This window comes from Aeribacillus pallidus, assembly GCF_050478865.1.
In the GTDB taxonomy this organism is placed as follows: Bacteria; Bacillota; Bacilli; order Bacillales; family JACDOC01; genus JACDOC01.
Window position 1 is genome coordinate 1 of sequence record NZ_JBCNBW010000016.1, and the last position, 56,019, is coordinate 56,019.

At 40.5% G+C, this 56,019-nt stretch carries 70 protein-coding genes, 1 pseudogene and 3 other annotated features (1 of these 74 only partly in view); of the genes and pseudogenes, 70 read left to right on the top strand and 1 reads right to left on the bottom strand.

What is annotated here, in order from left to right; translation table 11 throughout:
• Positions 1 to 93 precede the first annotated feature (93 nt).
• Positions 94 to 431: pseudogene (locus tag ABES52_RS03795) on the bottom strand (group II intron maturase-specific domain-containing protein); the annotation flags it as partial.
• A gap of 148 nt (positions 432 to 579) precedes the next feature.
• Positions 580 to 827 (top strand) — a binding site (T-box leader).
• Between the two features lie 269 nt (positions 828 to 1,096).
• Between ABES52_RS03795 and ABES52_RS03800 the strand changes: the two are divergent.
• The 70 genes from ABES52_RS03800 to rpsI all read left to right on the top strand — a co-directional run.
• Positions 1,097 to 2,167 carry a branched-chain amino acid aminotransferase gene (locus ABES52_RS03800; RefSeq protein WP_429649244.1) on the top strand — a complete coding sequence of 357 codons (1,071 nt, stop codon included), beginning with the start codon at positions 1,097 to 1,099 and terminating at the stop codon, positions 2,165 to 2,167.
• 172 nt (positions 2,168 to 2,339) lie between these two features.
• Entirely contained in the window at positions 2,340 to 3,203 is an 864-nt protein-coding gene (locus ABES52_RS03805) for a LysM peptidoglycan-binding domain-containing protein (protein ID WP_429649101.1), read from the top strand.
• 200 nt (positions 3,204 to 3,403) lie between these two features.
• A complete protein-coding gene (locus ABES52_RS03810; RefSeq protein ID WP_429649103.1) occupies positions 3,404 to 3,868 on the top strand; it encodes a CtsR family transcriptional regulator in 465 nt (154 codons plus the stop codon).
• A gap of 17 nt (positions 3,869 to 3,885) precedes the next feature.
• The gene (gene mcsA / locus ABES52_RS03815; RefSeq protein ID WP_488168054.1) at positions 3,886 to 4,419 is read left to right on the top strand and encodes a protein-arginine kinase activator protein McsA; all 534 of its coding nucleotides are present in this window, start codon (positions 3,886 to 3,888) and stop codon (positions 4,417 to 4,419) included.
• Between the two features lie 2 nt (positions 4,420 to 4,421).
• The gene (gene mcsB / locus ABES52_RS03820; RefSeq protein WP_429649107.1) at positions 4,422 to 5,492 is read left to right on the top strand and encodes a protein-arginine kinase McsB; all 1,071 of its coding nucleotides are present in this window, start codon (positions 4,422 to 4,424) and stop codon (positions 5,490 to 5,492) included.
• Between the two features lie 23 nt (positions 5,493 to 5,515).
• Positions 5,516 to 7,957 (top strand): ATP-dependent protease ATP-binding subunit ClpC, encoded by a 2,442-nt coding sequence (gene clpC / locus ABES52_RS03825; RefSeq protein WP_429649109.1) that lies wholly within the window; start codon positions 5,516 to 5,518, stop codon positions 7,955 to 7,957.
• An 86-nt stretch (positions 7,958 to 8,043) separates the two neighbouring features.
• Positions 8,044 to 9,417 carry a DNA repair protein RadA gene (radA, locus tag ABES52_RS03830; RefSeq protein WP_429649111.1) on the top strand — a complete coding sequence of 458 codons (1,374 nt, stop codon included), beginning with the start codon at positions 8,044 to 8,046 and terminating at the stop codon, positions 9,415 to 9,417.
• Between the two features lie 3 nt (positions 9,418 to 9,420).
• A complete protein-coding gene (gene disA / locus ABES52_RS03835) occupies positions 9,421 to 10,488 on the top strand; it encodes a DNA integrity scanning diadenylate cyclase DisA (RefSeq protein ID WP_429649113.1) in 1,068 nt (355 codons plus the stop codon).
• Between the two features lie 219 nt (positions 10,489 to 10,707).
• Entirely contained in the window at positions 10,708 to 11,793 is a 1,086-nt protein-coding gene (locus ABES52_RS03840; protein WP_429649114.1) for a PIN/TRAM domain-containing protein, read from the top strand.
• Positions 11,794 to 11,820: 27 nt separating this feature from the next.
• Positions 11,821 to 12,507 carry a 2-C-methyl-D-erythritol 4-phosphate cytidylyltransferase gene (gene ispD / locus ABES52_RS03845; RefSeq protein ID WP_429649116.1) on the top strand — a complete coding sequence of 229 codons (687 nt, stop codon included), beginning with the start codon at positions 11,821 to 11,823 and terminating at the stop codon, positions 12,505 to 12,507.
• Between the two features lie 57 nt (positions 12,508 to 12,564).
• Positions 12,565 to 13,050, top strand: coding sequence for a 2-C-methyl-D-erythritol 2,4-cyclodiphosphate synthase (gene ispF, locus ABES52_RS03850; protein ID WP_429649118.1), 486 nt, complete (start codon positions 12,565 to 12,567; stop codon positions 13,048 to 13,050).
• 96 nt (positions 13,051 to 13,146) lie between these two features.
• A complete protein-coding gene (gene gltX, locus ABES52_RS03855; RefSeq protein ID WP_429649120.1) occupies positions 13,147 to 14,604 on the top strand; it encodes a glutamate--tRNA ligase in 1,458 nt (485 codons plus the stop codon).
• 45 nt (positions 14,605 to 14,649) lie between these two features.
• Positions 14,650 to 14,874 (top strand) — a binding site (T-box leader).
• Between the two features lie 55 nt (positions 14,875 to 14,929).
• Positions 14,930 to 15,604, top strand: coding sequence for a serine O-acetyltransferase (gene cysE, locus ABES52_RS03860; RefSeq protein WP_429649122.1), 675 nt, complete (start codon positions 14,930 to 14,932; stop codon positions 15,602 to 15,604).
• A complete protein-coding gene (gene cysS, locus ABES52_RS03865) occupies positions 15,585 to 16,982 on the top strand; it encodes a cysteine--tRNA ligase (protein WP_429649124.1) in 1,398 nt (465 codons plus the stop codon). The genes cysE and cysS overlap by 20 nt, the downstream gene beginning before the upstream one ends.
• A gap of 4 nt (positions 16,983 to 16,986) precedes the next feature.
• Positions 16,987 to 17,409: a Mini-ribonuclease 3 gene (locus tag ABES52_RS03870; protein ID WP_429649126.1), complete on the top strand. Its 423-nt coding sequence runs from the start codon at positions 16,987 to 16,989 to the stop codon at positions 17,407 to 17,409.
• Positions 17,406 to 18,149: a 23S rRNA (guanosine(2251)-2'-O)-methyltransferase RlmB gene (gene rlmB / locus ABES52_RS03875; RefSeq protein WP_429649128.1), complete on the top strand. Its 744-nt coding sequence runs from the start codon at positions 17,406 to 17,408 to the stop codon at positions 18,147 to 18,149. Before ABES52_RS03870 ends, rlmB begins: the two co-directional genes overlap by 4 nt.
• A 2-nt stretch (positions 18,150 to 18,151) precedes the next feature.
• Positions 18,152 to 18,661: an NYN domain-containing protein gene (locus tag ABES52_RS03880; RefSeq protein WP_429649130.1), complete on the top strand. Its 510-nt coding sequence runs from the start codon at positions 18,152 to 18,154 to the stop codon at positions 18,659 to 18,661.
• A gap of 66 nt (positions 18,662 to 18,727) precedes the next feature.
• Positions 18,728 to 19,381, top strand: coding sequence for an RNA polymerase sporulation sigma factor SigH (gene sigH / locus ABES52_RS03885; RefSeq protein ID WP_429649132.1), 654 nt, complete (start codon positions 18,728 to 18,730; stop codon positions 19,379 to 19,381).
• A gap of 78 nt (positions 19,382 to 19,459) precedes the next feature.
• Positions 19,460 to 19,609 (top strand): 50S ribosomal protein L33, encoded by a 150-nt coding sequence (gene rpmG / locus ABES52_RS03890; protein WP_429649134.1) that lies wholly within the window; start codon positions 19,460 to 19,462, stop codon positions 19,607 to 19,609.
• A 35-nt stretch (positions 19,610 to 19,644) separates the two neighbouring features.
• Complete coding sequence (gene secE / locus ABES52_RS03895; protein WP_429649136.1) at positions 19,645 to 19,827, top strand: preprotein translocase subunit SecE; 183 nt, start codon at positions 19,645 to 19,647, stop codon at positions 19,825 to 19,827.
• 134 nt (positions 19,828 to 19,961) lie between these two features.
• Positions 19,962 to 20,495 (top strand): transcription termination/antitermination protein NusG, encoded by a 534-nt coding sequence (nusG, locus tag ABES52_RS03900; RefSeq protein ID WP_429649138.1) that lies wholly within the window; start codon positions 19,962 to 19,964, stop codon positions 20,493 to 20,495.
• A 169-nt stretch (positions 20,496 to 20,664) separates the two neighbouring features.
• The gene (gene rplK / locus ABES52_RS03905) at positions 20,665 to 21,090 is read left to right on the top strand and encodes a 50S ribosomal protein L11 (RefSeq protein WP_429649246.1); all 426 of its coding nucleotides are present in this window, start codon (positions 20,665 to 20,667) and stop codon (positions 21,088 to 21,090) included.
• Between the two features lie 134 nt (positions 21,091 to 21,224).
• Entirely contained in the window at positions 21,225 to 21,926 is a 702-nt protein-coding gene (gene rplA / locus ABES52_RS03910) for a 50S ribosomal protein L1 (protein ID WP_429649140.1), read from the top strand.
• Positions 21,927 to 21,971: 45 nt separating this feature from the next.
• Positions 21,972 to 22,123: a sequence feature (ribosomal protein L10 leader region), on the top strand.
• Positions 22,124 to 22,161: 38 nt separating this feature from the next.
• Positions 22,162 to 22,662, top strand: coding sequence for a 50S ribosomal protein L10 (gene rplJ, locus ABES52_RS03915; RefSeq protein ID WP_429649142.1), 501 nt, complete (start codon positions 22,162 to 22,164; stop codon positions 22,660 to 22,662).
• Positions 22,663 to 22,726: 64 nt separating this feature from the next.
• A complete protein-coding gene (gene rplL, locus ABES52_RS03920; RefSeq protein WP_429649144.1) occupies positions 22,727 to 23,092 on the top strand; it encodes a 50S ribosomal protein L7/L12 in 366 nt (121 codons plus the stop codon).
• A 142-nt stretch (positions 23,093 to 23,234) separates the two neighbouring features.
• Positions 23,235 to 23,837: a class I SAM-dependent methyltransferase gene (locus ABES52_RS03925; RefSeq protein WP_429649146.1), complete on the top strand. Its 603-nt coding sequence runs from the start codon at positions 23,235 to 23,237 to the stop codon at positions 23,835 to 23,837.
• A 244-nt stretch (positions 23,838 to 24,081) separates the two neighbouring features.
• Complete coding sequence (gene rpoB / locus ABES52_RS03930; protein ID WP_429649148.1) at positions 24,082 to 27,639, top strand: DNA-directed RNA polymerase subunit beta; 3,558 nt, start codon at positions 24,082 to 24,084, stop codon at positions 27,637 to 27,639.
• Positions 27,640 to 27,693: 54 nt separating this feature from the next.
• On the top strand, positions 27,694 to 31,293 hold the full coding sequence (gene rpoC / locus ABES52_RS03935; protein WP_429649150.1) for a DNA-directed RNA polymerase subunit beta': 3,600 nt from the start codon (positions 27,694 to 27,696) through the stop codon (positions 31,291 to 31,293).
• A gap of 133 nt (positions 31,294 to 31,426) precedes the next feature.
• The gene (locus tag ABES52_RS03940; protein WP_429649152.1) at positions 31,427 to 31,675 is read left to right on the top strand and encodes a 50S ribosomal protein L7ae-like protein; all 249 of its coding nucleotides are present in this window, start codon (positions 31,427 to 31,429) and stop codon (positions 31,673 to 31,675) included.
• 103 nt (positions 31,676 to 31,778) lie between these two features.
• Positions 31,779 to 32,198 carry a 30S ribosomal protein S12 gene (rpsL, locus tag ABES52_RS03945; protein WP_429649154.1) on the top strand — a complete coding sequence of 140 codons (420 nt, stop codon included), beginning with the start codon at positions 31,779 to 31,781 and terminating at the stop codon, positions 32,196 to 32,198.
• A gap of 39 nt (positions 32,199 to 32,237) precedes the next feature.
• Complete coding sequence (gene rpsG, locus ABES52_RS03950; protein WP_429649156.1) at positions 32,238 to 32,708, top strand: 30S ribosomal protein S7; 471 nt, start codon at positions 32,238 to 32,240, stop codon at positions 32,706 to 32,708.
• 52 nt (positions 32,709 to 32,760) lie between these two features.
• Positions 32,761 to 34,839 (top strand): elongation factor G, encoded by a 2,079-nt coding sequence (gene fusA / locus ABES52_RS03955; protein WP_429649158.1) that lies wholly within the window; start codon positions 32,761 to 32,763, stop codon positions 34,837 to 34,839.
• A gap of 124 nt (positions 34,840 to 34,963) precedes the next feature.
• On the top strand, positions 34,964 to 36,154 hold the full coding sequence (gene tuf, locus ABES52_RS03960; protein WP_429649160.1) for an elongation factor Tu: 1,191 nt from the start codon (positions 34,964 to 34,966) through the stop codon (positions 36,152 to 36,154).
• A 396-nt stretch (positions 36,155 to 36,550) separates the two neighbouring features.
• Positions 36,551 to 36,859 (top strand): 30S ribosomal protein S10, encoded by a 309-nt coding sequence (gene rpsJ / locus ABES52_RS03965; protein WP_020155511.1) that lies wholly within the window; start codon positions 36,551 to 36,553, stop codon positions 36,857 to 36,859.
• 34 nt (positions 36,860 to 36,893) lie between these two features.
• Positions 36,894 to 37,523: a 50S ribosomal protein L3 gene (gene rplC, locus ABES52_RS03970; RefSeq protein ID WP_429649163.1), complete on the top strand. Its 630-nt coding sequence runs from the start codon at positions 36,894 to 36,896 to the stop codon at positions 37,521 to 37,523.
• A gap of 29 nt (positions 37,524 to 37,552) precedes the next feature.
• Positions 37,553 to 38,176, top strand: a complete 624-nt coding sequence (gene rplD, locus ABES52_RS03975) for a 50S ribosomal protein L4 (protein ID WP_429649165.1) — start codon at positions 37,553 to 37,555, stop codon at positions 38,174 to 38,176.
• Entirely contained in the window at positions 38,176 to 38,460 is a 285-nt protein-coding gene (gene rplW / locus ABES52_RS03980; protein WP_429649167.1) for a 50S ribosomal protein L23, read from the top strand. Before rplD ends, rplW begins: the two co-directional genes overlap by 1 nt.
• Positions 38,461 to 38,490: 30 nt before the next feature.
• Entirely contained in the window at positions 38,491 to 39,321 is an 831-nt protein-coding gene (gene rplB / locus ABES52_RS03985; RefSeq protein ID WP_429649169.1) for a 50S ribosomal protein L2, read from the top strand.
• Between the two features lie 60 nt (positions 39,322 to 39,381).
• A complete protein-coding gene (gene rpsS, locus ABES52_RS03990) occupies positions 39,382 to 39,660 on the top strand; it encodes a 30S ribosomal protein S19 (protein WP_429649171.1) in 279 nt (92 codons plus the stop codon).
• An 18-nt stretch (positions 39,661 to 39,678) separates the two neighbouring features.
• The gene (gene rplV, locus ABES52_RS03995) at positions 39,679 to 40,020 is read left to right on the top strand and encodes a 50S ribosomal protein L22 (RefSeq protein WP_429649173.1); all 342 of its coding nucleotides are present in this window, start codon (positions 39,679 to 39,681) and stop codon (positions 40,018 to 40,020) included.
• Between the two features lie 3 nt (positions 40,021 to 40,023).
• Positions 40,024 to 40,680 carry a 30S ribosomal protein S3 gene (gene rpsC, locus ABES52_RS04000; protein WP_429649175.1) on the top strand — a complete coding sequence of 219 codons (657 nt, stop codon included), beginning with the start codon at positions 40,024 to 40,026 and terminating at the stop codon, positions 40,678 to 40,680.
• A gap of 2 nt (positions 40,681 to 40,682) precedes the next feature.
• Positions 40,683 to 41,117 carry a 50S ribosomal protein L16 gene (gene rplP, locus ABES52_RS04005; RefSeq protein ID WP_429649177.1) on the top strand — a complete coding sequence of 145 codons (435 nt, stop codon included), beginning with the start codon at positions 40,683 to 40,685 and terminating at the stop codon, positions 41,115 to 41,117.
• Complete coding sequence (gene rpmC, locus ABES52_RS04010) at positions 41,107 to 41,310, top strand: 50S ribosomal protein L29 (RefSeq protein WP_429649179.1); 204 nt, start codon at positions 41,107 to 41,109, stop codon at positions 41,308 to 41,310. Before rplP ends, rpmC begins: the two co-directional genes overlap by 11 nt.
• 19 nt (positions 41,311 to 41,329) lie before the next feature.
• Positions 41,330 to 41,593, top strand: coding sequence for a 30S ribosomal protein S17 (gene rpsQ, locus ABES52_RS04015; protein ID WP_429649181.1), 264 nt, complete (start codon positions 41,330 to 41,332; stop codon positions 41,591 to 41,593).
• A 40-nt stretch (positions 41,594 to 41,633) separates the two neighbouring features.
• Entirely contained in the window at positions 41,634 to 42,002 is a 369-nt protein-coding gene (gene rplN, locus ABES52_RS04020) for a 50S ribosomal protein L14 (RefSeq protein WP_429649183.1), read from the top strand.
• Between the two features lie 41 nt (positions 42,003 to 42,043).
• On the top strand, positions 42,044 to 42,355 hold the full coding sequence (gene rplX / locus ABES52_RS04025; RefSeq protein WP_429649185.1) for a 50S ribosomal protein L24: 312 nt from the start codon (positions 42,044 to 42,046) through the stop codon (positions 42,353 to 42,355).
• A 26-nt stretch (positions 42,356 to 42,381) separates the two neighbouring features.
• Positions 42,382 to 42,921, top strand: coding sequence for a 50S ribosomal protein L5 (gene rplE, locus ABES52_RS04030; protein ID WP_429649187.1), 540 nt, complete (start codon positions 42,382 to 42,384; stop codon positions 42,919 to 42,921).
• Positions 42,922 to 42,943: 22 nt separating this feature from the next.
• A complete protein-coding gene (locus ABES52_RS04035; protein ID WP_429649189.1) occupies positions 42,944 to 43,129 on the top strand; it encodes a type Z 30S ribosomal protein S14 in 186 nt (61 codons plus the stop codon).
• 31 nt (positions 43,130 to 43,160) lie between these two features.
• Complete coding sequence (rpsH, locus tag ABES52_RS04040; RefSeq protein ID WP_429649191.1) at positions 43,161 to 43,559, top strand: 30S ribosomal protein S8; 399 nt, start codon at positions 43,161 to 43,163, stop codon at positions 43,557 to 43,559.
• Between the two features lie 29 nt (positions 43,560 to 43,588).
• Positions 43,589 to 44,125, top strand: a complete 537-nt coding sequence (gene rplF / locus ABES52_RS04045) for a 50S ribosomal protein L6 (RefSeq protein ID WP_429649193.1) — start codon at positions 43,589 to 43,591, stop codon at positions 44,123 to 44,125.
• A 32-nt stretch (positions 44,126 to 44,157) separates the two neighbouring features.
• Positions 44,158 to 44,520, top strand: coding sequence for a 50S ribosomal protein L18 (rplR, locus tag ABES52_RS04050; protein ID WP_429649195.1), 363 nt, complete (start codon positions 44,158 to 44,160; stop codon positions 44,518 to 44,520).
• 23 nt (positions 44,521 to 44,543) lie between these two features.
• Positions 44,544 to 45,044: a 30S ribosomal protein S5 gene (gene rpsE, locus ABES52_RS04055; RefSeq protein WP_429649197.1), complete on the top strand. Its 501-nt coding sequence runs from the start codon at positions 44,544 to 44,546 to the stop codon at positions 45,042 to 45,044.
• Between the two features lie 12 nt (positions 45,045 to 45,056).
• Entirely contained in the window at positions 45,057 to 45,239 is a 183-nt protein-coding gene (gene rpmD, locus ABES52_RS04060) for a 50S ribosomal protein L30 (RefSeq protein ID WP_429649200.1), read from the top strand.
• Between the two features lie 30 nt (positions 45,240 to 45,269).
• Positions 45,270 to 45,710 carry a 50S ribosomal protein L15 gene (gene rplO, locus ABES52_RS04065; RefSeq protein ID WP_429649202.1) on the top strand — a complete coding sequence of 147 codons (441 nt, stop codon included), beginning with the start codon at positions 45,270 to 45,272 and terminating at the stop codon, positions 45,708 to 45,710.
• The gene (secY, locus tag ABES52_RS04070) at positions 45,710 to 47,002 is read left to right on the top strand and encodes a preprotein translocase subunit SecY (protein WP_429649204.1); all 1,293 of its coding nucleotides are present in this window, start codon (positions 45,710 to 45,712) and stop codon (positions 47,000 to 47,002) included. Before rplO ends, secY begins: the two co-directional genes overlap by 1 nt.
• 61 nt (positions 47,003 to 47,063) lie before the next feature.
• On the top strand, positions 47,064 to 47,714 hold the full coding sequence (locus ABES52_RS04075; RefSeq protein ID WP_429649206.1) for an adenylate kinase: 651 nt from the start codon (positions 47,064 to 47,066) through the stop codon (positions 47,712 to 47,714).
• Positions 47,714 to 48,460, top strand: coding sequence for a type I methionyl aminopeptidase (gene map / locus ABES52_RS04080; protein WP_429649208.1), 747 nt, complete (start codon positions 47,714 to 47,716; stop codon positions 48,458 to 48,460). The genes ABES52_RS04075 and map overlap by 1 nt, the downstream gene beginning before the upstream one ends.
• Before the next feature lie 15 nt (positions 48,461 to 48,475).
• Positions 48,476 to 48,829, top strand: coding sequence for a KOW domain-containing RNA-binding protein (locus ABES52_RS04085; protein WP_429649210.1), 354 nt, complete (start codon positions 48,476 to 48,478; stop codon positions 48,827 to 48,829).
• The gene (infA, locus tag ABES52_RS04090) at positions 48,786 to 49,004 is read left to right on the top strand and encodes a translation initiation factor IF-1 (protein WP_003178377.1); all 219 of its coding nucleotides are present in this window, start codon (positions 48,786 to 48,788) and stop codon (positions 49,002 to 49,004) included. The genes ABES52_RS04085 and infA overlap by 44 nt, the downstream gene beginning before the upstream one ends.
• Positions 49,005 to 49,041: 37 nt before the next feature.
• Positions 49,042 to 49,155: a 50S ribosomal protein L36 gene (rpmJ, locus tag ABES52_RS04095; protein ID WP_003156543.1), complete on the top strand. Its 114-nt coding sequence runs from the start codon at positions 49,042 to 49,044 to the stop codon at positions 49,153 to 49,155.
• Positions 49,156 to 49,179: 24 nt separating this feature from the next.
• Positions 49,180 to 49,545, top strand: a complete 366-nt coding sequence (rpsM, locus tag ABES52_RS04100) for a 30S ribosomal protein S13 (RefSeq protein WP_429649212.1) — start codon at positions 49,180 to 49,182, stop codon at positions 49,543 to 49,545.
• Between the two features lie 24 nt (positions 49,546 to 49,569).
• The gene (gene rpsK / locus ABES52_RS04105; protein ID WP_429649214.1) at positions 49,570 to 49,959 is read left to right on the top strand and encodes a 30S ribosomal protein S11; all 390 of its coding nucleotides are present in this window, start codon (positions 49,570 to 49,572) and stop codon (positions 49,957 to 49,959) included.
• Between the two features lie 183 nt (positions 49,960 to 50,142).
• Positions 50,143 to 51,087 (top strand): DNA-directed RNA polymerase subunit alpha, encoded by a 945-nt coding sequence (locus ABES52_RS04110; protein ID WP_429649216.1) that lies wholly within the window; start codon positions 50,143 to 50,145, stop codon positions 51,085 to 51,087.
• 63 nt (positions 51,088 to 51,150) lie between these two features.
• Positions 51,151 to 51,513, top strand: coding sequence for a 50S ribosomal protein L17 (rplQ, locus tag ABES52_RS04115; protein WP_429649218.1), 363 nt, complete (start codon positions 51,151 to 51,153; stop codon positions 51,511 to 51,513).
• A 278-nt stretch (positions 51,514 to 51,791) separates the two neighbouring features.
• Complete coding sequence (locus tag ABES52_RS04120; protein WP_429649220.1) at positions 51,792 to 52,628, top strand: energy-coupling factor ABC transporter ATP-binding protein; 837 nt, start codon at positions 51,792 to 51,794, stop codon at positions 52,626 to 52,628.
• On the top strand, positions 52,604 to 53,470 hold the full coding sequence (locus ABES52_RS04125; RefSeq protein WP_429649222.1) for an energy-coupling factor ABC transporter ATP-binding protein: 867 nt from the start codon (positions 52,604 to 52,606) through the stop codon (positions 53,468 to 53,470). The genes ABES52_RS04120 and ABES52_RS04125 overlap by 25 nt, the downstream gene beginning before the upstream one ends.
• Positions 53,467 to 54,264, top strand: coding sequence for an energy-coupling factor transporter transmembrane component T family protein (locus ABES52_RS04130; RefSeq protein ID WP_429649224.1), 798 nt, complete (start codon positions 53,467 to 53,469; stop codon positions 54,262 to 54,264). The genes ABES52_RS04125 and ABES52_RS04130 overlap by 4 nt, the downstream gene beginning before the upstream one ends.
• Positions 54,265 to 54,277: 13 nt before the next feature.
• Positions 54,278 to 55,021 (top strand): tRNA pseudouridine(38-40) synthase TruA, encoded by a 744-nt coding sequence (gene truA / locus ABES52_RS04135; RefSeq protein ID WP_429649226.1) that lies wholly within the window; start codon positions 54,278 to 54,280, stop codon positions 55,019 to 55,021.
• A 148-nt stretch (positions 55,022 to 55,169) separates the two neighbouring features.
• A complete protein-coding gene (gene rplM, locus ABES52_RS04140) occupies positions 55,170 to 55,607 on the top strand; it encodes a 50S ribosomal protein L13 (protein ID WP_429649228.1) in 438 nt (145 codons plus the stop codon).
• A gap of 21 nt (positions 55,608 to 55,628) precedes the next feature.
• Positions 55,629 to 56,019, top strand: partial view of a 30S ribosomal protein S9 gene (gene rpsI, locus ABES52_RS04145; RefSeq protein WP_429649230.1) — the 5' portion only. It continues 2 nt past the right edge of the window; only the first 391 of its 393 coding nucleotides appear in the window; its start codon is at positions 55,629 to 55,631; only part of the stop codon is in view: it crosses the right edge, with 1 base visible at position 56,019.

Genomic DNA, 56,019 nt, shown 5'->3' on the forward strand with positions numbered 1-56,019 from the left:
AGTAGGACGCTGCCAGGCAATCGAGTAGGAGAGGGTGACTAGCCCTCGTCCTCTCACACCACCGTACGTACCGTTCGGTATACGGCGGTTCAATTAAGTCTGACGTAGAAATTCATATCTTCGATATAGACTTTTCAGCCCTTGGCTTTCCCAATAGGAATTGCCAAGGGTTTTGTGTAGTATTGGACTATTGGCTATTCTCCAGTATTTCTTTCTTGTGTTCCCCCATTCGTATGCCTTATGAGATGGAACTCCTAGACGAATGAGATTCTTCACTCTTGTTTTCGGTAGTTTCCATTCTTTCCATAAGCACATCCGGAGTCTTCGCCTTATCCAGCTATCTAATTCTTTGAAAGGACTAGGGGTATCTGCTAAGCAAAGTATCCACACCATCCTATCATATAACGGTTTAGTTTCTCGATTCGTTTCTCCTACCAAACCGAACAAAAAATCAACAGTTCTCACCCAATTTTCAATAGCACCATAACTTAAAAAATATTTTTAAAAATCAAAAATATATATTGACTAAACTAGTAAAAGTGGTTACAATCTTTTCAAAATCATCTAATAAATTACATATGATCAGTGATGAAAAGGAGAGTAGCCGAGAGCTCTAACGAGAAAAGAGAGCCATCCCGTAGGCTGAAAGGATGGACGTTATCTCTCGAGCGAAGTCACCTTGGAGCTTTGCTTTAGAAATGACATTGGTCAAAGTATAAAGCAACGGTTCTTCCGTTATCAAGAGAAGTCAGTCATTGACTTCATGAGTCTGCTTTCCGCGAGGATGGCAGAGAAGTTGAGTGGTACCGCGAAGTCTCGCCTCAGCAATTGATGTGCCAAGTGTGTGCATCAATCGAGGCGAGTTTTTTGTTTTTGTCCGACACTTAACGGCCAGTAAGATCCCCACCTCTAAAACCTGAGTGAACAAAGAAGATAGGTGGGTGATTATCTACCCGTAAAGGCCCTATTGGTTCAACTAACCATCAGTTGGGATGAAACACTCCCTACTGATGGAAGTTTACTCTATAGGAAAGAGAGTAAATGGAATAGCTCTTTCACCTAAAAAAATCCTAATGAGAATGGAGAGGTCAGCATGATGAATCAAGTAATCGAGTTTGTGCAAGCAGAAGTGAAGAAGGAGAAGCCAGAAGCATCTACATTAGGGTTTGGTCAATACTTTACAGACCATATGTTTCGAATGGACTATGATCCAGAGCATGGTTGGCATTCCCCGCGAATTGTCCCATACGAACCGTTAACGCTAGAACCTTCAGCTTTAGTTTTTCATTACGGCCAAGCAATTTTTGAAGGGCTAAAAGCTTATCGGTTAGAAAATGGAAACATTTTATTATTTCGTCCTGAGAAAAATATTCGTCGTCTGAATGAATCGTGTCGACGGATGTGTATCCCGTCGATTGACGAAGAATTGGTCTTAGAAGGTTTGCAGCAATTAATTCAAATTGAAAAGGATTGGGTTCCATCCGAAAAAGGGACATCCTTATACATCAGACCATTAATTTTTGCAACGGAACCTTATTTAGGTGTTCGGCCGTCCAAAACGTATACGTTGTTAATTATTTTATCGCCTGTGGGAGCTTACTATGGAGACCAACTGTCTCCGATAAAAATTTATGTAGAAAGTGAATTTGTTCGTGCCGTTGAAGGGGGAGTCGGTCATGTAAAAACGTCTGGTAACTATGCAGCCAGTCTTCTTGCCCAGCAAAAAGCGGCCCAACTCGGATACAATCAAGTTCTTTGGTTAGATGCGAAAGAGAAGACATACATTGAAGAAGTCGGCAGTATGAACATCTTTTTTAAAATCAATGGAGAAGTTTGGACACCAAAATTAAACGGAAGCATCTTACCAGGTGTAACGAGGGACTCCGTAATTGAATTGTTACACGATTGGGGCGTTCCTGTCAGAGAAGAGCGTATTTCTATGAAACAAATTCGCCAAGCATACCTCAATGGTGAATTGGAGGAAGTATTCGGAACAGGAACGGCGGCGGTTATTTCACCAGTTGGGGAGTTAAATTGGAATAACGAGCGTATGTTGATTAACGATTGTCAAACAGGTGACCTTTCCGAACGAATTTACAAGACCATCACGAATATCCAGTACGGAAAAGAACAGGATCGGTACGGCTGGACGATGGTTATTGAATAATGAATTATGTTTTAGGATAAAAGTCTATATAAGATCAGCCTTTCGTCTATACAAGGCTCTTTTTTATAGGAAATAGTATTTATTTTTCTCCCTATTACACCTTAAAACTTATGTTCCCCACGAATGTTCTATTTGGTTAGGAATATTGTAGAATTGCGGGGGAACTATGGATATGAAAGAAAAAATTACAAAATCAAGAAAAGAGCGTATCGCCGAAGAGCGTAAAAAGAAGTACAAACAACGAAAACGGGCGATAGTTGGATATGCTCTTGCAACAAGTATTTCTGTTAGCAGCATGTTAGTTAATAACTCATCAGCCGCTGCTCAAACGGATGTATATCGTGTCCAAAAAGGGGATACGCTTTATCGACTGTCGAAAAAATTTGATACGACCGTCAAACAATTAAAGGAAATAAACAACTTAACCTCCGATATGATTTATGTCGGTCAACATCTTTATGTACCAAAAGAATCGATTGTCAAATCATTAGCCAAAAACGGTCACGTTTACCAAGTCCAAAAAGGGGACACTCTTTGGAGAATTTTTAAACAGACAGGGATACCGGTAGAAATATTACAAAAGGCGAACGGATTAAAAAATGACCGGATATATCCTGGACAATTACTAGAACTTCCTCTTGAATATCATGATGAAGAAGTACTGAAAAAAGAAGAACAACTACGGATTCAAGCATGGAATTACGAAGAAGGAACGTATACCGTGGTAGCGGGAGATACGCTATGGGGAATTGCCAAGCGATTTGGTGTAACTGTTGAGCAATTGAAAAAAGATAACAACTTATACCATGACCTTGTCTTAATTGGTCAAAAATTGACCATTAAAAAGAAGGATATCAACGTCATTTCCGCTCGTTGTATCGGTGCTGTTGATTCGTTTACGGTGGAGTTTATGATTGGCGATGAAGCGGTATCTCTAAAAGTGCCATACGGACAAGCAGAAACGTATCAGTCTCTTTCTGGACAAGAGCTAATTATTAAATTTACGAATGGTGCACTTATTGAATATCATATATAAAATAGAATCCCTTTGGTGTTATCGAAAGAATGATGTACACCAAGGGGATTTTTTTTTAGATGTAAAAAATGCGCCCTGAATCCTATGTTTTCATTCGTATGTCATTGGAAATAATACTAATGCAAATGATTTGCCATAGGTAGAAACAATCATTATAATTATAGTCAAAGATAGTCAAAGTCAAGGGAAGGAGGGGTTTGGTGAGGAATATTTCTGACATCATTGAAAAATACTTAAAACGCGTTTTAGAAAAAAGCAAAGAAGAAATTGTTGAAATTAAAAGAAGTGAAATTGCAGATAAGTTTCAATGTGTCCCGTCACAAATTAACTATGTCATTAATACGCGTTTTACCATTGAAAAAGGGTATATCGTTGAAAGTAAACGTGGCGGTGGTGGTTATATCCGAATCATTAAAGTTAAAACTCACGACCAAGCCCATCTCATTGACGAATTGCTGTCACTCGTCAAGAATCGAATATCGCAGTCAAGTGCGCTTAATGTGATTGATCGGTTGTTGGAAGAAGGGGTTATATCCGAAAGGGAAGCGAAAATTATGTCGAGCATCATGGATCGAACGGTATTATATATTGATTTGCCGCATCGAGATGAGTTACGTGCTCGCATGCTGAAGGCGATGTTAACGACTTTAAAATATAAAACTTAAGTGGAGAGGTGACTTATATGTTATGTCAAGAATGCCATGAAAGACCAGCAACCCTCCATTTTACAAAAATAATTAACGGAGAAAAAACAGAATTTCATCTGTGCGAAACATGTGCCCAAGAAAAAGGGGAAATGTTTATGTTCTCGCCACAAAATTTCTCCTTTAACAATTTGCTTGCTGGGCTTTTTAATGTAGATTCTGTTTTTCAACAAGCTAAGCACGATCCATTTCAACATGAACATGTCATGCATTGTCCAAGATGTAACATGACGGTTCAGCAATTTTTGAAAATAGGAAAATTTGGTTGTGCTTCGTGCTACGATGCATTTCGCCATCATTTAAATCCATTGTTAAAGCGGGTGCATAGCGGCAATGTTGTCCACCATGGAAAAGTGCCAAAGCGTTCTGGTGGAAACATTCAAATAAAGAAAAAGATTGAGCAACTAAAAGGACAAATGAATGAACTAATTGCAAAGGAAGAATTTGAAAAAGCAGCAATCGTTCGCGATGAAATTCGCTCTCTCGAAAAACAATTAGAGGGAGGAGAATAAAGATGTCTCTAGAAAACTTTATTAACCAAGCCGTAAGTTCATGGATGAGAAAAGAAGGACCCGAATCAGAAATCGTGTTATCGTCAAGAGTTCGTTTAGCCAGAAACTTAAAAGATGTTTCGTTCCCAACTGTTTTTAATAAAGATGAAGCTGAAAAAGTTGTTAATCAAGTGGCGAACATTTTACTCTCTTACGATAAACGTATGATTAAAAATTTTGAACTTTTAAAAATGGAAGAGCTTCAACCGTTACAAAAGCGGGTATTAGTGGAAAAGCATCTCATTAGTCCTAACTTAGCTGAAGAGTCTCCGTATGGGGCGGTTATTTTATCAGAAGATGAAGATATTAGCGTCATGATTAATGAAGAGGATCATATTCGCATACAATGTATTTTACCTGGATTACAGCTTGGTCAAGCATTAAAAAATGCAAATATTATTGACGATTGGCTAGAGGAACAAGTTGATTACGCATATGATGAAGAAAAAGGGTACTTAACGAGCTGTCCAACGAATGTAGGTACAGGCTTACGCGCATCAGTGATGGTCCATTTACCAGGACTAGTAATAACAAGACAAATCAATAAAATTATTCCAGCTCTTAATCAACTAGGATTAGTTGTCCGTGGTATTTATGGCGAAGGAACAGAAGCGTTAGGAAATATTTTTCAAATCTCCAACCAGATTACATTAGGAAAATCTGAAGAAGATATGGTTGAGGACCTAACAGGTATTGTGAAGCAAATTATTGAGCAAGAAAAGGCAGCTAGAGAATCTCTTGTCAAAACTTCGGGGATTCAGTTAGAAGACCGTGTCTTTCGTTCTTATGGAGTTTTAGCTCATAGTCGAATTATCGAATCGAAAGAAGCAGCGAAATGTCTGTCTGATGTACGATTAGGCATTGACTTGGGAATGATTAAAAATGTTTCTAAACATATTTTAAATGAGCTAATGGTGTTAACTCAGCCGAACTTTTTACAACAGTACGCAGGTGGTCCGCTTCGACCAGAAGAACGAGATATACGTAGAGCGGCATTAATACGGGAAAGACTACAATTAGAAACCAATAAATAAATGAGATAGGAGGTCGTTGTCTAATGATGTTTGGTCGATTTACTGAAAGAGCTCAAAAAGTATTAGCATTAGCTCAAGAAGAAGCCATTCGTTTAGGTCATAGCAATATTGGGACTGAACATATTTTGCTCGGGTTAGTTCGTGAAGGAGAAGGTATTGCCGCAAAAGCGTTGTTCGGCTTAGGTCTTAGTCCAGAAAAAATACAAAAAGAAGTCGAAAATTTAATCGGGACAGGACAAAGTTCAGCCCAAACGACTCACTATACCCCTCGAGCAAAGAAAGTTATTGAGTTATCCATGGATGAAGCACGTAAATTAGGTCATTCCTATGTTGGAACGGAGCACATTCTACTCGGATTAATTCGTGAAGGAGAAGGAGTAGCAGCTCGAGTCCTAAGTAACTTAGGGGTAAGTCTGAATAAAGCTCGTCAACAAGTGTTACAATTACTCGGAAGCAATGAGGCAAGCGGTCATCACGGAAATACGACTTCTCATGTGAATACCCCGACACTAGATAGCCTTGCTCGAGACTTAACTGCCATTGCTCGCGAAGGTGGGTTAGACCCGGTTATTGGGCGTAGTAAAGAGATTCAACGTGTCATTGAAGTGCTCAGTCGCCGTACGAAAAACAATCCGGTGTTAATTGGTGAACCTGGTGTCGGTAAAACAGCCATTGCTGAAGGACTCGCCCAACAAATTGTCAATAATGAAGTACCAGAAACGTTACGTGATAAACGGGTTATGGTTCTTGATATGGGTACAGTTGTTGCTGGTACAAAATATCGTGGGGAATTCGAAGATCGCTTAAAGAAAGTGATGGACGAAATTCGTCAAGCGGGAAATATCATTTTATTCATTGATGAGTTGCATACGTTAATTGGAGCTGGTGGTGCGGAAGGAGCCATTGATGCATCTAATATTTTAAAACCAGCCCTAGCACGTGGCGAATTACAATGTATCGGAGCAACAACATTAGATGAATATCGCAAATATATCGAAAAAGACGCTGCTCTTGAACGCCGTTTCCAACCGATTCAAGTGGATGAACCAACTATTGAAGAGTCTATCCAAATTTTAAAAGGCTTACGTGATCGTTATGAAGCACATCATCGCGTATCCATTACCGATGAAGCGATTGAAGCAGCGGTTAAATTGTCCGATCGTTACATTACCGATCGTTTCTTGCCAGACAAAGCGATCGACTTAATTGATGAAGCGGGTTCCAAAGTTCGTTTACGTTCCTTTACAACACCACCAAACTTAAAAGAGCTCGAAGCGAAGTTAGAGGAAATTCGGAAAGAAAAAGACGCAGCCGTTCAAAGTCAAGAATTTGAAAAGGCGGCTTCACTACGAGATGCCGAACAAAAATTACGCGAAGAATTAGAAGAAACGAAAAAATCTTGGAAAGAAAAACAAGGACAAGAAAATAACGAAGTAACCGTTGAAGATATTGCGAGCGTTGTCTCTAGCTGGACAGGAGTGCCAGTATCGAAATTAGCTCAAACAGAAACAGAAAAATTATTGAATTTAGAGGAAATTTTACATTCGCGTATTATTGGTCAAGAGGAGGCTGTAAAAGCAGTAGCGAAAGCTGTTCGCCGGGCACGCGCGGGATTAAAAGATCCAAAGCGACCAATCGGTTCCTTTATCTTCTTGGGGCCAACAGGGGTTGGTAAAACAGAATTAGCTCGTGCATTAGCGGAAGCAATGTTTGGTGATGAAGATGCGATGATTCGGATTGACATGTCCGAGTACATGGAGAAACATTCAACTTCTCGCTTAGTTGGTTCACCTCCTGGTTACGTCGGATATGAAGAAGGCGGTCAGTTAACCGAAAAAGTGCGTAGAAAGCCATATTCTGTTGTCTTACTTGATGAAATAGAGAAAGCTCATCCAGATGTGTTCAATATTTTACTTCAAGTACTAGAAGATGGTCGCCTAACGGATTCAAAAGGTAGAACGGTTGACTTCCGAAATACGATTGTCATTATGACATCCAACGTTGGTGCAGATGCGCTAAAACGAAATAAATATGTTGGCTTCAATATTCAAGATAACAATCAAAAATATAATGATATGAAAGGAAAAGTGATGGAAGAGCTGAAAAAAGCGTTCCGTCCTGAGTTCTTGAACCGGATTGACGAAATTATCGTCTTCCATTCACTTGAGAAAGAACATTTAAAACAAATCGTCACACTGATGGCCGATCAATTAACAAAACGATTAAAAGAGCAAAACATTGAATTAGAAATCACGGATGCGGCGAAAGAAAAATTAGCGGAAGAAGGGTTTGATTTAGAATACGGTGCTCGCCCGCTCCGTCGTGCCATTCAAAAACATGTGGAAGACCGTCTTTCTGAAGAGTTGTTAAAAGGAACGGTGCTTACCGGTCAACATGTGGTAATCGATGTTGAAAATGGGGAATTTGTCGTAAGAACAGCGGAAACAACTGGTTCCGTGTCGTAATGGCATGTAGGGGGTTCACGTCAACAAACGGAACGTGTCCCCCTTTTCTTTTTATTGGTAACAATTTCAATAGAGAGGAGAAAACCATGGCAAAGAAAAAAACAAAATTTATGTGTCAATCATGCGGTTATGAATCCCCAAAGTGGATGGGACGTTGCCCTGGATGTGGGGCATGGAACCAAATGGTAGAGGAAGTTGAAATTGTTGGACGGAAAAAAGGTACTTTTTTACATACTCCTTCTACTTCGACTGCCAAAGCCGTTTCCATTAAAACGATCGAAACAGTAGAAGAACCGCGCATCCAAACCGATTTAAAGGAGCTCAATCGAGTATTAGGGGGCGGTGTTGTTCCAGGTTCCCTTGTTCTAATTGGGGGCGATCCCGGTATTGGAAAATCGACATTGTTGTTACAAGTTTCATCCCAATTGGCAAGTAAACAACAGAAAGTGCTTTACATTTCTGGAGAAGAATCAGTCAAACAAACAAAATTAAGAGCGAATCGATTAAATATTCATGCTGATGAACTTTATGTGTTTTCGGAAACGAATTTAGAAACAATCCTTCATACAATAGAAGAAATGGTACCATCTTTTGTAATTATCGATTCAATTCAAACAATCTATCATCCGGATGTCACCTCTGCACCAGGGAGTGTGTCCCAAGTAAGAGAATGTACAGCCGAGCTTATGCGAATTGCTAAAACGAAAGGAATTGCTATTTTTATTGTTGGACATGTTACTAAAGAGGGATCCATTGCCGGACCGAAGCTTTTGGAACATATGGTTGATACCGTGTTGTATTTTGAAGGAGAACGGCACCATTCGTATCGAATACTTCGGGCTGTTAAAAACCGGTTTGGTTCAACGAATGAGATGGGGATTTTTGAAATGAAAGAGTTTGGTCTTGACGAAGTGGAGAACCCATCGGAAATCTTTTTAGAAGAACGATCCCATGGAGCTGCTGGTTCGACCGTAGTCGCTTCAATGGAAGGAACGCGTCCAGTATTAGTAGAAATACAAGCTTTAATTGCACCAACGAGTTTTCATAACCCGAAGCGAATGGCAACAGGGATTGATCATAACCGAGTGTCCTTAATTATGGCGGTACTTGAGAAGCGGGTTGGAATGCTTCTTCAACAGCAAGATGCGTATTTAAAAGTAGCAGGTGGGTTAAAGTTAGATGAACCAGCCATCGACTTAGCGATTGCCGTAAGCATTGTCTCCAGCTTCCGTGATCAACCGACACGAGCCAAAGATTGTATTATTGGGGAAGTAGGTTTGACTGGTGAGATTCGCCGAGTTTCTCGAATCGAACAACGGGTTCAAGAAGCAGCTAAACTGGGGTTTGATCGTATTATCGTACCGCAAAATAATTTAGGTGGGTGGACGATACCAAAAGGGGTGCAAGTGATCGGTGTATCCACCATCGTAGAAGCGTTGGAATACACGTTAGGAGGCTAAATTATGGATGAAAAAAGGCTTGGGGATATGTCGGATGTGCTACAGCTAGTCGCACCTGGTACGCCATTACGCGAAGGAATTGACAATGTGTTACGTGCGAATACAGGGGGACTGATTGTACTAGGATATAACGAAAAAGTAACATCCGTCGTTGATGGTGGCTTTCACATTAATTGTCCGTTTTCCCCCAATTTCTTATACGAGTTAGCAAAAATGGATGGCGCCATTATATTAAATGAGACGGGAGATAAAATATTAATTGCTAACGCTCAATTAGTTCCAGATCCGTCAATCCCTTCGACGGAGACGGGGATGAGACATCGCACAGCCGATCGGGTCGCAAAACAAACAAATGCTCTAGTTATTGCAATATCTCAACGACGTAACGTGATAACTTTATATCAAGGAAACTTTCGTTATGCGTTAAGAGAAATAGGTGTCATTTTAACAAAAGCAAACCAAGCCATTCAAACTTTAGAAAAATACAAAGTAGTCCTTGATCAAAGCATTTCTAATTTATCGGTATTAGAATTTGAAGAGTTAGTAACTTATAGCGATTTGTTGCAAGTGTTACACCGCTTTGAGATGGTGTTACGCATTAAAAACGAACTCAATTGCTATTTAAATGAACTAGGAACCGAAGGGCGATTAATACGATTACAGATGAACGAATTGTTAGTTGATTTAGAAGAAGAAGCCATGCATGTGATACGAGATTACGCTTTTGACCGAAATGTACAATCATACAAACTACTAACCCGTTTTCAAGAACTGGCCAAATCGGAAATGATAGATGATCATGTGTTATTAAAACTACTTGGATATCAAGGCTACGTACCGTTAGACCAATCGATTGCTCCTAGAGGGTATCGGTTGTTAAACAAAATCCCTCGGCTACCAACAATTATTATTGAAAACTTAGTCACCAAATTAAAAAGCTTACCGAACATTTTGCAAGCAACCGTAGAAGAATTAGATGATGTCGAAGGGATTGGAGAAGTTCGAGCACGAAAAATAAAAGAAGGGTTAAAGCTAATTAAAGATCAAACGTTTGCGGACCGTCAACTATGAGATGTGTTGTCAATATAGATGGTTTATGTTAAAATATAAAATTTAAAAATTTGACTTCAGTTCATGGTGGTGGTACTCTAAAATACTACGACTTGAAATATAACATTCAAACCTTATATCACAAAAATATTTCTTTTTTATTACATTCATAAAATATTATTGGATTTGAGGTTTCAAATGACAAAAAATGTTTATAATGAATTACAAGGAGGTGAGGGTATGTTAAAACGAATTGTGCAAGCCTGTTTCCTCATTTTAGGTGGGACTCTTGGTATTTTTCTTATTCCAGATTTGTTATTGTTTACACCGTTATACAATGTTTTATTAATTAATAACACATATGTAACGGCCATTTTAGGTGCTATCATTTTTTATCTTCTAACTTTTTGGGCGGTTGATTACGTTGTTGATTTTGTCAAATGGTTTGAAGATTCGTTAGTAAAGGCTCCTGTTACCGATTTATTATTTGGTACGCTCGGTCTTGTATCTGGATTAATTGTTGCCTTTTTATTAGGACTCCCGTTCACTGGAATGCAAATCCCAATTGTGAATACGGTTGTCCCGATTTTATTAACGTTATTACTCGGATATGTTGGATTCCAAGTAGGGTTTAAAAAGCGAGATGAATTAATCAATTTATTCTCCCTCCCTACTCGTAATAAGAAAAAGGAATCTGAAGAGATGGACACTTCTACGAAAAAATATAAAATTTTAGATACAAGTGTGATTATTGATGGTCGTATCGCTGATATTTGCCAGACAGGGTTTCTTGAAGGTGTCATTGTCATCCCTCAATTCGTGCTAGAAGAACTGCAACATATCGCCGATTCCTCAGATGTGTTAAAACGGAACAGAGGTCGTCGAGGGCTGGATATTTTAAATCGCATTCAAAAAGAGCTTTCGATTGAAGTTCAAATATACGAAGGAGACTTTGAAGACCTTCAAGAAGTTGATAGTAAGCTGGTGAAACTCGCAAAGATCATGAATGGTGTTGTCGTGACGAACGATTTTAATTTAAATAAAGTATGTGAGCTACAAAACGTATCCGTATTAAATATTAACGATCTTTCCAATGCGGTCAAACCTGTCGTCCTTCCTGGCGAAGAACTAACGGTGCAAGTGATTAAAGATGGAAAAGAGCACAATCAAGGTGTTGCATATTTAGATGATGGAACAATGATCGTTGTCGAGGAAGGAAAAAATTATATAGGGAAGCATATTGAAGTACTAGTAACAAGTGTGCTTCAAACGTCGGCAGGTCGCATGATATTTGCTAAACCGAAATTGTTAGAAAAAGCATTATAACATCTTGTTGAGAATAGGAGTTTGCTTATGACGTATCGAGTGGTGATTCCAGCGGCAGGTCAAGGCAAACGAATGGGAGCAGGAAAGAACAAATTATTTTTAGAACTGGAAGGGTTGCCAATTATTGTGCATACCTTACGCGTGTTTGAGCAAGATGTATATTGTGAAGGCATCATTTTAGCGATTCATCCAAACGACGAAGTGTATTTCCGTCAGTTATTACAACGGTACAATATTCGTAAAGTAATTCGATTCGTATACGGTGGAAAAGAGCGCCAACATAGTGTGTATGAAGCGTTAAAAGTCGTTGGCGAAGATGGAATTATTCTTGTACACGATGGTGCTCGTCCGTTTATTCAACATAAAACTATTGCTGCACTAGTTCAAGAAGCGGAAGATAAAGGTGCTGCCATCGTGGCCGTTCCTGTCAAAGATACAATCAAAAAAGGAATGGATGGCCAAGTCGTTGAAACGATCGAACGATCTAGCTTGTGGTCGGTGCAAACTCCACAAGCTTTTCGTATGTCTATCTTAATAGAGGCACACCGACGAGCGGAAGAAGAACAATACGTAGGTACAGACGATGCCAGTTTAGTGGAGCGTTTACATTATCCTGTTGCCATTGTTGAAGGAGATTACGATAATATAAAACTGACGACTCCAGAAGATTTGTACTTTGCTAAAGCGATTTTAGAGAAAAGAAAGGAAAAGTAACCTCCTTTCCCCATTCGTTACCTGACGTTTGAACAAAAAGAAAAAGGAGCAAAAAACATGTTTCGGATAGGACAAGGATTTGACGTACATCAACTAGTGGAAGGACGACCCCTCATTATTGGTGGGATTACGATTCCTTATGAAAAAGGATTATTAGGACATTCGGATGCTGATGTGTTATTACATGCAGTAGCCGACGCTTGTTTAGGTGCAATCGGTGAAGGGGACATTGGTAAGCATTTTCCGGATACGGACGAAAAATACAAAGATGCGGATTCCAGTGTTTTACTTCAACATGTTTGGAATTTAGTTGAGTCCAAAGGGTTTTCATTGGTGAACGTTGATTGTACAATCATCGCTCAAAAACCGAAAATGGCACCTTACATTGAACAAATGCGAGCGCACATCGCCCGTTTATTAAACGGTACGATAGATCAAGTCAATGTGAAAGCAACAACGACTGAAAAGCTTGGGTTTACAGGTCGTGGTGAAGGAATTGCAGCACAAGTAAGTATTTTATTGCAGCAAGTAGGGGAAAAGTAGGAGAGACTTTATTCCATTCGTTGATAGTGATACAATGGTTCAGAAGATGAGCGAACGTAAACTAGTGGTGAGAAATTTGTGAGGAGGCAATCGACTATGGCAAATGAAATTCGTGTCCGTTATGCGCCAAGCCCAACAGGACATTTACATATCGGTAATGCGCGTACGGCGTTATTTAACTATTTGTTTGCGCGTAATCAAGGTGGAAAATTCATTATCCGGATTGAAGATACGGATAAAAAGCGTAACATTGAAGGCGGCGAGCAAAGCCAGTTAAAATACTTAAAATGGCTTGGTATTGATTGGGATGAAAGTATTGATGTAGGTGGCGAATACGGTCCTTATCGTCAATCGGAACGGAATCATATATATAAAGAATATTACGAAGACTTACTTGCACGAGGACTTGCGTACAAATGTTATTGTACGGAAGAGGAGCTTGAAGCAGAACGGGAAGCACAACTAGCTCGTGGAGAAATGCCACGTTATTCAGGAAAGTGCCGCCATTTAACACCAGAACAACAAGCGGAGTTAGAAAAAGAAGGTCGTCAACCAAGCATTCGTTTCCGTGTACCAGAAGGAAAAGTATATTCGTTTGATGATATGGTAAAAGGAACCGTTTCGTTTGAATCAGATGGTATCGGTGATTTTGTCATTGTGAAAAAAGATGGTACCCCAACATATAACTTTGCTGTTGCTATCGACGACCATTTAATGAAAATTTCCCACGTTCTTCGCGGGGATGACCATATTTCTAATACACCGAAACAGTTAATGATTTTTGAAGCGTTCGGTTGGGAGCCACCGAAGTATGGTCATATGACGCTAATCGTTAATGAAAATCGTAAAAAGTTAAGTAAGCGTGACGAAACGATTATTCAATTTATCGAACAATATGAAGAGCTCGGCTATTTACCAGAGGCGCTCTTTAACTTCATCGCGTTACTTGGTTGGTCTCCAAAAGGCGAAGAAGAGATTTTCAGTAAAGAAGAATTCATTGAAATTTTTGATGCGGATCGTCTGTCTAAATCGCCAGCTGTTTTTGATAAACAGAAGCTAACATGGATGAACAACCAATATATGAAAAAACTTGAACTTGAAGAAGTGGTTAAACTAGCACTTCCACATCTTCAAAAAGCAGGTCGTGTAAGCGAAACACTAACGGACGAAGAAAAAGAATGGGTACGCCAATTAATCGCTCTTTATCAAGAACAAATGAGCTACGGGGCAGAGATTGTAGAATTATCAAGTATGTTCTTTAAGGACGAGCTTTCCTACGATGAAGAAGCGAAGGCTGTACTAGCAGAAGAGCAAGTTCCTGAAGTTCTTTCAGCGTTTTTACAAGAAGTAGAAGCATTAGAAACATTTGAAGCGGCTGAAATTAAAGCAGCGATTAAAAGAGTTCAAAAAGCTACTGGTCATAAAGGGAAAAAACTATTCATGCCAATTCGCGTCGCTGTAACTGGTCAAACACATGGACCGGAATTACCAAACGCGATTGCCCTTTTAGGGAAAGAAAAAGTAACGAAACGTTTACAAGGCTTAATTAGTTAACAAAATTGGGTTTTTGTAATATAGTAAGAGTAACAAGGGAATATCGGCAAAGTGTTGACGGGGAGAAGTAGGAAAACGACGCTTTCCAGAGAGAACCACCACCGGCTGAAAGTGGTTTAAGCCTCTCGTTTTTTGAAATGCACCCCGGAGCCCTTCATCGAAAGGACATCGAGTAGATGGAGGCGGAATACTCCGTTATCATGACCGAGTTGAGGCACGGTTTTAATTGTGCCTAAACAGAGTGGAACCGCGCATCCAAGCGTCTCTGTCCGTCAGAGGCGCTTTTTTTGTTGAGAAAATCAATGACAAAAAGGAGGGATTGTAGATGTTTAAAATGATGAAAGAAGACATTGAAGCCGTTTTTGAGCAAGACCCAGCAGCACGCAGTTATTTAGAAGTCATACTTACTTATTCCGGCCTCCATGCTATTTGGATGCATCGAATTGCCCATGCGTTTTATAAACGGAAGTTTTTCTTTATTGCCCGTTTAATTTCACAAATTAGTCGTTTCTTTACAGGGATCGAAATCCATCCTGGTGCTAAAATTGGTCGCCGCTTTTTCATTGACCATGGGATGGGGGTTGTCATTGGTGAAACGTGTGAAATCGGTGATAACGTCACCGTTTATCAAGGGGTTACGTTAGGGGGAACAGGAAAAGAAAAAGGAAAACGTCACCCGACGATTAAAGATAACGCGTTAATCGCCGCTGGAGCCAAAGTGCTTGGTTCGATTACGATTGGTGAGAATTCCAAAATTGGGGCAGGATCGGTCGTTTTAAAAGATGTCCCACCCAACTCAACCGTTGTTGGTATACCTGGTCGTGTCGTTGTTCAAGATGGTGTTCGCATTAAGAAAGATTTGAATCATACCGATTTGCCGGACCCGGTGGCAGATCGTTGCAATGAGTTAGAACGTCAAATCGCTCAGTTACGGGAAGAGTTAGAAATGTTAAAACTAGAAAGAGGAGTTGTTAGAGAACATGACCATTCAAATATATAACACACTAACAAGAAGAAAAGAGCCGTTCGTTCCTCTTGAACCTGGAAAGGTAAAAATGTATGTGTGCGGTCCGACTGTTTATAACTATATTCATATTGGGAATGCACGCCCAGCCATTGTGTATGATACCGTCCGTCGCTATTTAACGTTCCGTGGTTATGACGTTCAATATGTTTCTAATTTTACGGATGTCGACGATAAACTGATTCGAGCAGCCAACGAGTTAGGTGAAGATGTTCCGACGATTGCTGAACGCTTTATTCAAGCCTACTTTGATGACGTGACGGCACTCGGGTGCCAAAAAGCGGACGTACATCCACGGGTAACAGAGAACATGGATACCATTATCGAATTCATTGAAAAACTAATCGAAAAAGGGTATGCCTACGAATCGGAAGGAGATGTGTATTTCCGTACAAGAAAATTCGAAGAATATGGAAAGTTATCCCATCAATCCGTTGACGAACTAAAAGTTGGTGCTCGTATTGAAGTAGGAGAAAAAAAAGAAGACGCTCTTGATTTTGCTCTATGGAAAGCAGCAAAAGAAGGGGAAATTTATTGGCAAAGTCCTTGGGGTAAAGGTCGTCCAGGCTGGCACATTGAATGCTCTGCAATGGCGCGAAAATATTTAGGTGATACGATTGATATTCACGCAGGTGGTCAAGACTTAACGTTCCCGCATCACGAAAACGAAATTGCTCAATCAGAAGCGTTAACAGGAAAGCAATTTGCGAAATATTGGATGCACAATGGTTATATTAATATCGACAACGAAAAAATGTCGAAGTCGCTCGGTAATTTTGTCCTTGTTCACGATATTATTCAAAAGCATGACCCTCAAGTGCTTCGTTTCTTCATGTTATCGGTTCATTACCGTAATCCAATCAACTATAGTGAAGAACTATTGGAACATTCGAAATCGGCGCTTGAACGATTAAGAACGTCTTATGAAAACTTAAAACATCGAAAACAATCTAGTACAAACCTAGCTGATCATGAACAACAATGGTTAGAGAAAATTCAGCAGTTACGAAAGCAATTTATTCAAGAAATGGACGATGATTTTAATACAGCTAATGCGATATCTGTTCTTTTTGAGCTTTCCAAACAAGCGAACTACTATCTAATGGAGAAAAATACGATGGAATCGGTTATCGATGCCTTTATGAATGAATTTGAAACACTCTTTCATGTTCTCGGTTTAACTTTAGAGCAAGAACAACTATTGGATGAAGAGATTGAACAGCTTATCGAGAAGCGGAATCAAGCAAGAAAAGAGCGCAATTTCGCCTTAGCGGATCAAATTCGTGATCAGTTGAAAGAAATGAATATTATTCTAGAGGATACACCGCAAGGAACACGCTGGAAACGGGGTTAAACCAATGTTACAGAATATGACCTTAGACTACAAGCAATTAAACAGTTTAGCCCTTGCTTATATGGGTGATGCTGTATACGAAACGTATGTACGACATCACCTTCTCCATCAAGGAAAGACCAAACCGAACCATTTGCATAAAGAAGCAACGAGATACGTATCCGCTAAAGCGCAAGCAGCAATTTTGTTTTATTTATTGGAACAAGAAATTCTTACGGAAGAAGAAAGAGCAATTGTGAAAAGAGGGCGTAACGCAAAAAGTGGGACCGTTCCAAAAAATACGGATGTCCAAACTTACCGGTATAGTACGGCCTTTGAAGCGCTAATCGGCTATTTGTACGCTAAACATGATCGTGCTCGTCTAGAAGAACTAGTAGCTGCTGCTTTTGAATATGTCAAAATGAAAGAAGGAGGAGGAAGGGTATGAGCAATGATTTGATTGCCGGAAAAAATCCGGTCATCGAAGCGCTAAAATCGAATCGAGAGATCAACAAAATTTGGATTGCTGAAGGTTCCCAACGTGGTCAAATGCAACAAGTGTTAAAATTAGCGAAACAAGCGAACGTCCTAGTTCAATTTGTGCCGAAACAAAAAATTGATCAAATGTTTTCTGGAAACCATCAAGGAGTCGTTGCCCAAGTAGCTGCTTATCAATATGCCGAGTTAGATGATTTGTTTCAACGGGCTGAAGAAAAAGGAGAGGCACCGTTTTTTATTCTTCTAGATGAGTTAGAAGATCCTCATAACCTAGGATCCATTTTACGAACAGCGGATGCTGTTGGAGCCCATGGAATTATTATCCCTAAACGTCGATCGGTTGGCTTAACGACGACAGTAGCTAAAGCCTCCACCGGAGCGATTGAATATGTACCTGTTACGCGAGTGACAAATATGGCACGTACGATTGATGAATTGAAAGAACGAGGCGTATGGATTGTAGGAACAGATGCTAAAGGAACTAAAGATTATCGACAATTGGATGGAACGCTTCCTCTCGCATTAGTAATCGGCAGCGAAGGAAAAGGAATCGGACGTTTAGTAAAGGAAAAATGCGACTTCTTAGTCCATTTACCTATGAGCGGCCATGTAACTTCGTTAAATGCATCGGTGGCAGCGAGTCTACTTATGTATGAGGTTTATCGAAAACGGCATCCAATAGGGGAGTAAGCATGGATATATTGCTCGTCGATGGGTATAACATCATCGGTGCATGGCCTGAATTAAGAGAATTAAAAAATCATGATTTAGCGGCTGCAAGGGATCGGTTAGTCGAGCAAATGGCTGAGTATCAAGCATATACCGGTTTTAAAGTGATTATTGTATTTGATGCTCATTACGTCCAAGGAATTGAGCGGAAATATAAAAATAGCAAAGTAGACATTATTTTTACTAGAGAAAACGAAACAGCAGATGAACGCATAGAAAGATTAGCCATCGAATTAAGTAATATTAAAACTCAAGTTTACGTAGCAACGTCAGATTATACGGAACAATGGGCGATATTTGGACAAGGGGCACTGCGAAAGTCTGCTAGAGAGTTATATACTGAAATGAAAATAATTGAACAACGGATAACACGGAAAGTAAAGAAATTTAGTGAGCAACGACCGATATCCAAAATTCCACTCAAAAAAGAAGTGGCAGAAATTTTTGAAAAATGGCGTCGCGGAGAGTCGTGAGCGGTTGACGTCAAAAAATTCTCTACTGTATAATATTTCTATCTATTGTTTTGCGCGGTCGGAGGGATGTATGTGAGTGTAAAACACGGGGGCGAGATGGCGAGGTTTGACGTGATGGAGGATGAGGCTATCGTTGAGCGTGTTCATAACGGAGATAGTGAAGCGTTAGATTATTTAATTCATAAGTACCGCAATTTTGTTCGTGCTAAGGCAAGATCGTATTTTTTAATTGGAGCGGACAAGGAAGATATTATTCAAGAAGGTATGATTGGTTTATATAAGGCGATTCGAGATTACAAAGGGGACAAGTTAACCTCGTTTAAAGCTTTTGCCGAACTTTGTATTACTCGCCAAATCATTACCGCTATTAAGACGGCAACGCGGCAAAAACATATTCCGTTAAATTCCTATGTGTCGTTGGACAAGCCTATCTATGATGAAGAATCCGATCGCACGTTAATGGATGTTATCTCTGGATCGAAGGTTATGGATCCCGAGGAATTAATCATTAATCGGGAAGAATTTGATAATATTGAAGAAAAGATGACTGAGCTGTTAAGTGATTTAGAACGAAAAGTATTAGCCCTTTATTTAGATGGACAGTCGTATCAAGAAATTTCGGAAGAACTTAATCGTCATGTCAAATCAATCGATAATGCACTGCAGCGTGTGAAACGAAAATTAGAACGATATTTAGAAGTTCGAGAAATTTATAACTAGTCTATTTTCCTCATGTTGACACAATTGTTAAGACCGTGATAAATTCGTAGAGATGTAAAAAACTTAAGGGTGTAGACAATGAAAAAAAAGATAATCCTTGCTTGTCGGGAATGTGGTTCCCGTAATTACTCAACTTCTAATAATAAATCGTCCCATTCAGAGCGATTAACGATAAAGAAATATTGCAAAACTTGCAATTCACACACCGTTCATCAGGAAACAAAGTAATGCTTGGGCTATGAAAATTATTGTGGAGGTTCGTCATGTCACGCATTGTTCAATTTTTAAGAAACGTATCAACTGAAATGAAAAAAGTAAGCTGGCCGAGAAAAAAAGAGCTTACAAGATACACGATTACTGTTATTACTACTGTTCTCTTTTTATCTGTTTTCTTTGCGATTGTCGATCTCGGTATTTCGGAATTAATCAATTTAATTATTGAATAACGATCGCCGTTCCATGGTATAATGGAGAATAAATGGAGAATAATTGATGTAGAAGGCCCGGTAACGGGTTTTTTCATTTGTTTGAAAAGTGTACTACTAAACTGTGGGGAGGGAAGGACGTATAGTCCCTATAGATGGAGAAGAACTGGTATGTTGTTCATACGTATTCAGGTTATGAAAATAAAGTGAAAGCGAATTTAGAAAAGCGTGTGGAATCTATGGGAATGCAGGACAAAATTTTCCGTGTAGTCGTTCCTGAAGAAGAAGAAACGGATACAAAAAACGGCACAAAAAAAGTAACAAAACGTAAAGTGTTTCCTGGTTACGTATTAGTTGAACTTATTATGACAGATGACTCATGGTACGTCGTTCGTAATACACCGGGCGTGACAGGTTTCGTTGGTTCTAGTGGTTCAGGATCAAAACCGACACCGCTGCTTCCAGAAGAAGTAAACGTCATTTTAAAACGAATGGGTATGGAAGATAAGCAGGTGGATTTTGATTTTGATTTAGGTGAAACAGTAAAAGTAAAAGAAGGACCGTTTGCGAATTTTGAAGGTGTCATTGAAGAAATTGACTTTGATAAAAACAAAGTGAAAGTTCTCGTTAATATGTTCGGTCGTGAAACACCGGTTGAACTTGGTTTTACACAAATTGATAAAATATAATGGGAAAGAACTTGAAATTTCCTTTAATTGATGATAATATTTCATAAGTCAGTATGTCTCACAAGAGAGACTGAACTAATTGTTAAGTTCTTTATTTTGATAAAGACATTTTTATGAGTGGGAGGGTTAAAACCCTATTACCACATCACGGACTAAGGAGGTGTGTCTCGTGGCTAAAAAAGTAATTAAAGTTGTTAAACTTCAAATTCCAGCTGGTAAAGCGAACCCTGCGCCACCAGTAGGTCCAGCGTTAGGTCAAGCTGGTGTTAACATCATGGGATTCTGTAAAGAATTCAACGCTCGCACAGCAGATCAAGCTGGTCTAATTATTCCAGTTGAAATTACGGTATTTGAAGACCGTTCATTTACATTCATCACTAAAACTCCGCCAGCTGCTGTCCTTCTTAAGAAAGCAGCAGGTATCGAGTCTGGTTCTGGTGAGCCGAACCGCAATAAGGTTGCGACTATCAAGCGTGACAAAGTTCGCGAAATTGCTGAAACTAAGATGCCTGACTTAAACGCAGCTAGCATCGAAGCAGCGATGCGAATGGTTGAAGGTACTGCACGCAGCATGGGTATCGTAATCGAAGACTAATTCATTAGTCCGGTTCGTTTTGGAAGACAAACGGTTTCTGTTGGACGAGGTTGCGAAGTTGAATGTGTTTTCACTCGCAACCTTTATTAGTGGGAGGTAATTCCGTTAAAACCACAATTGAGGAGGAAAAAAGAATGGCTAAAAAAGGTAAAAAATATTTAGAAGCTGTAAAATTAATTGATCGTTCGAAAGCTTACTCTGTAGAAGAAGCAATTGAATTAGTGAAAAAGACAAACTTTGCGAAATTCGACGCAACTGTTGAGGTTGCCTTCCGTCTTGGTGTTGATCCAAAGAAAGCTGACCAACAAATTCGTGGTGCAGTTGTTCTTCCAAACGGAACTGGTAAAACTCAACGCGTATTAGTTTTCGCGAAAGGTGAAAAAGCGAAAGAAGCAGAAGCTGCAGGTGCAGACTACGTAGGAGATGCTGATTACATCAACAAAATCCAACAAGGTTGGTTTGAATTTGATGTAATCGTAGCAACACCTGATATGATGGGTGAAGTAGGTAAACTTGGTCGTATCTTAGGTCCTAAAGGTTTAATGCCAAACCCTAAAACAGGTACAGTTACATTTGATGTAGAAAAAGCAGTGAAAGAAATTAAAGCTGGTAAAGTAGAGTACCGTGTGGATAAAGCTGGTAACATCCATGTACCAATTGGTAAAGTTTCTTTTGAAAACGAAAAGCTTGTTGAGAACTTTACAACAATCTACGAAACAATGCTTAAAGTAAAACCAGCTGCTGCAAAAGGTACGTACATCAAAAACGTCACTGTAACTTCTACAATGGGACCTGGTATTAAAGTAGATCCATCTTCTTTTGCTGTGAAAAATTAATTTGACATCCACCTTTCTTTGTAGTAATATACAAGATGTTGTGATAATTGAATAACATTTGTACCGTAGACAGTAGGTGCTTCATCTGAAGCTTAATTTCCTACCGAGGTAATGACGATATAGATTGAAAAGCTTATGAATAGGCTTTGATTTATACTACCTCCATGTCTACGGCATGGAGGTTTTTTATGGACGGTATAAATGTTTGGTGATTAATTCTACAGGAGGTGTAAGAATGAGCAGCGCTATCGAACAAAAGAAACAAATCGTAGAAGAAATCGCTGAAAAATTTAAAAACAGCGTTTCTACAATTATTGTTGACTACCGTGGTCTGAACGTTGCAGAAGTAACTGAACTTCGTAAGCAACTTCGTGAAGCGGGAATTGAATTCAAAGTTTACAAAAACACATTAACTCGTCGTGCTGCTGAAGCGGCTGGGTTAGAAGGTTTAAACGACGTTTTAACTGGTCCAAACGCAATCGCGTTCAGCAACGAAGATGTAGTTGCTCCAGCGAAAATTTTAAATAACTTCGCGAAAGAACACAACGCACTTGAAATTAAAGCAGGTGTAATTGAAGGTAACATCGCGACACTTGAAGAAGTTAAAGCTCTTGCTGAACTTCCATCTCGCGAAGGCTTACTTTCTATGCTTCTCAGCGTGCTTCAAGCACCAATGCGCAACTTCGCTCTTGCTGTCAAAGCGGTTGCCGAGCAAAAAGAAGAGCAAGGCGCGTAAGTTAATGAAAGTTAGTTAAGTGACGATATATGAAAAACTATATTATTAAGGGAGGAAATTGAACATGACTAAAGAACAAATTATCGAAGCGATTAAAGAAATGACAGTTCTTGAATTAAACGATCTTGTTAAAGCAATCGAAGAAGAATTTGGTGTAACTGCTGCTGCTCCTGTAGCTGTTATGGGTGGCGCTGCTGCTGGTGACGCTGCTGCTGAGAAAACTGAATTCGACGTTGTACTTGCTGATGCAGGTGCTCAAAAAATCAAAGTTATCAAAGTTGTTCGTGAAATCACTGGTCTTGGACTTAAAGAAGCAAAAGAACTTGTTGACAACACTCCAAAACCACTTAAAGAAGGCGTTTCTAAAGAAGAAGCTGAAGAAATCAAAGCGAAACTTGAAGAAGTTGGAGCTAACGTTGAAGTTAAGTAATGATGTTACAGAAAAAAAGCTCGCTGCATAGCGAGCTTTTTTTCCTACTATGAATTTTGTTCTCCTGATATCAGTTCCCGGCATTTTAGGAACTCCTTCAACCCCAATATCCTACATGAATTCTCCGATGGAGGCGAGAACTTTGACAAATCATTATTACTCCCGAACACCAGATGTTGAAAGCAAGCCATTTCAATGGGAATTTACTTTACGAAATCACCGCTTTCTTTTTAAAGCCGATCAAGGAGTCTTTTCGAAGAAAGAGGTCGACTTTGGTTCCCGTTTGCTCATTGAAATGTTCGAATTGCCAGAAGTCGAGGGTCCGATTTTAGATGTAGGTTGTGGGTACGGTCCTATCGGGTTATCACTTGCTAAATCATATCGTGATCGTACCGTCCATATGGTGGATGTCAACCTTCGAGCACTCCAGTTAGCTGAAGAAAATGCTCGTTTAAACCACATCACAAACGTAAAAGTATATGAAAGTGACCGATTGGATGGTGTAAAAGATGGGATTTTTGCAGCGATCGTCACAAACCCACCGATTCGTGCCGGTAAAAAAGTGGTACACGAAATTTTTGAGCAAAGCTTTGAGCACTTAGCAAAAGGTGGCGAGTTGTGGGTAGTCATACAGAAGAAGCAAGGAGCTCCATCTGCCATGGAAAAAATTGAACAACTTTTTGGTACAGTTGAGATCGTAGAAAAGAAAAAAGGGTACTACATTCTAAAAGCGAAAAAACGTTGACGTTCAAAAATGCCTATGTTAATATTATAAAATGCCAACATATTATTTTTCGGTGTTGCGTTAGAAATTTATACACGTTGTATAAAAAATGGATAAAAAGGAAATAATAGAAAAATAATAGCTCGTCATGTGAAAATGTGGTTTTTTTAAAACCCTTTTTCTTTTTGTCTTATGGTAGGATGGCTGTCCTTATATAAGACATGATAGACGCAATTAAAACGCTTGAATTTGAGGGGTGAATCAGTTGACAGGTCAACTAGTTCAATATGGACGACACCGCCAACGCAGAAGTTTTGCACGAATTAGTGAAGTATTAGAATTGCCAAACTTAATTGAAATTCAAACCTCTTCTTATCAATGGTTTCTTGATGAGGGTCTGAGAGAAATGTTTCAAGACATTTCTCCTATCGAGGACTTCACAGGAAATCTCTCTTTAGAGTTTATTGATTACAGTTTAGGTGAACCTAAGTATTCTGTAGAAGAGGCGAAAGAACGAGATGTTACGTATTCTGCACCTCTTCGTGTAAAAGTTCGTCTTGTCAATAAAGAGACTGGTGAAGTCAAAGACCAAGAAGTGTTTATGGGCGACTTCCCGTTAATGACGGAGACAGGAACGTTCATTATTAACGGGGCGGAACGCGTTATCGTATCCCAGCTCGTTCGTTCACCAAGCGTTTATTATAGCGGAAAAATTGACAAAAACGGTAAAAAAGGCTTTTCGGCAACCGTTATTCCAAACCGCGGTGCTTGGCTCGAGTACGAAACTGATGCAAAAGATGTAGTATATGTACGTATTGACCGTACACGGAAACTGCCTGTAACGGTTCTTTTGCGTGCTCTTGGTTTTGGCTCTGATCAAGAAATCATCGATTTGATTGGGGATAATGAATACATTCGGAATACATTAGAAAAAGACAATACAGAAAGTACAGAAAAAGCGTTATTAGAAATTTATGAGCGTCTTCGTCCAGGAGAGCCACCTACAGTAGAAAATGCGAAAAACTTACTTATTTCCCGTTTCTTTGATCCGAAACGTTATGATTTAGCAAGTGTTGGACGTTATAAAATTAATAAAAAGCTTCATATTAAAAATCGTTTGTTTAATCAGCGTCTTGCAGAACCGTTAGTGGATCCTGAAACAGGGGAAATTGTTGTTGAAAAAGGAACGCTGATCGACCGTCGTACGTTAGACACAAAAATTTTACCTTTACTTGAAAAAGGTGTAGGTCTACGCACGTTCCATCAGTCTGGTGGCGTAGTAGAAGATGAGATTGTATTACAGTCTATTAAAATTTACGCTCCAAACGAAGATGGAGAAAAAGTCATTAATGTGATTGGGAATGCCAACGTCGATGAGCATGTAAAAAATATTACACCTGCTGATATTATTGCTTCTATTAGTTACTTCTTCAACCTACTTTATGATGTAGGGGATACAGACGATATCGACCATCTAGGAAACCGTCGTCTTCGTTCAGTTGGTGAATTGTTACAAAACCAATTCCGTATTGGTTTATCCCGTATGGAACGTGTTGTCCGTGAACGGATGTCCATTCAGGATACGAATACAATTACACCACAACAATTAATTAATATTCGTCCTGTTATTGCATCGATTAAGGAGTTTTTCGGAAGCTCCCAGTTATCTCAATTCATGGACCAAACAAATCCGTTAGCAGAATTAACACATAAACGTCGTTTATCTGCATTAGGACCTGGTGGTTTAACTCGCGAACGTGCAGGTTTCGAAGTTCGTGACGTTCACTACTCTCACTATGGTCGTATGTGTCCGATTGAGACTCCAGAGGGTCCAAACATCGGTTTGATTAACTCATTATCCACATACGCAAAAGTAAACCGTTTTGGATTTATCGAAACTCCTTATCGTCGTGTCGATCCTGAAACAGGAAAAGTAACCGATCAAATTGACTACTTAACTGCTGACGAAGAAGACAACTACGTAGTAGCTCAAGCAAATGCTCGCTTAGCGGAAGACGGTTCTTTCTTAGACGAAGAAGTAGTTGCGCGTTTCCGTGGTGAAAACACAGTTGTGAAGAGCGACCGTGTTGATTACATGGACGTTTCACCAAAACAAGTAGTTTCCGCTGCAACAGCATGTATCCCGTTCTTAGAAAACGACGACTCTAACCGTGCGTTGATGGGTGCAAACATGCAACGTCAAGCAGTGCCGTTATTACAACCAGAAGCTCCAATCGTAGGTACAGGTATGGAATATGTATCTGCTAAAGACTCTGGAGCAGCGGTTATTTGTAAGCATGACGGTATCGTAGAGCATGTGGAAGCCCGCGAAATTTGGGTGCGTCGTGTGACAGAAGTAGATGGTAAAGAAGTTAAAGGAGATTTAGATAAATATCGCTTACAAAAATTTGTCCGCTCTAACCAAGGGACATGCTATAACCAACGTCCAATCGTGAGTGTAGGTGACCGCGTCTCTAAAGGCGAAATTTTAGCAGACGGACCATCAATGGATAAGGGGGAACTTGCGTTAGGTCGTAACGTACTAGTTGCCTTCATGACATGGGATGGTTACAACTATGAGGACGCGATCATTATGAGCGAGCGTCTCGTAAAAGACGATGTATATACGTCCATCCATATCGAAGAATATGAGTCTGAATCTCGTGATACGAAGCTTGGTCCAGAAGAAATTACTCGCGACATTCCAAACGTTGGTGAAGATGCATTACGTAATCTTGATGAGCGTGGAATTGTTCGCATTGGTGCGGAAGTAAAAGATGGAGACTTACTAGTAGGTAAAGTCACACCTAAAGGAGTTACTGAACTAACAGCAGAAGAACGCTTATTACACGCCATTTTTGGAGAGAAAGCTCGTGAAGTGCGCGATACTTCCCTACGTGTACCACATGGTGGTGGAGGTATTGTCCTTGACGTTAAAGTGTTCAACCGTGAAGATGGTGACGAATTACCACCTGGCGTTAACCAATTAGTACGAGTATACATTGTTCAAAAACGTAAAATTTCCGAAGGTGACAAAATGGCAGGTCGCCACGGTAACAAAGGTGTTATCTCACGTATCCTACCGGAAGAAGATATGCCATTCCTACCGGATGGAACTCCGATTGATATCATGTTAAACCCATTAGGGGTACCTTCTCGTATGAATATCGGTCAGGTGTTAGAGCTTCATTTAGGTATGGCGGCTAAGCGTCTCGGTATCCATGTGGCGTCCCCTGTATTTGATGGTGCCCGTGAAGAAGATGTTTGGGCAACGATCGAAGAAGCAGGAATGGCGCGCGATGCAAAAACAGTTCTTTACGATGGACGTACAGGTGAACCGTTCGATAACCGGGTATCCGTTGGTATCATGTACATGATCAAACTCGCTCACATGGTTGATGATAAGCTTCACGCACGTTCAACTGGTCCGTACTCACTTGTTACGCAACAGCCTCTTGGTGGTAAAGCTCAGTTTGGTGGTCAGCGTTTCGGTGAGATGGAGGTTTGGGCACTTGAAGCGTATGGTGCCGCATATACACTACAAGAAATCCTTACGGTGAAATCGGACGATGTAGTTGGTCGTGTGAAAACGTATGAAGCCATTGTAAAAGGTGAAAACGTACCAGAACCTGGTGTACCTGAATCGTTCAAAGTATTAATAAAAGAACTTCAAAGCTTAGGTATGGACGTAAAAATCCTATCTAGCAATGATGAAGAAATTGAAATGCGTGACTTAGAAGATGATGACGATACTCATCAAGCAGATACGTTAAATATCGCCCCTGAAGCAAAACAAACTGAACCAGTAGGGACGAAAGAATAATTTATTTAGGAGCAATTAGGGTAAAACCTGTAGATCAAAAGGGAGGTAGGCCCCTTGCTAGATGTAAATAACTTTGAATATATGAAAATCGGTCTAGCATCACCAGATAAAATCCGTTCATGGTCATACGGTGAAGTAAAAAAACCTGAAACGATTAACTATCGTACGCTGAAACCAGAAAAAGATGGTTTATTCTGTGAACGTATTTTCGGTCCAACAAAAGACTGGGAATGTCACTGCGGTAAATATAAGCGTGTTCGCTATAAAGGTGTCGTTTGTGACCGATGCGGTGTAGAAGTTACTCGTGCAAAAGTACGACGTGAACGTATGGGTCACATCGAGCTAGCTGCTCCAGTCTCTCACATTTGGTACTTTAAAGGTATTCCGAGCCGAATGGGACTTGTCTTAGACATGTCCCCTCGGGCTCTGGAAGAAGTTATTTACTTTGCTTCTTACGTCGTAACAGATCCAGGAGATACACCGTTAGAGAAGAAGCAGCTTCTTTCTGAAAAAGAATACCGTGCATATCGCGAAAAATATGGTCAAAAATTTCAAGCTTCGATGGGGGCTGAAGCGATTAAAAAGCTCCTTCAAGAAATTGACCTTGATAAAGAAGTAGAATACTTAAAAGAAGAGTTAAAAACATCCCAAGGCCAACGTCGTACACGCGCCATCAAACGTTTAGAAGTATTAGAAGCATTTCGTAATTCAGGAAACCGTCCGGAATGGATGATTTTAGACGTTCTTCCGGTCATTCCACCGGAACTACGTCCAATGGTTCAACTAGATGGTGGTCGTTTTGCGACATCTGACTTAAACGACTTATATCGTCGCGTAATTAACCGTAACAACCGTTTAAAACGTTTATTAGATCTTGGGGCTCCTAGTATTATCGTTCAAAACGAAAAGCGTATGCTTCAAGAAGCGGTAGACGCATTAATCGATAACGGTCGTCGCGGTCGTCCGGTTACTGGACCAGGCAATCGTCCGCTTAAATCACTTTCACATATGTTGAAAGGTAAGCAAGGTCGTTTCCGTCAAAACCTATTAGGTAAACGTGTTGACTATTCTGGCCGTTCGGTAATCGTCGTTGGTCCAAACTTAAAAATGTACCAGTGTGGTCTTCCAAAAGAAATGGCGCTTGAGCTATTTAAGCCGTTCGTTATGAAAGAGCTTGTAGAAAAAGGACTTGCGCACAACATTAAGAGTGCGAAACGGAAAATCGAGCGTGTTCAACCAGAAGTGTGGGATGTATTAGAGGAAGTTATTAAAGAACATCCGGTTCTATTAAACCGTGCACCAACACTACACCGCCTCGGTATTCAAGCGTTCGAACCAACTCTTGTTGAAGGTCGTGCGATTCGCTTACACCCACTTGTATGTACAGCGTATAACGCCGACTTTGACGGAGACCAAATGGCGGTACACGTACCGTTATCTGCTGAAGCACAAGCTGAGGCACGCTTACTCATGCTTGCTGCTCAAAACATCTTGAATCCGAAAGATGGTAAACCGGTTGTAACTCCTTCACAAGACATGGTATTAGGTAACTATTATTTAACAATGGAACGTGAAGGGGCAATTGGTGAAGGTAAAGTCTTTAAAGATACAAATGAAGCACTGATTGCTTATCAAAACGGATATGTACACTTACATTCTCGTATTGCGATTCACGCCGGCTCGTTAAATAATGAGACATTTACGGAAGAGCAAAACAAAAAGTTATTAATCACAACGGTCGGTAAGCTCATCTTTAATGAAATTTTACCAAACTCGTTCCCATACATTAACGAGCCAACGAAAGAAAACTTAGAAGAGCGAACACCTGATAAATATTTTGTAGATACAACAACTAATGTAAAAGAACATATTAAAAACCAACCGCTCGTACCACCGTTTAAGAAGAAAATTCTTGGTAGCATCATTGCGGAAGTATTCAAGCGTTTCAAGATTACGGAAACATCCAAAATGCTTGACCGCATGAAAGACCTTGGATTTAAATACTCGACAAAAGCGGGTATTACGATTGGTATCGCTGACATTGTCGTATTAGGTGAAAAAGAACAAATCTTAAAAGAAGCTCAAGCAAAAGTAGACAATGTCATGAAACAATTCAGACGTGGTCTCATCACAGAAGACGAACGTTACGATCGAGTTATTTCTATTTGGAGTGCGGCTAAAGATACCATCCAAGGCAAATTAATGGAAACGCTCGATAAGTTAAACCCAATCTTCATGATGAGCGATTCCGGTGCCCGTGGTAATGCATCAAACTTCACACAGCTAGCAGGTATGCGCGGTCTTATGGCCAACCCTGCTGGACGAATTATCGAATTACCAATCAAATCAAGTTTCCGCGAAGGTTTAACAGTATTAGAGTACTTCATTTCTACACACGGTGCTCGTAAAGGTCTTGCGGACACAGCATTAAAAACAGCAGACTCTGGTTACTTAACTCGTCGTCTCGTAGACGTAGCACAAGACGTCATTGTACGTGAAGACGACTGTGGAACTGACCGAGGGTTGCTTGTTCGCGCATTAAAAGATGGAACAGAAGTTATTGAATCGTTAGAAGAACGTCTCATCGGTCGATATGCGCGGAAAACTGTAAAGCATCCAGAGACAGGTGAAGTACTAGTTAAAGAAAATGAAATGATTAATGAAGATATCGCCCGTGCTATTGTTAGTGCCGGAATTGAAGAAGTGTGGATTCGTTCTGCCTTCACATGTAATACACGTCACGGAGTATGTAAAAAATGTTACGGTCGCAACTTAGCAACTGGACAGGACGTCGAGGTTGGCGAAGCAGTTGGTATTATTGCTGCTCAATCCATCGGTGAGCCTGGTACACAGTTAACGATGCGTACATTCCACACAGGTGGGGTTGCAGGAGACGACATCACACAAGGTCTTCCACGTGTTCAAGAGCTATTTGAAGCACGTAACCCGAAAGGTCAAGCGGTCATTTCGGAAATTGATGGTGTAGTTATCGCCATTAACGAAGGTCGTGACCGACAACACGAAATTGTTGTTCAAGGTGAAGTCGAAACACGTACGTACTCTGCACCGTACACTGCTCGCTTGAAAGTATCGGTAAACGATAAAGTTGAACGCGGACAAGAACTAACAGAAGGTTCTATCGATCCGAAGGAACTTCTAAAAGTGCGTGATGTAGCAGCCGTTCAAGAGTACTTGTTACGCGAAGTTCAAAAAGTTTACCGTATGCAAGGGGTAGAAATCGGTGACAAACATATCGAGGTTATGGTTCGTCAAATGCTTCGTAAAGTTCGTGTCATCGATGCTGGAGACACTGATGTACTACCAGGTACATTACTTGATATTCACCAGTTTACTGACGCAAACGAAAAGGCGTTAAAAGAAGGGAAAATTCCGGCGACTGGACGTCCAGTATTGCTTGGTATTACAAAAGCGTCTCTTGAAACAGACTCCTTCTTATCAGCGGCATCCTTCCAAGAAACTACTCGTGTGTTAACGGATGCAGCTATTAAAGGAAAACGTGACGAATTACTCGGATTAAAAGAAAACGTCATTATCGGTAAACTAGTTCCAGCCGGAACAGGTATGCAGCGTTATCGTAAAGCCGAGGCTGTCATTGTGAAGAAAGAAGATTCTTCAGCTGTAACCGTTGAATAATAATTTTGGCATACCGCTTAGGGCGGTATGCCATTAAATAAATTTATTGTAAACGATATTGACATACCATTTTATTGATGATAATATATTCAAGGTTGCTCCTAAAAACCTGTCACTTTGGAGGATATGAGACATGTCTTATGAAAAAGTAGCACAGGCTGACAATTTAATTGTTGGTACAAAACAAACCGTTAAAGCTTTAAAAGCAGGAAATGTCCTAGAAGTGATTATTGCTGAAGACGCTGATCCAAAAGTAGTTAACAAAGTAATTGAGATCGCGAAGGACATGAATGTACCACTTACCAAAGTGGACTCGATGAAAAAGCTTGGAAAAGCTTGTGGAATAGATGTTGGGGCAGCAACTGTAGCTATAACACGTTAAACTTGTTTTTGTAGATATTGCATCTGCAAAAACTTTGTTTTTGTCAAAAAATGAACCACCTGGATGTGTGGGCTTAAGAAAACTATGAAGGGAGGAAATTTTAATGCCTACAATTAACCAATTAGTGCGCAAACCACGTAAATCTAAAGTTACTAAATCAAAATCTCCTGCGCTTAATAAAGGCTACAACAGCTTCAAGAAGGTACACACAAACGTATCTTCACCACAAAAGCGCGGTGTATGTACTCGTGTTGGTACAATGACACCGAAAAAACCAAACTCAGCGTTACGTAAATATGCTCGTGTACGCTTAACAAACGGTATCGAGGTAACAGCATACATCCCTGGTATCGGTCACAACTTACAAGAACACAGCGTAGTATTAATCCGCGGTGGACGTGTAAAAGACTTACCGGGTGTACGTTACCATATCGTTCGTGGTGCTTTAGATACAGCTGGTGTTGAAAACCGTAAACAAGGCCGTTCTAAGTACGGTACTAAAAAACCTAAAGAGAAAAAATAATAAAAAAACTTGATAGTCTTACCGAAAGGAGGAATTTTCATGCCACGTAAAGGACCTGTAGCAAAAAGAGATGTATTACCAGATCCAATTTACAACTCTAAATTAGTTACTCGTCTAATCAACAAAATTATGGTTGACGGTAAAAAAGGAAAAGCACAAAAAATTCTTTATTCTGCATTTGATATCATTCGTGAGCGTACAGGTAAAGATCCAATGGAAGTATTTGATCAAGCGCTTAAAAACGTTATGCCTGTACTAGAAGTACGCGCTCGCCGTGTTGGTGGTGCGAACTACCAAGTACCAGTTGAGGTACGTCCAGATCGTCGTACTACATTAGGTCTTCGTTGGTTAGTAAACTACGCTCGTCTTCGTGGAGAGAAGACAATGGAAGAGCGTCTAGCAAACGAAATCCTAGATGCGGCAAACAATACTGGTGCAGCTGTTAAGAAACGTGAGGACACTCACAAAATGGCGGAAGCAAACAAAGCGTTTGCTCATTATCGTTGGTAATTTTGTTTTTAATATAAATACTAAACTCACTTAAGGAAGGAGAAATTACGACATGTCAAGAGAGTTCTCCTTAGAAAAGACTCGTAATATCGGTATCATGGCTCATATCGATGCCGGTAAAACAACAACTACAGAGCGTATCCTTTTCTACACAGGACGCATCCACAAAATCGGTGAAACTCACGAAGGTGCGTCCCAAATGGACTGGATGGAACAGGAGCAAGAACGCGGTATTACGATTACTTCCGCTGCAACAACTGCACAGTGGAAAGGTCATCGTATTAACATCATCGATACTCCGGGACACGTAGACTTCACAGTTGAGGTTGAACGTTCCCTTCGTGTACTTGATGGTGCTGTAGCCGTTCTTGACGCTCAATCTGGTGTTGAGCCACAAACTGAAACAGTTTGGCGCCAAGCAACAACTTACGGAGTACCACGTATCGTTTTTGTTAACAAAATGGACAAAATCGGTGCGGACTTCCTTTACTCTGTAAAAACGTTGCACGATCGTTTGCAAGCAAATGCTCATCCAATCCAATTACCAATTGGTGCGGAAGATCAATTCGAAGGTATCATCGACCTAATCGAAATGAAAGCTTACTTCTATCTAGATGATCTAGGTACTCGTACTGATGCTCGTGACATTCCAGACGAGTATAAAGATCAAGCAGAGGAATACCGTGCAAAATTAATCGAAGCGGTAGCTGAGCTTGATGAAGAATTAATGATGAAGTACCTAGAAGGTGAAGAAATCACTAACGAAGAACTTAAAGCAGCGATCCGTAAAGGTACTGTAAACGTTGAATTCTTCCCTGTACTTTGCGGTTCTGCTTTCAAAAACAAAGGTGTTCAGTTAATGCTAGATGCAGTATTAGATTATCTTCCATCTCCAGTGGATGTACCTGCTATTAAAGGTGTAAATCCTGACACTGAAGAAGAAGATATTCGCCCATCTAGCGACGATGAGCCATTCGCAGCACTTGCGTTCAAAGTTATGACTGACCCTTATGTTGGTAAATTAACGTTCTTCCGTGTGTACTCTGGTACGTTAGATTCTGGTTCTTACGTACTTAACTCTACAAAAGGAAAACGTGAACGTATCGGTCGTATCCTACAAATGCATGCGAACCACCGTGAAGAAATTTCTCGCGTATACTCCGGTGACATCGCAGCTGCTGTAGGTCTAAAAGATACAACAACTGGTGACACTCTATGTGACGAAAAGAACCCTATTATTCTTGAGTCTATGGAGTTCCCTGAACCAGTTATCTCTGTAGCTATTGAGCCGAAGTCAAAGGCTGACCAAGATAAAATGTCTACTGCTCTACAAAAACTACAAGAAGAGGACCCAACGTTTAAAGCTCATACAGATCCAGAAACTGGTCAAACAATTATCGCAGGTATGGGTGAGCTTCACTTAGATATCATCGTTGACCGTATGAAACGTGAGTTCAAAGTTGAAGCGAACGTTGGTGCTCCACAAGTATCTTACCGTGAAACATTCCGTAAGTCCGCTCAGGTTGAAGGTAAATTCGTACGTCAATCTGGTGGTCGCGGTCAATACGGTCACGTTTGGATCGAATTCTCTCCTAACGAAGAGGGTAAAGGATTCGAATTCGAAAACGCGATTGTTGGTGGTGTAGTACCACGCGAATATATCCCAGCGGTTCAAGCTGGTCTTGAAGACGCAATGCAAAACGGTGTACTTGCTGGTTACCCACTTATCGATATTAAAGCAAAACTATTTGACGGATCATACCACGATGTTGACTCAAGTGAAATGGCATTCAAGATTGCAGCTTCTATGGCATTAAAGAATGCAGCAGCCAAATGTGACCCTGTACTTCTTGAGCCAATTATGAAAGTAGAAGTTGTAATCCCTGAAGAATACCTTGGTGACATCATGGGTGACATCACTTCTCGTCGTGGTCGTGTAGAAGGTATGGAAGCTCGCGGTAACGCACAAGTAGTAAAAGCTTTTGTTCCGCTTGCTGAGATGTTTGGTTATGCAACATCTCTACGTTCTAATACTCAAGGACGTGGAACATACACTATGCACTTCGATCACTACGAAGAAGTTCCTAAAAATATCGCCGATGAAATTATTAAGAAAAATAAAGGCGAATAATTGATTTTACATCTTTAATCAAGTATAACTACTATTGTAAGCTATGGAAGCTTTGGAGGTGGACAACCACCTCCAGGCACCATATATATACTTAACTAATTAAAATTAAAAGGAGGATTTCCTAATGGCTAAAGAAAAATTTGACCGTTCAAAACCACACTGTAATATTGGTACAATCGGTCACGTTGACCATGGTAAAACTACTTTAACAGCTGCGATTACTACAGTTCTTGCTAAGCGTTCTGGTAAAGGTACAGCTATGGCTTACGACCAAATCGACGCTGCTCCAGAAGAGCGTGAACGCGGTATCACAATCTCAACTGCACACGTTGAGTACGAAACTGACAACCGTCACTATGCACACGTTGACTGCCCAGGACACGCTGACTATGTTAAAAACATGATCACTGGTGCAGCTCAAATGGACGGTGCAATCCTTGTAGTATCTGCTGCTGACGGTCCAATGCCACAAACTCGTGAGCATATCCTTCTTTCTCGCCAAGTAGGTGTACCATACATCGTAGTATTCTTAAACAAATGCGATATGGTAGACGACGAAGAGCTTCTTGAACTTGTAGAAATGGAAGTTCGTGACCTTCTTTCTGAATACGACTTCCCAGGTGATGAAGTACCAGTAATTAAAGGTTCTGCTCTTAAAGCGCTTGAAGGCGACGCTGAGTGGGAAGAAAAAATCATCGAGCTTATGAACGCTGTTGACGAGTACATCCCAACTCCAGAACGCGACACTGACAAACCATTCATGATGCCAGTTGAGGACGTATTCTCTATCACTGGTCGTGGTACAGTTGCAACAGGTCGTGTTGAGCGCGGTATCTTAAAAGTTGGTGACGAAGTAGAAATCATCGGTCTTCAAGATGAACCAACTAAAACAACTGTTACTGGTGTAGAAATGTTCCGTAAGCTTCTTGACCAAGCTGAAGCTGGTGACAACATCGGTGCTCTTCTTCGTGGTGTAGCTCGCGACGAAGTACAACGTGGTCAAGTATTAGCTAAACCAGGTTCTATCACTCCACACACTAAATTTAAAGCTGAGGTTTACGTTCTTTCTAAAGAAGAAGGTGGACGTCATACTCCATTCTTCTCTAACTATCGTCCTCAGTTCTACTTCCGTACAACTGACGTAACTGGTATCATTACTCTTCCAGAAGGCGTAGAAATGGTTATGCCTGGAGATAACGTTGAAATGACTGTAGAACTTATCGCTCCTATCGCGATTGAAGAAGGTACTAAATTCTCTATCCGTGAGGGTGGACGTACAGTAGGAGCAGGCGTTGTTTCTTCTATTATGGAGTAATAACGTCTAATCGGAAAGCAGGTGGCGTTTGCCGCCTGCTTTTTTTGTTCCTTAACGTATTTTAACTAATATATATGATTGTTTTTTGTCTTCATTCGATCTATAACGTAAAGGATTTTACTTTTAAGAAAGATTTTGAATCAAGAAGAAAGATAAAAGTCAGGTTGAAAAACATTTAGAAACTAAGTATAATAGTTGAAGTGTATGGAAGTAGGAAAAACTTCTAAATACATGTTGAAACCATTTAGGTTTTTAGGTATAATAGACAATGTTGGTCTTTGACTGCGATGAAGTGGAAGGTTGCTGACACACCCGGCCGCTTTGCCATGGCGAGTGTGTGGGAAATTTCCATGGAGAATGTCTATTTATAAAATAGGCGATAAAGGAGGGAAAATAATGGCAAAACAAAAAATTCGCATTCGTTTAAAAGCGTATGATCACAGAATCCTTGATCAATCTGCAGAAAAAATTGTGGAAACAGCAAAACGTTCTGGTGCAAGCGTGTCTGGTCCGATTCCGCTTCCAACAGAAAAATCTGTTTACACAATTCTTCGTGCGGTTCACAAATATAAAGATTCTCGTGAACAATTCGAAATGCGCACACACAAACGCTTAATCGATATCATCAACCCAACTCCACAAACGGTTGATTCTCTAATGCGATTAGACTTACCGTCTGGTGTTGACATTGAAATCAAACTTTAATGAATAAAAAGCAAACATTTAGGAGGTGTGACTCATGACCAAAGGAATCTTAGGAAGAAAGATCGGAATGACGCAAGTATTCACTGAAAACGGTGACCTTATTCCTGTAACGGTTATCGAAGCTACTCCAAACGTTGTTCTTCAAAAGAAAACAATTGAGAACGACGGTTATGAAGCGATCCAACTTGGCTTCGAAGACAAGCGTGAAAAGCTTGCGAACAAACCTGAAAAAGGTCACGTAGCAAAAGCGAATACTGCTCCTAAGCGCTTCATTCGTGAAATTCGTGGTGTAAACTTAGATGAGTATGAAGTTGGTCAAGAGGTTAAAGTAGATATTTTCGCTGAAGGCGATATCGTAGATGTAACAGGTATTTCTAAAGGTAAAGGATTCCAAGGTGCAATTAAACGCCATGGACAATCTCGTGGACCTATGTCACACGGTTCTCGTTATCATCGTCGTCCTGGTTCAATGGGACCTATTGCTCCAAACCGTGTATTCAAGTCTAAAGAATTGCCTGGACGTATGGGTGGAGAAAAAGTTACTATTCAAAACCTTCAAATCGTAAAAGTAGATGCTGAACGCAACCTACTTTTAGTAAAAGGTAATGTTCCAGGTCCGAAAAAGGCATTACTTAAAATTAAAAGTGCGGTAAAAGCAAAATAAAGACTTCTTAGGAAAGGAGGAACAAAGGAATGCCAAAAGTAGCTTTATATAACCAAAGTGGATCTCAAGTTGGTGAAATCGAACTGAAAGATTCCGTATTTGGTATCGAGCCAAATAAACATGTACTATTTGAAGCAGTAGTTATGCAACGTGCTTCCTTACGTCAAGGAACACATAAAGTTAAAAATCGTGCTGAAGTAAGCGGCGGCGGACGCAAACCATGGCGTCAAAAAGGTACTGGTCGCGCACGTCACGGATCTATCCGTTCTCCACAATGGCGTGGTGGTGGTACTGTATTCGGTCCAGTTCCTCGCAGCTACAGCTACAAGTTACCTAAAAAAGTACGCCGTTTAGCAATTAAATCAGCGCTTTCTACAAAAGTATTAGAAGAAAACATTTTAGTTCTTGAAGCACTTTCTTTCGATGCACCAAAAACGAAAGAATTTGCTAACATGTTAAAGAACTTATCTGTGAACACTAAAGCGCTAGTAGTTATGGATGGATTAGATGAAAACGTAGCACTTTCTGCACGTAACATCCCTGGTGTAACAGTAGTAGAAGCTACCGGAATTAACGTACTTGATGTTTTAGGTCATGATAAACTAATCATGACGAAAGCAGCGGTCGAAAAAGTAGAGGAGGTGCTTGGATAATGGATGCACGAGATATCATTAAGCGCCCCGTCATCACTGAACGTTCTATGGAATTAACTGCTGAGAAAAAATATACGTTCGAAGTTGACGTAAAAGCTAACAAAACACAAGTGAAAGACGCTGTTGAAGAAATTTTCGGTGTAAAAGTTGCCAAAGTAAACATCATGAACTACAAAGGTAAGTTCAAGCGTATGGGACGTTACGCTGGTTACACTAACAAGCGTCGTAAAGCAATTGTTACTTTAACTCCAGATAGCAAAGAAATCGAATTCTTTGAAGTATAATGATTTAATTAGAAGAGGAGGGAAAAAGAAATGGCGATCAAAAAATACAAACCTACCTCTAATGGTCGTCGCGGCATGACAGTTTCTGATTTCGCTGAAATTACTACTGATAAGCCAGAGAAATCATTACTTGCGCCTCTTAAAAAGAAAGGCGGCCGCAACAACCAAGGTAAGTTAACTGTTCGTCATCAAGGTGGCGGTCATAAGCGTCAATACCGTATCATCGACTTCAAGCGTGATAAAGATGGTATACCAGGACGCGTTGCCACAATCGAGTACGATCCAAACCGTTCAGCAAACATTGCGTTAATTAACTATGTTGATGGTGAAAAACGCTACATCATCGCTCCAAAAGGTTTAAAAGTTGGTATGGAAGTAATGTCTGGTCCAGATGCAGACATTAAAGTAGGTAACGCATTACCACTTGCAAACATTCCTGTAGGTACAGTAATTCACAACATTGAGTTAAAACCAGGTAAAGGTGGACAATTAGTACGTTCTGCAGGTGCGTCTGCACAAGTCCTTGGTAAAGAAGGTAAATATGTACTTGTTCGCTTAACTTCTGGTGAAGTTCGTATGATTCTTGCTACTTGCCGTGCGACAGTAGGTCAAGTAGGTAACGAGCAACACGAACTTATCACAATTGGTAAAGCAGGACGTGCTCGTTGGTTAGGTAAACGTCCTACAGTTCGTGGTTCTGTTATGAACCCTGTCGATCACCCTCACGGTGGTGGTGAAGGACGTGCTCCTATCGGACGTAAGTCACCAATGACTCCATGGGGTAAACCAACTCTTGGATTCAAAACTCGTAAGAAGAATAACAAGTCTGATAAATTTATCGTACGTCGTCGTAAAAAATAACGGGATTGTACTACGGTTCAGTAAGCGAACCGTAGAGCAATCACGAAGGGAGGTTCAATTATGGGTCGCAGCTTGAAAAAAGGACCTTTTGTTGATGAACATTTAATGAAAAAGATCGAAAAGTTAAACGAAACTGGCAGCAAACAAGTAATTAAAACTTGGTCTCGTCGTTCTACGATCTTTCCACAGTTCATCGGTCATACTATTGCTGTGTACGATGGACGTAAACATGTTCCTGTGTACATTACTGAAGATATGGTAGGTCACAAACTTGGTGAATTCGCGCCTACTCGTACTTACAAAGGTCACGCTAGTGACGACAAGAAAACAAAACGCTAATGAGGGGAGGGCATCCTAATGCAAGCTAAAGCTGTTGCTAGAACAGTTCGTATTGCTCCTCGTAAAGCTCGTTTAGTTGTAGATTTAATTCGAGGAAAGCAAGTAGGTGAAGCAGTTGCTATCTTACGTCACACTCCAAAAGCTGCTTCTCCAATTGTAGAAAAAGTACTTAAATCTGCAGTTGCGAACGCAGAGCATAACTACGATATGGACGTAAACAACTTAGTAATTACTGAAGCTTATGTAAACGAAGGTCCAACTTTAAAACGCTTCCGCCCACGTGCAATGGGTCGTGCGAGCCAAATCAACAAGCGCACAAGCCACATCACTATCGTGGTATCAGAAAAGAAGGAGGGATAATTCGTGGGTCAAAAAGTACATCCAATCGGTCTGCGTATCGGTATTATCCGTGATTGGGAATCTAAATGGTACGCTGAGAAAGATTTCGCAGATCTTTTACACGAAGACCTTAAAATTCGTGAATATATCGCGAAACGCTTAGCTGACGCTTCTGTATCTCGTGTAGAAATCGAACGTGCGGCAAATCGTATTAACATCACTATTCATACTGCTAAGCCTGGTATGGTTATTGGTAAAGGTGGTACAGAAGTTGAAGCACTTCGTAAAGCACTTAACCAATTAACAGGCAAACGTGTTCATATTAACATCGTTGAAATCAAAAAAGCTGATTTAGATGCTAAATTAGTTGCAGAAAACATTGCTCGTCAATTAGAAAACCGTGTATCTTTCCGTCGCGCACAAAAACAAGCGATCCAACGTGCAATGCGCGCAGGTGCGAAAGGTATTAAGACAATGGTATCTGGTCGTCTTGGTGGTGCAGATATCGCTCGTTCTGAACACTATAGTGAAGGAACAGTTCCACTTCATACTCTTCGCGCTGACATCGACTACGCTCATGCTGAAGCGGACACAACTTACGGTAAACTTGGCGTGAAAGTATGGATTTATCGTGGAGAAGTCCTTCCTACTAAGAAGAAAACTGAGGAAGGAGGCAAATAATTATGTTAATGCCTAAACGCGTGAAATATCGTCGTCAACACCGCGCAAAATTAAGCGGTCGTGCAAAAGGTGACACTAACGTTACATTCGGCGAATTCGGATTACAAGCTCTTGATGCAGCTTGGGTAACAAACCGCCAAATCGAGGCAGCTCGTCGTGCGATGACTCGTTATATGAAACGTGGCGGTAAAGTGTGGATCAAAATTTTCCCACACAAACCATTCACTGCTAAACCGCTTGAAGTACGCATGGGTTCCGGTAAAGGTGCTCCTGAAGGTTGGGTAGCAGTTGTTAAGCCTGGTAAAGTAATGTTCGAAGTAGCAGGCGTTTCTGAAGAAGTAGCTCGTGAAGCACTTCGTCTTGCATCCCACAAACTTCCTGTAAAGTGTAAGTTTGTAAAACGAGAAGAAATTGGTGGTGAATCAAATGAAAGCTAAAGAAATTCGTGAACTAACCACTGCCGAAATTGAACAAAAAGTTAAAGCGTTAAAAGAAGAGCTATTCAACCTTCGCTTTCAATTAGCGACTGGTCAGCTTGAAAATACAGCTCGTATTCGCGAAGTGCGCAAAGCGATTGCACGTATGAAAACTGTTATTCGTGAAAGAGAGATCGGCGTAAACAATCGATAATTGAGAGGAGGTTCGCACAATGAGTGAACGCAACCAACGTAAAGTTTACACAGGACGTGTCGTTTCCGATAAAATGGACAAAACGATTACAGTTCTTGTTGAAACTTACAAAAAGCATCCAATTTACGGAAAACGCGTAAAATACTCAAAAAAATTCAAAGCTCATGACGAGCTAAATCAAGCAAAAGTAGGCGATATTGTACGTATCATGGAAACTCGCCCACTTTCTGCAACAAAACGTTTCCGTCTAGTTGAAATCGTAGAAAAAGCTGTTATTATCTAATGGATCGGATATAGGTTGATTCCGAAGGGAGGTAACGTCAATGATTCAACAAGAATCACGTTTAAAAGTTGCTGATAACTCTGGTGCGCGTGAAGTGTTAACAATTAAAGTTCTTGGTGGCTCTGGCCGCAAAACTGCAAACATCGGTGACATCATCGTTGCTACAGTAAAACAAGCAACACCAGGTGGCGTTGTTAAAAAAGGTGACGTTGTTAAAGCCGTTGTGGTTCGTACTAAACGTGGTGTTCGTCGTTCTGACGGCTCTTACATCCGTTTCGATGAAAACGCATGTGTGATCATCCGTGACGATAAGAGCCCACGCGGAACTCGTATTTTCGGACCAGTTGCTCGTGAACTTCGTGAAAAAGATTTCATGAAAATTGTATCTTTAGCTCCAGAAGTTCTTTAATTGAATAAAAGGTAAGGACCATTCAAGGAGGTGCGAACGAAATGCATGTTAAAAAAGGCGACAAAGTAATGGTCATCTCAGGTAAAGATAAAGGGAAAACGGGCGTAATTTTAAAAGCTTTCCCTAAAAAAGATCGCGTATTAGTTGAAGGTGTAAACATCGTTAAAAAGCATGCAAAACCTTCTCAAGCAAATCCACAAGGTGGCATCATTAGCCAAGAAGCGCCGATTCATGTTTCTAACGTAATGCCACTTGATCCGAAAACAGGTGAACCAACTCGTGTTGGTTACAAAGTAGTGGACGGTAAAAAAGTACGCGTAGCGAAAAAATCAGGTGAAGTTCTAGATAAATAAGTCTGTTGATGAAGGGAGGTATTCTAATGAACCGCCTTAAAGAAAAATATCTTAAAGAAATTACTTCAGCTCTTATGAGCAAGTTTAACTATAAATCTGTAATGGAAGTACCAAAAATCGAAAAAATTGTTGTAAACATGGGTGTAGGTGACGCTGTTCAAAACGCTAAAGCGTTAGACATGGCTGTGGAGGAGCTTTCTCTTATCACAGGTCAAAAACCAGTAGTTACTCGCGCGAAAAAATCTATTGCAGGTTTCCGCCTTCGTGAAGGTATGCCAATCGGTGCGAAAGTAACTCTTCGTGGAGAGCGTATGTACGAATTCTTGGACAAACTTATTTCTGTTTCTCTTCCACGTGTTCGTGACTTCCGTGGTGTATCTAAAAAATCGTTTGACGGACGCGGTAACTACACTTTAGGTATTAAAGAACAGCTAATCTTCCCAGAAATCGATTACGATAAAGTAAGCAAAGTACGTGGTATGGACATCGTAATCGTTACTACTGCTAAAACTGACGAAGAAGCTCGTGAGTTATTAACTCTATTAGGAATGCCATTCCAAAAGTAATCGATATAAGGGAGGCGAAAACGTGGCTAAAAAATCAATGATTGCGAAACAAAAACGTACGCCAAAGTTTAAAGTACGTGCATATACACGCTGCGAACGCTGCGGTCGTCCACATGCTGTAATGCGTAAATTTAAACTTTGCCGTATTTGTTTCCGCGAACTTGCATATAAAGGACAAATTCCTGGCGTGAAAAAAGCTAGCTGGTAAAACCCAAGTTTGGGAAGGAGGTAAATTAAATATGGTAATGACAGATCCAATCGCAGATATGCTTACTCGTATCCGCAATGCGAACATGGTTCGTCACGAGTCATTAGAGGTTCCTGCTTCTAATATCAAAAAACAAATCGCAGAAATCCTTAAACGTGAAGGGTTCATCCGTGACGTTGAATATATTGAAGACAACAAGCAAGGTATCATTCGTATTTTCCTAAAATACGGTCCAAACAACGAGCGTGTAATTACTGGATTAAAACGTATTAGTAAACCAGGTTTACGTGTATACGCGAAATCAAACGAAATTCCAAAAGTACTTAACGGTCTTGGAATTGCAATCGTGTCTACTTCTCAAGGTGTTTTAACTGACAAAGAAGCACGTGCGAAGCAAGTAGGCGGCGAAGTTTTAGCTTACGTTTGGTAATATTTCAGACATGAATGGAGGTGCAAGGAATGTCTCGCGTAGGTAAAAAACCTATTGAAATTCCTTCTGGCGTAACAGTTACAGTTGAAGGTGCCACTGTAACTGTTAAAGGCCCTAAAGGTGAACTAACTCGTACATTTAACCGTGACATGAAAATTGAAGTACAAGATAACATCGTAACAGTTTCTCGTCCATCTGACGTTAAGGAACATCGTGCACTACACGGAACAACTCGTGCGATAATCGCAAACATGATCGAGGGTGTTTCTAAAGGCTTCGAAAAATCCCTTGAGCTAATCGGGGTTGGTTACCGTGCTCAAAAGCAAGGTAAGAAACTTGTATTGAACGTAGGTTACTCTCATCCAGTTGAAATCGAGCCTGAAGAAGGTCTTGAAATCGAAGTACCTTCTAACACAAAAGTAGTTGTTAAAGGTGTAGACAAAGAACGTGTTGGTGCTTTAGCAGCTAACATTCGTGACGTTCGTCCGCCAGAGCCTTACAAAGGTAAAGGTATTCGTTACGAAGGTGAATATGTACGTCGTAAAGAAGGTAAAACAGGTAAGTAATGCCGCATAGGTAGAAGAAAGGAGTGACCCAAATGATTATCAAGCCAGATAAAAACAAAGTTCGCAAAAAAAGACATGCTCGTGTGCGTGCGAAGTTAAGCGGAACGGCAACTCGTCCTCGTCTAAACGTTTTCCGTTCTAACAAACACATTTACGCGCAGTTAATTGACGATGTAAACGGTGTAACATTAGTTAGCGCATCTACTTTAGATAAAGAGTTTGATTTAGAATCTACTGGTAACGTGGAAGCAGCGAAAAAAGTTGGTGAGCTTGTTGCTAAACGTGCGGTAGAAAAAGGTTTCACAAGTGTTGTATTTGACCGCGGCGGATATTTATATCATGGTCGTGTAAAAGCATTAGCTGAAGCTGCTCGTGAGAACGGTCTACAATTTTAATGGATAAAGGAGGGACAACAAAGATGCGTCGCATTGATCCTAGCAAACTTGAATTAGAAGAACGCGTAGTTACTGTTAACCGTGTTGCAAAGGTAGTTAAAGGTGGACGTCGTTTCCGTTTCTCTGCGCTAGTAGTTGTAGGTGACAAAAACGGTCACGTAGGATTCGGTACTGGTAAAGCGCAAGAGGTACCTGATGCAATTCGTAAAGCTATTGAAGATGCTAAGAAAAATTTAATCGAAGTACCTATCGTAGGTACAACAATTCCACACGAAGTAATCGGTCACTTTGGTGCAGGTGAAATCTTCATGAAACCTGCTTCTGCCGGTACTGGAGTTATCGCAGGTGGTCCTGTACGTGCGGTGCTTGAATTAGCGGGTGTTCAAGATATCCTTTCTAAATCTTTAGGATCTAATACACCTATTAACATGGTTCGTGCAACTATGGACGGATTAAAACAATTAAAACGTGCTGAGGACGTAGCGAAATTACGTGGTAAATCCGTGGAAGAACTGTTAGGATAAGGAGGGATAACAATGGCGAAAAAATTAGCAATTACCCTCACTCGTAGCGTAATTGGTCGTCCGAAAGACCAACGTGAAACAGTTAAAGCTCTTGGCTTACGTAAATTGCATCAAACGGTTGAGCACAATGATAACGCGGCAATCCGTGGTATGATCAACAAAGTGTCTCACTTAGTTACTGTAAAAGAAATCTAATTTTATTTTCTTCAATAAGGAGGTGCCGACATGAAACTTCATGAACTAAAACCTGCTGAAGGTTCTCGTAAAAAACGTAATCGTGTAGGTCGTGGTATCGGTTCTGGTAACGGTAAAACTTCAGGCCGTGGTCAAAAAGGACAAAACGCTCGTTCTGGCGGCGGTGTTCGTCCTGGTTTTGAAGGTGGTCAAACTCCTTTATTCCGTCGTTTACCAAAACGTGGTTTCACAAACATCAACCGTAAAGAATATGCGATCGTTAACCTTGATGCATTAAATCGCTTTGAGGACGGAACAGAAGTTACTCCAGAACTTCTAATTGAAACTGGCGTAGTAAGCAAAGAAAAAGCAGGAATTAAAATTCTTGCAAAAGGTAACATCGAGAAGAAGCTTACTGTAAAAGCTCATAAATTCTCTTCTGCTGCAAAAGAGGCAATTGAAGCTGCTGGCGGTACAACTGAGGTGATTTAATGTTCCAGACGATCTCCAATTTTATGCGCGTGGGCGACATAAGAAAAAAAATTATCTTCACCTTATTAATGCTCGTTGTATTTCGTATTGGAGCATTCATTCCGGTTCCAAACGTAAATGCGGATATTTTAAAAATGCAAGATGACGCTGGCCTCTTTGGATTCTTAAATATTTTTGGAGGCGGCGCCCTATTCAACTTCTCCATCTTCGCGATGGGAATTATGCCTTACATTACAGCATCCATTATTGTTCAATTACTTCAAATGGATGTTGTGCCGAAATTTACGGAATGGTCGAAACAAGGTGAAGTTGGAAGAAGAAAGTTAGCTCAGTTTACCCGCTATTTCACCATTATTTTAGGCTTCATTCAAGCTTTAGCCATGTCATATGGTTTCAACCGCTTTGCTGGTGGATTATTAATTAAGGATCCAGGCTTCGATACGTACCTTTTAATTGCGCTTGTTCTAACTGCAGGTACGGCTTTTCTTATGTGGTTAGGTGAGCAAATTACAGCTAATGGTGTTGGAAACGGCATTTCCATCATTATCTTCGCTGGTATCGTTGCCGGAATTCCACAAGCGGTGAACCAAATTTATGCACAGCAAATTGAAGGGGCAGGCGAACAATTATTTATGCGCATTGTTTTCTTAGCCCTGATTTTACTTGCTGTGATTGCCATTACTGTTGGAGTTATATTTGTCCAGCAAGCTTTACGTAAAATTCCGATTCAGTATGCGAAACGTTTAGTGAATCGCAACCCTGTTGGTGGTCAATCGACTCACCTTCCGTTAAAAGTTAACGCAGCAGGAGTTATTCCAGTCATCTTTGCGATTTCATTTATCATTACTCCACAAACGATTGCATCGTTTTTCGGACAAAATGAGGTTACAGACTTTATCCTGTATGTGTTTGACTACACCAAACCAGTTGGGATGATTCTTTACATTGCTTTAATTATTGCATTCACCTATTTCTATGCATTCATTCAGGTAAATCCGGAACAAATGGCGGAAAACTTGAAGAAGCAAGGTGGATATATTCCAGGTATCCGACCTGGTAAAAACACTCAAGAGTATTTAACTCGCGTGTTATATCGTTTAACGTTTGTAGGTTCGATTTTCTTAGCAGTCGTTTCCGTGCTTCCTGTTTTCTTTATTACATTTGCGAAATTACCACCAGCTGCTCAAATTGGTGGAACGAGCTTACTCATCGTTGTCGGGGTAGCTCTAGAAACAATGAAGCAATTGGAAGCACAGCTTGTGAAACGCCACTATAAAGGGTTCATTAAGTAATATCGGTTTTGGGAACAATTTATGTTCCTAAAACCTACTTTCAGACTGAGGGGGAATACGAGTGAATTTAGTATTAATGGGGCTTCCTGGTGCAGGAAAAGGCACCCAAGCTGAAAAAATCGTAGAAGAATACGGGATCCCTCATATTTCAACTGGTGATATGTTTCGTGCAGCTATTAAAGAGGGCACGGAGTTAGGATTAAAGGCAAAATCGTTCATGGATAAAGGTGAACTTGTCCCAGACGAAGTAACAATTGGCATCGTTCGTGAGCGCTTAAGCAAAGACGACTGTCAAAAAGGTTTCTTGCTTGACGGCTTTCCAAGAACGGTAGCACAAGCAGAAGCTTTAGAAAACATGTTACAAGAACTGAACAAATCGATTGATTATGTTCTTCACATCGACGTGGACAAAGAGATTTTAATGGAACGTCTAACAGGTCGTCGCATTTGTAAAGAATGTGGTGCTACGTACCATCTCGTATTTAATCCACCGACAAATGAAGGCATTTGCGATCGTTGTGGCGGTGAGCTTTATCAACGTGCAGATGATAATGAAGAAACTGTTCAAAACCGCTTAGACGTAAACATCAAGCAAATGCAACCATTGTTAGATTTCTATCAAGAAAAAGGTTATTTACGTACAATTAATGGTCAGCAAGAAATTGACAAAGTGTTTGCCGACGTTAACGAATTGCTTGGGGGATTAAAATAATGATCATTTGCAAAACCCCTCGAGAAATTGACATTATGCGCGAAGCAGGTCGGATTGTGGCCTTAACCCATAAGGAATTGCAAAAGTATATCCAACCGGGTATTACAACAAAAGAACTCGATGCAATTGCTGAGAAATTTATTCGACAACATGGTGCAATTCCTTCTTTTAAAGGGTATAATGGTTTTCGTGGCAGCATTTGTGCTTCTGTGAACAATGAACTTGTCCACGGAATTCCTGGAGATCGCGTATTGAAAGAGGGAGATATCATCTCCATTGATATCGGCGCAAAATACAACGGGTACCATGGCGATTCTGCTTGGACGTACCCAGTTGGTCAAATAGATGAAGAAACACAAAGACTACTTGAGGTGACCGAAGAATCCCTCTATCGTGGTCTGAAAGAAGCAAAACCGGGCGCGCGCCTTTCGAACATCTCCCATGCGATTCAAACGTATGTGGAAGCAAACGGCTTTTCAATTGTCCGTGAGTATGTTGGTCACGGAATTGGTCAAGACTTACATGAGGATCCACAAATTCCTCATTACGGTCCTCCAAATAAAGGACCACGTTTAAAGCCCGGAATGGTACTCGCTATTGAACCGATGGTGAATGCAGGAAGCCGTTATGTCCGTACACTTCCTGATAACTGGACTGTAGTAACGGTTGATGGAAAAATGTGTGCTCATTTTGAGCATACGGTAGCCATTACGGATGATGGTTACGAAATTTTAACCCAAGCCTAAGTGAAGGTGATATATTTGAACGAAGATCCACGTCCTCAAATAGGTCAATTTGTGTTGATCAAAAAAGGACGCGATGCTGGGCAATATGGTGTAGTCGTTGGTCATCTTGATGAACGGTTTGTTCTGATTGCCGATGGTGACAAACGAAAGTTTGATCGCCCGAAAAAGAAAAACATTCAACATCTTGAATGTATTGACTATGTTTCTCCTGAAGTTCAGAGCAGTATTCAAGAAACTGGGCGAGTCACTAATGGGAAGCTCAGATTTGCTTTAGCAAAGTTTTTGAATGAAGTCTTGGAAGATGTGAAGAAGGGAGACGAGTTCGATGGCGAAAGACGATGTTATCGAAGTGGAAGGTACAGTAGTTGAAACTTTGCCAAACGCTATGTTTAAGGTAGAATTAGAAAATGGTCATACAGTTCTTGCTCACGTATCTGGTAAAATCCGCATGCACTTTATTCGCATTTTACCAGGAGACAAAGTTACTGTTGAGCTTTCTCCGTATGATTTAACACGCGGAAGAATTACGTACCGTTATAAATAATATTAGCACTCCGTACTACTAAGGAGGTTAGAACAAGATGAAAGTAAGACCATCAGTAAAACCAATCTGCGAGAAATGTAAAGTTATTCGTAGAAAAGGTAAAGTAATGGTTATTTGTGAAAATCCTAAACACAAACAAAAACAAGGTTAATTTTGAAGGAGGTGCGTTTTTACAATGGCTCGTATTGCAGGTGTTGATATCCCACGTGACAAACGTGTTGTAATTTCTTTAACTTACATCTATGGTATTGGTCGTCCAACGGCAAAAAAAATCTTAGCTGAAGCAGGTGTATCTGAGGATACTCGTGTTCGTGATTTAACAGAAGAGGAACTTGGTAAAATCCGTGATATCGTTGACAAGCTTAAAGTAGAAGGTGACCTTCGTCGTGAAGTGTCTCTAAACATCAAGCGTCTAATGGAGATCGGATGCTATCGTGGTATTCGTCACCGTCGTGGTTTACCAGTACGCGGTCAAAATACGAAAAACAACGCTCGTACACGCAAAGGTCCTCGTAAGACTGTAGCGAACAAGAAAAAATAATCGGTAAAGGAGGTTGCTTAAAGAATGGCACGTAAAACAAACACTCGTAAGCGCCGTGTGAAAAAGAATATTGAAACAGGTATTGCACACATTCGTTCAACTTTCAACAATACAATCGTTACTATTACAGACGTTCATGGAAATGCGATTGCTTGGTCTAGTGCTGGTGCGCTTGGTTTCAAAGGTTCTCGTAAATCTACTCCATTCGCTGCGCAAATGGCAGCAGAAGCAGCAGCAAAAGCATCTATGGAGCATGGTATGAAGTCTCTTGAAGTAACTGTAAAAGGTCCTGGTGCAGGACGTGAAGCAGCAATTCGTGCGCTTCAAGCTGCTGGTCTTGAAGTTACTTCAATCAAAGACGTAACACCAGTTCCACACAATGGATGCCGTCCACCAAAACGTCGCCGTGTTTAATTTTTCTGTATAAAGATTCATATCCGTGGCGATAATGGGATATGATGGTAAACTTTATACAGAAGAAGTTTTAATCCAGTTGTTGTGCACAAACGGGAACGTAAACATGGGGGAATTTCGGTTAGGCGAAGCCTGAGAACGGTCTAGCCGGGGTTTCGACGTTTTGAAGGAGGGTAAATTTGAATGATCGAAATTGAAAAACCAAAAATTGAAACGGTTGAGATCAGCGATGATGCCACTTACGGGAAATTCGTCGTAGAACCACTTGAGCGTGGATATGGTACAACTTTGGGTAACTCCTTACGTCGTATCCTATTATCCTCACTCCCAGGTGCCGCTGTCACATCTATTCAAATAGATGGAGTACTGCATGAGTTCTCAACAATTGAAGGCGTCGTAGAAGATGTAACGTCTATTATTTTAAATATTAAAAAACTAGCATTAAAAATATATTCTGATGAAGAGAAGACGCTTGAAATTGATGTGCAGGGTGAAGGAGTTGTAACTGCTGCTGATATTACGCATGATAGCGATGTGGAAATTTTAAATCCTGATTTACACATTGCGACTCTTGCGTCAAATGGCCATTTACGTATGCGATTAACTGCGAAGCGAGGACGTGGCTACACTCCAGCAGATCAAAATAAACGAGAGGATCATCCGATCGGCGTTATCCCAATCGACTCCATTTTCACACCAGTCTCTCGAGTAAACTATCAAGTTGAAAATACTCGTGTAGGCCAAATGACCAACTATGATAAGCTATCATTAGACGTGTGGACAGATGGTAGCATCGGTCCAAAAGAAGCTGTTGCCTTAGGTGCGAAAATTTTAACAGAGCACTTAAACATCTTCGTTGGACTAACTGATGAAGCACAAAATGCTGAAATTATGGTCGAAAAAGAAGAAGACCAAAAAGAAAAAGTTCTTGAAATGACGATCGAAGAACTTGATCTTTCTGTACGTTCTTATAACTGCTTGAAGCGTGCTGGTATTAATACGGTTCAAGAATTAGCGAACAAAACAGAAGAAGATATGATGAAAGTACGTAACTTAGGACGTAAATCATTAGAGGAAGTTAAATCAAAACTAGAAGAACTTGGATTAAGCTTACGTAAAGAAGACTAATTATCTTTCCGCGTAAGGCCCGAAAAGTTCGTAACAATGATTTCAACAAAGGAGGGAACCTTCATGTCTTACAGAAAGTTAGGACGTACAAGCGCTCAACGTAAAGCGTTATTACGTGACTTAACAACTGACCTTATCATCAATGAGCGCATTGAAACGACTGAAGCTCGTGCGAAAGAATTACGCTCAGTTGTTGAAAAAATGATTACTCTTGGTAAACGTGGAGACCTACATGCTCGTCGTCAAGCAGCTGCTTTCATCCGTAAAGAAGTAGCAAACGAAGAGAATGGACAAGATGCACTTCAAAAATTATTTAGTGAAATCGCTCCACGCTACGCTGAGCGTCAAGGTGGTTACACTCGCATTATGAAACTTGGTCCACGCCGCGGTGACGGTGCGCCAATGGTTATCATTGAATTAGTGTAATGATACATCTTTAGATCAACAACAAGGGCGGGACAGTTATTTATAACTGATTCTATGCCCTTTTTCTCTATCGTCTTAAAAGTTAGAGCGTTATGATGAGCATGACTACATGACTCGTCTAGCTCCATGCACCTCTTTTCCGTCCCATACATTGGGAGTCGATGATAAGAAAAGTATACGCTTTTCTTAGAAAAGGGGTGCAGGCTTTTTTTATATGTACACCTTTTTTCAAGAGTGGAGTAGAGAAGAGAGGATTGAGTTGAGAGGAGGAACTTCAAGTGGAGAAGCTCATATCTGTAAAAAACGTTTATTTTCAATATCCCGGTCAAGAAGGCTATGCGTTAGAAAATGTTACGTTTGATGTTTTTGCCGGAGAGTGGGTAGCATTGGTCGGTCATAACGGTTCAGGTAAATCGACGTTAGCGAAAATGCTGAACGGCCTTCACTTTCCACAAAAAGGTTCGGTAGAAGTTTGTGGATATGAGTTGAATGAACAAAATATATGGGAAATAAGAAAACATATTGGGATGGTGTTTCAAAATCCAGATAATCAATTTGTTGGAACAACCGTAGAAGATGATGTGGCTTTTGGTTTGGAAAATCAGGGAATTCCCCGTGAAGAAATGGTCAATCGTGTAATAGAAGCACTTAAACATGTGAAAATGGAACAATTTCTTAATCAAGAGCCACACCATCTGTCAGGCGGACAAAAGCAGCGTGTTGCAATTGCAAGTGTTCTAGCATTACGCCCCTCTATCATTTTATTGGATGAAGCGACTTCCATGTTAGATCCAAAGGGAAGGGCAGAAGTGATTGAAACGGTAAAAACATTAAAAGAGCGCTATCAATTAACCGTCATTTCCATCACTCATGATTTAGAAGAAGCTGTAAAAGCGGATCGAGTAATTGTGATGAATGGTGGAAAAGTCTTTTCAGAAGGGGTACCAAAAGAGATTTTTGGGCTCGATGAACAATTAGTACAGTTAGGGTTGGATATTCCGTTTGCCGTGAAACTTAGAAAAGCGCTCCAAGAAAAAGGAATTTCTGTTTCATCACAATTGATGAACGAAGAAGAGTTGGTGAATGAGTTATGGACATTACATTGCAGCAAGTAGAGTATCGCTATCAAGTGGGAACACCGTTCGAACGACGAGCCATCTACGATATTGATTTGGACATCCCTCATGGAACGTATTTAGCGGTAATCGGGCATACAGGATCGGGCAAATCAACGCTCATTCAACATTTAAACGCCTTATTGCAACCGACAAAAGGAACGGTCACCATAGGAGATACGAACATTCAAGCAGGAAAAAAAGAACGCCAAATCCGTCAAGTTCGTCAAAAAGTCGGGATTGTGTTTCAGTTTCCTGAACACCAACTTTTTGAAGAAACCGTAGAAAAAGATATTTGTTTTGGCCCGATGAACTTTGGGGTATCGGAAGACGAAGCGAGGGAGCGAGCTCGAAAAGCTATTGAACTTGTTGGTTTATCGGAAGATTTGTTGTCTAAATCCCCTTTTGAGTTATCCGGTGGTCAAATGAGACGTGTGGCCATTGCTGGTGTGTTAGCAATGAAGCCGAACGTCCTCGTTCTTGATGAACCGACAGCTGGACTGGACCCAAAAGGTCGAAAAGACATTATGGACATGTTTTACCGGTTACATCAAGAGGAACGTTTGTCAATTGTTTTAGTCACTCATAGTATGGAGGATGCGGCGAAGTATGCCGATGAAATTATTATTATGCACAAGGGGACCATTCATAAGCGGGGAACTCCAACGGAAATCTTCCATTCGCCAGAAGAACTTCTCCAGCTTGGATTAGACGTACCTGATGTCGTTCGGTTCCAATATCAATTAGAGAAGAAGCTGGGAATCCAATTGAATACCCGGTGCCTATCCATCGAACAACTAGCGGAAGAAATTCAACGTTGGATGGGGGGGAACGGACGATGATGGACAAAATGATTTTTGGACGTTATGTACCTTCTGATTCGATTGTGCATCGGTTGGATCCTCGCTCGAAATTACTGTTTGTGTTTTTCTATATTGCCGTCGTTTTTTTAGCGAACAATGTTGTAACCTATGGTTTGTTAACATTCTATACGTTTTTGCTATTATTTTTATCTAATATACCGGTCAAATTCATTTTAAATGGGCTTAAGCCAATATTATGGTTAATTTTATTTACGTTTATTCTTCATTTGTTTTTTACAAAACAAGGGGAAGTTGTTTTTCAATGGGGCTGGTTAACGTTTTACGAAGAAGGAATCAGACAAGGGATCTTTATTTCATTACGATTTTTATTACTTATTCTCGTCACTTCTTTACTTACGTTAACCACGTCACCGATTTCCATCACGGATGGCTTAGAGAGCTTGTTAGGCTATTTCAAACGATGGAAATTTCCTGTTCATGAATTAGCATTAATGATGTCCATTTCTCTCCGGTTCATTCCAACGCTTATGCAAGAAACGGAAAAAATTATGAAAGCACAAGTCGCAAGAGGGGCGGATTTTACACACGGCTCGATCAAAGACCGATTGAAGGCCATAGTTCCATTGCTCATTCCCCTTTTCGTCAGTTCGTTTAAACGAGCGGAAGAGTTAGCCGTTGCGATGGAAGCACGCGGTTACCGAGGGGGAGAAGGACGGACCAAATATCGGCAATTACAGTGGAAATGGACAGATTCGGTAGCACTCATCACGTTAGCCATTTTAGCCTTCATTCTTTTTGTGTTACGGTCGTAATGGAGTGGACAATATGAATCGATACAAAGCCATTATATCCTATGACGGGTCCCGTTTTAGCGGGTATCAAATCCAACCAACTGGTCGAACGGTTCAAGGAGAATTAGAAAAGGCCCTTTCCACTCTCCATAAGGGCGAGCCTATTTCTGTTGTCGGCTCTGGTCGGACAGATGCTGGCGTCCATGCGAAAGGGCAAGTCATTCATTTTGATTCACCGCTTCCCATTCCTTTAGAAAAATGGCCAAAAGTATTAAACGGGCTCTTACCAACGGATATTGCTGTACAGTCCGTCCAACAAGTATCCATGGACTTCCATGCTCGTTTTTCTGCAATGGGAAAGGAATATCGTTATTTGGTGTATCAACAGAAAGAGCGTGACCCTTTTAAACACCATTACGAATATCATTATCCTTATCCTCTTAACCTCAATGCGATGGTCGAAGCAAGTACGTATTTAATCGGTACACACGATTTTACGAGCTTCTGTTCAGCGAAAACGGAAATCGAAGACAAAGTAAGAACGATCGAACAAATTCGCATTTGGGAAGAGGAAAAAGGATTGGTGTTTCAATTTATCGGTAACGGCTTTTTATATAATATGGTACGAATTATTGTTGGGACATTGCTCGAAGTAGGAAGTGGAAAAAAATACGCAAGTGATATTCCGAGAATTTTAGAAGGAAAAAATAGAGAGCTTGCCGGGAAGACCGCGCCAGCCTGTGGTTTATATTTATGGCAAGTGTTTTATGACAACTAATCCAGGTGTAACATTTTCTTGACATTGGCAACTGAAAGAGATATTATATCATATGGTATGTATTTAACCCCACGATAAGCCCCGGAACTTAATCGTGTTAAAAATAAATACAGGTGAAAAGGAATTTTTATTTTTAGGAGGGTAAATCATGCGTACTACGTATATGGCAAAAGCAAATGAAGTAGAGCGTAAATGGTACGTTGTAGACGCTGAAGGTAAAACTTTAGGTCGTCTTGCCAGCGAAGTAGCTGCAATCTTACGCGGTAAACATAAACCAACTTACACACCACACGTTGATACTGGTGACCATGTGATCATCATCAACGCTTCTAAAATCGAACTTACTGGTAAAAAATTAACAGACAAAATCTACTACCGTCATAGCCAACATCCAGGCGGTTTAAAAGCTCGTACAGCGCTTGAAATGCGTACAAACTATCCTGAGAAAATGTTAGAGCTTGCTATTAAAGGCATGCTTCCTAAAGGTTCTTTAGGACGTCAAATGTTCAAAAAATTACACGTTTATGCGGGTCCTGAACATCCACATCAAGCTCAAAAACCTGAAGTGTACGAACTACGCGGATAATTTTAAGAGGAGGGTATTATCTTGGCACAAGTTCAATACTATGGAACTGGTCGTCGCAAAAGCTCTGTAGCACGTGTTCGTTTAGTACCAGGCGACGGTCGTATCGTAATCAATGGTCGTGACGTAGAAAACTACATTCCATTCGAAGCATTACGTGAAGTAATTAAGCAACCACTTGTAATTACTGAAACTTTTGGCAACTACGATGTACTTGTAAACGTTAAAGGTGGCGGTTATTCTGGTCAAGCAGGTGCGATCCGTCACGGTATCGCTCGTGCGTTACTTCAAGCAGATCCTGAATATCGTCAACCACTAAAACGTGCTGGATTATTAACTCGTGACGCACGTATGAAAGAGCGTAAGAAATACGGTCTTAAAGGCGCTCGTCGTGCACCACAATTCTCCAAACGCT

Bases quoted from the DNA above. Each gene is read 5' to 3' on its own strand.
- ABES52_RS03800 (WP_429649244.1), top strand. From the start codon at position 1,097: ATGAATCAAGTAATCGAGTTTGTGCAAGCAGAAGTGAAGAAGGAGAAG.
- ABES52_RS03805 (WP_429649101.1), top strand. From the start codon at position 2,340: ATGAAAGAAAAAATTACAAAATCAAGAAAAGAGCGTATCGCCGAAGAG.
- mcsA (WP_488168054.1), top strand. From the start codon at position 3,886: ATGTTATGTCAAGAATGCCATGAAAGACCAGCAACCCTCCATTTTACA.
- mcsB (WP_429649107.1), top strand. From the start codon at position 4,422: ATGTCTCTAGAAAACTTTATTAACCAAGCCGTAAGTTCATGGATGAGA.
- clpC (WP_429649109.1), top strand. From the start codon at position 5,516: ATGATGTTTGGTCGATTTACTGAAAGAGCTCAAAAAGTATTAGCATTA.
- radA (WP_429649111.1), top strand. From the start codon at position 8,044: ATGGCAAAGAAAAAAACAAAATTTATGTGTCAATCATGCGGTTATGAA.
- disA (WP_429649113.1), top strand. From the start codon at position 9,421: ATGGATGAAAAAAGGCTTGGGGATATGTCGGATGTGCTACAGCTAGTC.
- ABES52_RS03840 (WP_429649114.1), top strand. From the start codon at position 10,708: ATGTTAAAACGAATTGTGCAAGCCTGTTTCCTCATTTTAGGTGGGACT.
- ispD (WP_429649116.1), top strand. From the start codon at position 11,821: ATGACGTATCGAGTGGTGATTCCAGCGGCAGGTCAAGGCAAACGAATG.
- ispF (WP_429649118.1), top strand. From the start codon at position 12,565: ATGTTTCGGATAGGACAAGGATTTGACGTACATCAACTAGTGGAAGGA.
- gltX (WP_429649120.1), top strand. From the start codon at position 13,147: ATGGCAAATGAAATTCGTGTCCGTTATGCGCCAAGCCCAACAGGACAT.
- cysE (WP_429649122.1), top strand. From the start codon at position 14,930: ATGTTTAAAATGATGAAAGAAGACATTGAAGCCGTTTTTGAGCAAGAC.
- cysS (WP_429649124.1), top strand. From the start codon at position 15,585: ATGACCATTCAAATATATAACACACTAACAAGAAGAAAAGAGCCGTTC.
- ABES52_RS03870 (WP_429649126.1), top strand. From the start codon at position 16,987: ATGTTACAGAATATGACCTTAGACTACAAGCAATTAAACAGTTTAGCC.
- rlmB (WP_429649128.1), top strand. From the start codon at position 17,406: ATGAGCAATGATTTGATTGCCGGAAAAAATCCGGTCATCGAAGCGCTA.
- ABES52_RS03880 (WP_429649130.1), top strand. From the start codon at position 18,152: ATGGATATATTGCTCGTCGATGGGTATAACATCATCGGTGCATGGCCT.
- sigH (WP_429649132.1), top strand. From the start codon at position 18,728: ATGTATGTGAGTGTAAAACACGGGGGCGAGATGGCGAGGTTTGACGTG.
- rpmG (WP_429649134.1), top strand. From the start codon at position 19,460: ATGAAAAAAAAGATAATCCTTGCTTGTCGGGAATGTGGTTCCCGTAAT.
- secE (WP_429649136.1), top strand. From the start codon at position 19,645: ATGTCACGCATTGTTCAATTTTTAAGAAACGTATCAACTGAAATGAAA.
- nusG (WP_429649138.1), top strand. From the start codon at position 19,962: ATGGAGAAGAACTGGTATGTTGTTCATACGTATTCAGGTTATGAAAAT.
- rplA (WP_429649140.1), top strand. From the start codon at position 21,225: ATGGCTAAAAAAGGTAAAAAATATTTAGAAGCTGTAAAATTAATTGAT.
- rplJ (WP_429649142.1), top strand. From the start codon at position 22,162: ATGAGCAGCGCTATCGAACAAAAGAAACAAATCGTAGAAGAAATCGCT.
- rplL (WP_429649144.1), top strand. From the start codon at position 22,727: ATGACTAAAGAACAAATTATCGAAGCGATTAAAGAAATGACAGTTCTT.
- ABES52_RS03940 (WP_429649152.1), top strand. From the start codon at position 31,427: ATGTCTTATGAAAAAGTAGCACAGGCTGACAATTTAATTGTTGGTACA.
- rpsL (WP_429649154.1), top strand. From the start codon at position 31,779: ATGCCTACAATTAACCAATTAGTGCGCAAACCACGTAAATCTAAAGTT.
- rpsG (WP_429649156.1), top strand. From the start codon at position 32,238: ATGCCACGTAAAGGACCTGTAGCAAAAAGAGATGTATTACCAGATCCA.
- fusA (WP_429649158.1), top strand. From the start codon at position 32,761: ATGTCAAGAGAGTTCTCCTTAGAAAAGACTCGTAATATCGGTATCATG.
- tuf (WP_429649160.1), top strand. From the start codon at position 34,964: ATGGCTAAAGAAAAATTTGACCGTTCAAAACCACACTGTAATATTGGT.
- rpsJ (WP_020155511.1), top strand. From the start codon at position 36,551: ATGGCAAAACAAAAAATTCGCATTCGTTTAAAAGCGTATGATCACAGA.
- rplC (WP_429649163.1), top strand. From the start codon at position 36,894: ATGACCAAAGGAATCTTAGGAAGAAAGATCGGAATGACGCAAGTATTC.
- rplD (WP_429649165.1), top strand. From the start codon at position 37,553: ATGCCAAAAGTAGCTTTATATAACCAAAGTGGATCTCAAGTTGGTGAA.
- rplW (WP_429649167.1), top strand. From the start codon at position 38,176: ATGGATGCACGAGATATCATTAAGCGCCCCGTCATCACTGAACGTTCT.
- rplB (WP_429649169.1), top strand. From the start codon at position 38,491: ATGGCGATCAAAAAATACAAACCTACCTCTAATGGTCGTCGCGGCATG.
- rpsS (WP_429649171.1), top strand. From the start codon at position 39,382: ATGGGTCGCAGCTTGAAAAAAGGACCTTTTGTTGATGAACATTTAATG.
- rplV (WP_429649173.1), top strand. From the start codon at position 39,679: ATGCAAGCTAAAGCTGTTGCTAGAACAGTTCGTATTGCTCCTCGTAAA.
- rplP (WP_429649177.1), top strand. From the start codon at position 40,683: ATGTTAATGCCTAAACGCGTGAAATATCGTCGTCAACACCGCGCAAAA.
- rpmC (WP_429649179.1), top strand. From the start codon at position 41,107: ATGAAAGCTAAAGAAATTCGTGAACTAACCACTGCCGAAATTGAACAA.
- rpsQ (WP_429649181.1), top strand. From the start codon at position 41,330: ATGAGTGAACGCAACCAACGTAAAGTTTACACAGGACGTGTCGTTTCC.
- rplN (WP_429649183.1), top strand. From the start codon at position 41,634: ATGATTCAACAAGAATCACGTTTAAAAGTTGCTGATAACTCTGGTGCG.
- rplX (WP_429649185.1), top strand. From the start codon at position 42,044: ATGCATGTTAAAAAAGGCGACAAAGTAATGGTCATCTCAGGTAAAGAT.
- rplE (WP_429649187.1), top strand. From the start codon at position 42,382: ATGAACCGCCTTAAAGAAAAATATCTTAAAGAAATTACTTCAGCTCTT.
- rpsH (WP_429649191.1), top strand. From the start codon at position 43,161: ATGGTAATGACAGATCCAATCGCAGATATGCTTACTCGTATCCGCAAT.
- rplF (WP_429649193.1), top strand. From the start codon at position 43,589: ATGTCTCGCGTAGGTAAAAAACCTATTGAAATTCCTTCTGGCGTAACA.
- rplR (WP_429649195.1), top strand. From the start codon at position 44,158: ATGATTATCAAGCCAGATAAAAACAAAGTTCGCAAAAAAAGACATGCT.
- rpsE (WP_429649197.1), top strand. From the start codon at position 44,544: ATGCGTCGCATTGATCCTAGCAAACTTGAATTAGAAGAACGCGTAGTT.
- rpmD (WP_429649200.1), top strand. From the start codon at position 45,057: ATGGCGAAAAAATTAGCAATTACCCTCACTCGTAGCGTAATTGGTCGT.
- rplO (WP_429649202.1), top strand. From the start codon at position 45,270: ATGAAACTTCATGAACTAAAACCTGCTGAAGGTTCTCGTAAAAAACGT.
- secY (WP_429649204.1), top strand. From the start codon at position 45,710: ATGTTCCAGACGATCTCCAATTTTATGCGCGTGGGCGACATAAGAAAA.
- map (WP_429649208.1), top strand. From the start codon at position 47,714: ATGATCATTTGCAAAACCCCTCGAGAAATTGACATTATGCGCGAAGCA.
- infA (WP_003178377.1), top strand. From the start codon at position 48,786: ATGGCGAAAGACGATGTTATCGAAGTGGAAGGTACAGTAGTTGAAACT.
- rpmJ (WP_003156543.1), top strand. From the start codon at position 49,042: ATGAAAGTAAGACCATCAGTAAAACCAATCTGCGAGAAATGTAAAGTT.
- rpsM (WP_429649212.1), top strand. From the start codon at position 49,180: ATGGCTCGTATTGCAGGTGTTGATATCCCACGTGACAAACGTGTTGTA.
- rpsK (WP_429649214.1), top strand. From the start codon at position 49,570: ATGGCACGTAAAACAAACACTCGTAAGCGCCGTGTGAAAAAGAATATT.
- ABES52_RS04110 (WP_429649216.1), top strand. From the start codon at position 50,143: ATGATCGAAATTGAAAAACCAAAAATTGAAACGGTTGAGATCAGCGAT.
- rplQ (WP_429649218.1), top strand. From the start codon at position 51,151: ATGTCTTACAGAAAGTTAGGACGTACAAGCGCTCAACGTAAAGCGTTA.
- ABES52_RS04125 (WP_429649222.1), top strand. From the start codon at position 52,604: ATGGACATTACATTGCAGCAAGTAGAGTATCGCTATCAAGTGGGAACA.
- ABES52_RS04130 (WP_429649224.1), top strand. From the start codon at position 53,467: ATGATGGACAAAATGATTTTTGGACGTTATGTACCTTCTGATTCGATT.
- truA (WP_429649226.1), top strand. From the start codon at position 54,278: ATGAATCGATACAAAGCCATTATATCCTATGACGGGTCCCGTTTTAGC.
- rplM (WP_429649228.1), top strand. From the start codon at position 55,170: ATGCGTACTACGTATATGGCAAAAGCAAATGAAGTAGAGCGTAAATGG.